This window comes from Rhizobium sp. IY2 (assembly GCF_047532935.1).
GTDB lineage: Bacteria > Pseudomonadota > Alphaproteobacteria > Rhizobiales > Rhizobiaceae > Rhizobium > Rhizobium anhuiense.
The window spans coordinates 112273-167961 of sequence record NZ_JBLKNU010000008.1 but is presented as its reverse complement, the minus strand read 5'-3'; the positions used below and the strand labels follow the sequence as shown (position 1 = coordinate 167961).

57 protein-coding genes and 1 tRNA gene (1 of these 58 only partly in view) are annotated in these 55689 nt (G+C 62.0%); 27 read left to right on the top strand and 31 right to left on the bottom strand.

Going from position 1 to position 55689, the window contains the following annotated elements:
* Window positions 1-95: 95 nt before the first annotated feature.
* From ACMUVN_RS23095 to ACMUVN_RS23080, 4 genes are all read left to right on the top strand, one after another.
* The gene (locus ACMUVN_RS23095) at window positions 96-1622 is read left to right on the top strand and encodes an ABC transporter substrate-binding protein (RefSeq protein WP_206114573.1); all 1527 of its coding nucleotides are present in this window, start codon (window positions 96-98) and stop codon (window positions 1620-1622) included.
* A gap of 393 nt (window positions 1623-2015) precedes the next feature.
* Complete coding sequence (locus ACMUVN_RS23090; RefSeq protein WP_168332496.1) at window positions 2016-2963, top strand: ABC transporter permease; 948 nt, start codon at window positions 2016-2018, stop codon at window positions 2961-2963.
* A gap of 2 nt (window positions 2964-2965) precedes the next feature.
* Window positions 2966-3829, top strand: a complete 864-nt coding sequence (locus ACMUVN_RS23085; RefSeq protein ID WP_097544455.1) for an ABC transporter permease — start codon at window positions 2966-2968, stop codon at window positions 3827-3829.
* 36 nt (window positions 3830-3865) lie between these two features.
* Window positions 3866-5257, top strand: a complete 1392-nt coding sequence (locus tag ACMUVN_RS23080) for an amidase (protein WP_168332497.1) — start codon at window positions 3866-3868, stop codon at window positions 5255-5257.
* Here ACMUVN_RS23080 and ACMUVN_RS23075 read toward each other — a convergent pair whose 3' ends face one another.
* From ACMUVN_RS23075 to ACMUVN_RS23065, 3 genes are all read right to left on the bottom strand, one after another.
* Window positions 5258-6115: an NlpC/P60 family protein gene (locus ACMUVN_RS23075; protein ID WP_168332498.1), complete on the bottom strand. Its 858-nt coding sequence runs from the start codon at window positions 6113-6115 to the stop codon at window positions 5258-5260.
* Between the two features lie 11 nt (window positions 6116-6126).
* Complete coding sequence (locus tag ACMUVN_RS23070; RefSeq protein WP_047617485.1) at window positions 6127-6477, bottom strand: MarR family transcriptional regulator; 351 nt, start codon at window positions 6475-6477, stop codon at window positions 6127-6129.
* A 167-nt stretch (window positions 6478-6644) separates the two neighbouring features.
* On the bottom strand, window positions 6645-8036 hold the full coding sequence (locus ACMUVN_RS23065) for a leucyl aminopeptidase family protein (protein WP_063473509.1): 1392 nt from the start codon (window positions 8034-8036) through the stop codon (window positions 6645-6647).
* A gap of 141 nt (window positions 8037-8177) precedes the next feature.
* Here ACMUVN_RS23065 and ACMUVN_RS23060 point away from each other — a divergent pair, with 141 nt between their 5' ends.
* Window positions 8178-9005: a tetratricopeptide repeat protein gene (locus ACMUVN_RS23060; RefSeq protein ID WP_047617481.1), complete on the top strand. Its 828-nt coding sequence runs from the start codon at window positions 8178-8180 to the stop codon at window positions 9003-9005.
* Between the two features lie 49 nt (window positions 9006-9054).
* Here the strand turns inward: ACMUVN_RS23060 and ACMUVN_RS23055 are convergent, their stop codons facing one another.
* The 10 genes from ACMUVN_RS23055 to ACMUVN_RS23010 all read right to left on the bottom strand — a co-directional run bounded on the left by ACMUVN_RS23055 (window position 9055) and on the right by ACMUVN_RS23010 (window position 18761).
* Window positions 9055-9687: a LysE family translocator gene (locus ACMUVN_RS23055; protein WP_168332499.1), complete on the bottom strand. Its 633-nt coding sequence runs from the start codon at window positions 9685-9687 to the stop codon at window positions 9055-9057.
* Between the two features lie 192 nt (window positions 9688-9879).
* Entirely contained in the window at window positions 9880-10866 is a 987-nt protein-coding gene (locus ACMUVN_RS23050; RefSeq protein ID WP_047617477.1) for a type II secretion system F family protein, read from the bottom strand.
* Window positions 10867-10881: 15 nt separating this feature from the next.
* Window positions 10882-11889 carry a type II secretion system F family protein gene (locus tag ACMUVN_RS23045; RefSeq protein WP_047617475.1) on the bottom strand — a complete coding sequence of 336 codons (1008 nt, stop codon included), beginning with the start codon at window positions 11887-11889 and terminating at the stop codon, window positions 10882-10884.
* Between the two features lie 7 nt (window positions 11890-11896).
* Entirely contained in the window at window positions 11897-13372 is a 1476-nt protein-coding gene (locus tag ACMUVN_RS23040) for a CpaF family protein (RefSeq protein WP_028756124.1), read from the bottom strand.
* A gap of 82 nt (window positions 13373-13454) precedes the next feature.
* Window positions 13455-14732: an AAA family ATPase gene (locus ACMUVN_RS23035; RefSeq protein WP_097544457.1), complete on the bottom strand. Its 1278-nt coding sequence runs from the start codon at window positions 14730-14732 to the stop codon at window positions 13455-13457.
* A 14-nt stretch (window positions 14733-14746) separates the two neighbouring features.
* The gene (locus ACMUVN_RS23030) at window positions 14747-15505 is read right to left on the bottom strand and encodes a CpaD family pilus assembly protein (RefSeq protein ID WP_028757052.1); all 759 of its coding nucleotides are present in this window, start codon (window positions 15503-15505) and stop codon (window positions 14747-14749) included.
* Window positions 15502-17001 (bottom strand): type II and III secretion system protein family protein, encoded by a 1500-nt coding sequence (locus tag ACMUVN_RS23025; protein WP_028757051.1) that lies wholly within the window; start codon window positions 16999-17001, stop codon window positions 15502-15504. Before ACMUVN_RS23025 ends, ACMUVN_RS23030 begins: the two co-directional genes overlap by 4 nt.
* Window positions 17002-17013: 12 nt before the next feature.
* Window positions 17014-17829 (bottom strand): Flp pilus assembly protein CpaB, encoded by an 816-nt coding sequence (gene cpaB, locus ACMUVN_RS23020; protein WP_047617469.1) that lies wholly within the window; start codon window positions 17827-17829, stop codon window positions 17014-17016.
* A 110-nt stretch (window positions 17830-17939) separates the two neighbouring features.
* A complete protein-coding gene (locus tag ACMUVN_RS23015; protein WP_183906429.1) occupies window positions 17940-18452 on the bottom strand; it encodes a prepilin peptidase in 513 nt (170 codons plus the stop codon).
* 123 nt (window positions 18453-18575) lie between these two features.
* The gene (locus tag ACMUVN_RS23010) at window positions 18576-18761 is read right to left on the bottom strand and encodes a Flp family type IVb pilin (RefSeq protein WP_047617466.1); all 186 of its coding nucleotides are present in this window, start codon (window positions 18759-18761) and stop codon (window positions 18576-18578) included.
* Window positions 18762-19140: 379 nt separating this feature from the next.
* Between ACMUVN_RS23010 and ACMUVN_RS23005 the strand changes: the two genes are divergently transcribed.
* The 7 genes from ACMUVN_RS23005 (at window position 19141) to ACMUVN_RS22975 (ending at window position 24649) form a co-directional block, all read left to right on the top strand.
* Complete coding sequence (locus ACMUVN_RS23005; protein ID WP_414815482.1) at window positions 19141-19551, top strand: pilus assembly protein N-terminal domain-containing protein; 411 nt, start codon at window positions 19141-19143, stop codon at window positions 19549-19551.
* A gap of 114 nt (window positions 19552-19665) precedes the next feature.
* Window positions 19666-20301 (top strand): TadE/TadG family type IV pilus assembly protein, encoded by a 636-nt coding sequence (locus ACMUVN_RS23000; protein ID WP_028757047.1) that lies wholly within the window; start codon window positions 19666-19668, stop codon window positions 20299-20301.
* Entirely contained in the window at window positions 20301-20882 is a 582-nt protein-coding gene (locus ACMUVN_RS22995) for a TadE/TadG family type IV pilus assembly protein (protein ID WP_028756115.1), read from the top strand. The genes ACMUVN_RS23000 and ACMUVN_RS22995 overlap by 1 nt, the downstream gene beginning before the upstream one ends.
* A 161-nt stretch (window positions 20883-21043) precedes the next feature.
* On the top strand, window positions 21044-22264 hold the full coding sequence (locus ACMUVN_RS22990; protein ID WP_414815481.1) for a phosphopentomutase: 1221 nt from the start codon (window positions 21044-21046) through the stop codon (window positions 22262-22264).
* The gene (locus ACMUVN_RS22985; RefSeq protein ID WP_414815480.1) at window positions 22261-23229 is read left to right on the top strand and encodes an adenosine deaminase; all 969 of its coding nucleotides are present in this window, start codon (window positions 22261-22263) and stop codon (window positions 23227-23229) included. Before ACMUVN_RS22990 ends, ACMUVN_RS22985 begins: the two co-directional genes overlap by 4 nt.
* 93 nt (window positions 23230-23322) lie before the next feature.
* Window positions 23323-23952 carry a uracil phosphoribosyltransferase gene (upp, locus tag ACMUVN_RS22980; RefSeq protein WP_012759721.1) on the top strand — a complete coding sequence of 210 codons (630 nt, stop codon included), beginning with the start codon at window positions 23323-23325 and terminating at the stop codon, window positions 23950-23952.
* A gap of 127 nt (window positions 23953-24079) precedes the next feature.
* A complete protein-coding gene (locus ACMUVN_RS22975; protein ID WP_414815479.1) occupies window positions 24080-24649 on the top strand; it encodes a TIGR02281 family clan AA aspartic protease in 570 nt (189 codons plus the stop codon).
* Between the two features lie 6 nt (window positions 24650-24655).
* Here ACMUVN_RS22975 and deoA read toward each other — a convergent pair whose 3' ends face one another.
* The 9 genes from deoA to ACMUVN_RS22930 all read right to left on the bottom strand — a co-directional run bounded on the left by deoA (window position 24656) and on the right by ACMUVN_RS22930 (window position 33364).
* Window positions 24656-25963 carry a thymidine phosphorylase gene (gene deoA, locus ACMUVN_RS22970; protein ID WP_414815478.1) on the bottom strand — a complete coding sequence of 436 codons (1308 nt, stop codon included), beginning with the start codon at window positions 25961-25963 and terminating at the stop codon, window positions 24656-24658.
* 1 nt (window position 25964) lies between these two features.
* A complete protein-coding gene (gene deoC, locus ACMUVN_RS22965; protein WP_097544460.1) occupies window positions 25965-26741 on the bottom strand; it encodes a deoxyribose-phosphate aldolase in 777 nt (258 codons plus the stop codon).
* A gap of 114 nt (window positions 26742-26855) precedes the next feature.
* Window positions 26856-27656 (bottom strand): purine-nucleoside phosphorylase, encoded by an 801-nt coding sequence (locus ACMUVN_RS22960; protein ID WP_097544461.1) that lies wholly within the window; start codon window positions 27654-27656, stop codon window positions 26856-26858.
* Entirely contained in the window at window positions 27653-28042 is a 390-nt protein-coding gene (locus tag ACMUVN_RS22955; RefSeq protein WP_028757711.1) for a cytidine deaminase, read from the bottom strand. Before ACMUVN_RS22955 ends, ACMUVN_RS22960 begins: the two co-directional genes overlap by 4 nt.
* A 1-nt stretch (window position 28043) precedes the next feature.
* Window positions 28044-29015: an ABC transporter permease gene (locus ACMUVN_RS22950; RefSeq protein WP_048338271.1), complete on the bottom strand. Its 972-nt coding sequence runs from the start codon at window positions 29013-29015 to the stop codon at window positions 28044-28046.
* A gap of 10 nt (window positions 29016-29025) precedes the next feature.
* The gene (locus tag ACMUVN_RS22945) at window positions 29026-30129 is read right to left on the bottom strand and encodes an ABC transporter permease (protein WP_414815477.1); all 1104 of its coding nucleotides are present in this window, start codon (window positions 30127-30129) and stop codon (window positions 29026-29028) included.
* Between the two features lie 7 nt (window positions 30130-30136).
* Complete coding sequence (locus ACMUVN_RS22940; protein WP_097544462.1) at window positions 30137-31648, bottom strand: ABC transporter ATP-binding protein; 1512 nt, start codon at window positions 31646-31648, stop codon at window positions 30137-30139.
* A gap of 88 nt (window positions 31649-31736) precedes the next feature.
* Entirely contained in the window at window positions 31737-32729 is a 993-nt protein-coding gene (locus ACMUVN_RS22935; protein ID WP_003544460.1) for a BMP family lipoprotein, read from the bottom strand.
* A 317-nt stretch (window positions 32730-33046) separates the two neighbouring features.
* Window positions 33047-33364, bottom strand: a complete 318-nt coding sequence (locus ACMUVN_RS22930; RefSeq protein WP_028759164.1) for a hypothetical protein — start codon at window positions 33362-33364, stop codon at window positions 33047-33049.
* A 228-nt stretch (window positions 33365-33592) separates the two neighbouring features.
* Between ACMUVN_RS22930 and ACMUVN_RS22925 the strand changes: the two genes are divergently transcribed.
* A tRNA-Ser gene (locus tag ACMUVN_RS22925) sits at window positions 33593-33682 on the top strand.
* A 93-nt stretch (window positions 33683-33775) separates the two neighbouring features.
* Here the strand turns inward: ACMUVN_RS22925 and ACMUVN_RS22920 are convergent.
* Window positions 33776-34252, bottom strand: coding sequence for an Lrp/AsnC family transcriptional regulator (locus tag ACMUVN_RS22920; RefSeq protein ID WP_028758183.1), 477 nt, complete (start codon window positions 34250-34252; stop codon window positions 33776-33778).
* Window positions 34253-34293: 41 nt separating this feature from the next.
* Between ACMUVN_RS22920 and ACMUVN_RS22915 the strand changes: the two genes are divergently transcribed.
* The 3 genes from ACMUVN_RS22915 (at window position 34294) to ACMUVN_RS22905 (ending at window position 36003) form a co-directional block, all read left to right on the top strand.
* Window positions 34294-34914 (top strand): RBBP9/YdeN family alpha/beta hydrolase, encoded by a 621-nt coding sequence (locus ACMUVN_RS22915; protein WP_063473511.1) that lies wholly within the window; start codon window positions 34294-34296, stop codon window positions 34912-34914.
* A gap of 246 nt (window positions 34915-35160) precedes the next feature.
* The gene (locus ACMUVN_RS22910) at window positions 35161-35370 is read left to right on the top strand and encodes a KTSC domain-containing protein (RefSeq protein ID WP_028758181.1); all 210 of its coding nucleotides are present in this window, start codon (window positions 35161-35163) and stop codon (window positions 35368-35370) included.
* A 393-nt stretch (window positions 35371-35763) separates the two neighbouring features.
* The gene (locus ACMUVN_RS22905) at window positions 35764-36003 is read left to right on the top strand and encodes a CrpP-related protein (protein WP_028758180.1); all 240 of its coding nucleotides are present in this window, start codon (window positions 35764-35766) and stop codon (window positions 36001-36003) included.
* Here ACMUVN_RS22905 and pncB read toward each other — a convergent pair.
* The 7 genes from pncB to ACMUVN_RS22870 form a co-directional block, all read right to left on the bottom strand.
* Entirely contained in the window at window positions 35985-37289 is a 1305-nt protein-coding gene (gene pncB, locus ACMUVN_RS22900) for a nicotinate phosphoribosyltransferase (RefSeq protein WP_047617438.1), read from the bottom strand. The genes ACMUVN_RS22905 and pncB overlap by 19 nt on opposite strands.
* Before the next feature lie 186 nt (window positions 37290-37475).
* Window positions 37476-37838 (bottom strand): hypothetical protein, encoded by a 363-nt coding sequence (locus ACMUVN_RS22895; protein ID WP_183906398.1) that lies wholly within the window; start codon window positions 37836-37838, stop codon window positions 37476-37478.
* 92 nt (window positions 37839-37930) lie between these two features.
* Window positions 37931-38890 (bottom strand): 2-hydroxyacid dehydrogenase, encoded by a 960-nt coding sequence (locus tag ACMUVN_RS22890; protein WP_414815476.1) that lies wholly within the window; start codon window positions 38888-38890, stop codon window positions 37931-37933.
* A gap of 8 nt (window positions 38891-38898) precedes the next feature.
* Window positions 38899-40536 carry an ABC transporter ATP-binding protein gene (locus tag ACMUVN_RS22885; RefSeq protein WP_028758176.1) on the bottom strand — a complete coding sequence of 546 codons (1638 nt, stop codon included), beginning with the start codon at window positions 40534-40536 and terminating at the stop codon, window positions 38899-38901.
* Window positions 40533-41681: an ABC transporter permease gene (locus ACMUVN_RS22880; protein WP_048338287.1), complete on the bottom strand. Its 1149-nt coding sequence runs from the start codon at window positions 41679-41681 to the stop codon at window positions 40533-40535. Before ACMUVN_RS22880 ends, ACMUVN_RS22885 begins: the two co-directional genes overlap by 4 nt.
* Complete coding sequence (locus tag ACMUVN_RS22875; RefSeq protein ID WP_047617429.1) at window positions 41681-42769, bottom strand: microcin C ABC transporter permease YejB; 1089 nt, start codon at window positions 42767-42769, stop codon at window positions 41681-41683. Before ACMUVN_RS22875 ends, ACMUVN_RS22880 begins: the two co-directional genes overlap by 1 nt.
* A 150-nt stretch (window positions 42770-42919) precedes the next feature.
* A complete protein-coding gene (locus ACMUVN_RS22870) occupies window positions 42920-44749 on the bottom strand; it encodes an extracellular solute-binding protein (RefSeq protein ID WP_132573881.1) in 1830 nt (609 codons plus the stop codon).
* Window positions 44750-45010: 261 nt separating this feature from the next.
* Here ACMUVN_RS22870 and mepA point away from each other — a divergent pair, with 261 nt between their 5' ends.
* The 6 genes from mepA to ACMUVN_RS22840 all read left to right on the top strand — a co-directional run bounded on the left by mepA (window position 45011) and on the right by ACMUVN_RS22840 (window position 51014).
* On the top strand, window positions 45011-46087 hold the full coding sequence (gene mepA, locus ACMUVN_RS22865; protein ID WP_183906396.1) for a penicillin-insensitive murein endopeptidase: 1077 nt from the start codon (window positions 45011-45013) through the stop codon (window positions 46085-46087).
* 88 nt (window positions 46088-46175) lie between these two features.
* Window positions 46176-46556 (top strand): methylglyoxal synthase, encoded by a 381-nt coding sequence (locus tag ACMUVN_RS22860; protein WP_028756082.1) that lies wholly within the window; start codon window positions 46176-46178, stop codon window positions 46554-46556.
* A gap of 17 nt (window positions 46557-46573) precedes the next feature.
* A complete protein-coding gene (locus ACMUVN_RS22855) occupies window positions 46574-47599 on the top strand; it encodes a glucokinase (RefSeq protein WP_028756083.1) in 1026 nt (341 codons plus the stop codon).
* A gap of 130 nt (window positions 47600-47729) precedes the next feature.
* On the top strand, window positions 47730-49517 hold the full coding sequence (locus ACMUVN_RS22850; RefSeq protein WP_028756921.1) for an ABC transporter ATP-binding protein: 1788 nt from the start codon (window positions 47730-47732) through the stop codon (window positions 49515-49517).
* Window positions 49518-49532: 15 nt separating this feature from the next.
* A complete protein-coding gene (gene dapB, locus ACMUVN_RS22845) occupies window positions 49533-50357 on the top strand; it encodes a 4-hydroxy-tetrahydrodipicolinate reductase (protein WP_097544468.1) in 825 nt (274 codons plus the stop codon).
* Between the two features lie 21 nt (window positions 50358-50378).
* Window positions 50379-51014 carry a 2,3-bisphosphoglycerate-dependent phosphoglycerate mutase gene (locus tag ACMUVN_RS22840; RefSeq protein WP_063473516.1) on the top strand — a complete coding sequence of 212 codons (636 nt, stop codon included), beginning with the start codon at window positions 50379-50381 and terminating at the stop codon, window positions 51012-51014.
* 68 nt (window positions 51015-51082) lie between these two features.
* On the opposite strand, the gene phnF is transcribed toward ACMUVN_RS22840, so the two are convergent.
* A complete protein-coding gene (gene phnF, locus ACMUVN_RS22835) occupies window positions 51083-51820 on the bottom strand; it encodes a phosphonate metabolism transcriptional regulator PhnF (protein WP_028756924.1) in 738 nt (245 codons plus the stop codon).
* A gap of 112 nt (window positions 51821-51932) precedes the next feature.
* On the opposite strand from phnF, the gene phnG reads away from it, so the two are divergent.
* The 5 genes in view from phnG to phnK are tightly spaced (at most 4 nt apart) and all read left to right on the top strand, a layout consistent with a single transcriptional unit that may run on beyond the window.
* Entirely contained in the window at window positions 51933-52409 is a 477-nt protein-coding gene (gene phnG / locus ACMUVN_RS22830; RefSeq protein WP_028756925.1) for a phosphonate C-P lyase system protein PhnG, read from the top strand.
* Complete coding sequence (phnH, locus tag ACMUVN_RS22825; RefSeq protein WP_414815475.1) at window positions 52409-53017, top strand: phosphonate C-P lyase system protein PhnH; 609 nt, start codon at window positions 52409-52411, stop codon at window positions 53015-53017. Before phnG ends, phnH begins: the two co-directional genes overlap by 1 nt.
* Before the next feature lie 4 nt (window positions 53018-53021).
* Entirely contained in the window at window positions 53022-54128 is a 1107-nt protein-coding gene (locus ACMUVN_RS22820; protein ID WP_063473518.1) for a carbon-phosphorus lyase complex subunit PhnI, read from the top strand.
* Complete coding sequence (locus ACMUVN_RS22815; protein WP_028756928.1) at window positions 54125-55000, top strand: alpha-D-ribose 1-methylphosphonate 5-phosphate C-P-lyase PhnJ; 876 nt, start codon at window positions 54125-54127, stop codon at window positions 54998-55000. Before ACMUVN_RS22820 ends, ACMUVN_RS22815 begins: the two co-directional genes overlap by 4 nt.
* Window positions 54997-55689: the 5' portion of a phosphonate C-P lyase system protein PhnK gene (gene phnK / locus ACMUVN_RS22810; protein WP_028756929.1), read on the top strand. Its footprint extends 84 nt past the window's final position; only the first 693 of its 777 coding nucleotides appear in the window; it begins with the start codon at window positions 54997-54999; its stop codon lies beyond the right edge, outside the window. The genes ACMUVN_RS22815 and phnK overlap by 4 nt, the downstream gene beginning before the upstream one ends.

Here is a 55689-nt window from a genome sequence, read left to right as displayed (position 1 = left end):
TGAGCACACAAAATCGTCATTGTGTGTGCACTGGCATAATGCCACTTTATTCGCAAAAGGCCTTCGCCACCGAGCATGGCCAGACAGGGGACATGATGATCAAGCTTTCGTTTGCGCCTTCGCGTTTCATCAGGCGGCTTTCCCTCGGTGCTGCGCTTTCGGCCGGCCTCGTGATGACGGCGATGACGCCAGCGGAAGCGGCGAAGACCACCCTCAATCTCGGCATGAGCGTCGAGCCGACCGGCCTCGATCCGACGATCGCGGCACCTGTCGCAATCGGTCAGGTAACCTGGCAGAACGTATTCGAGGGGCTGGTGACGATCGACCAAGCCGGCAAGGTCCAGCCGCAGCTGGCGAAAAGCTGGGAGATTTCTGCCGATGGCCTGACCTATACGTTCAAGCTGCAGACCGGCGTCAAATTCCATGACGGCGAGGCCTTCGATGCCGCGAGCGCCAAGTTTTCGCTCGACCGCGCCCGCGGCGCGGATTCGGTCAATCCGCAAAAGCGCTTCTTCGCTTCGATCGCCTCGATCGATACGCCCGATGCCGAAACGCTGGTGCTGCATCTCTCGGCGCCGACCGGCAGCCTGATCTACTGGCTCGGCTGGCCGGCCTCGGTAATGGTCGCCCCGAAGACGGCGGCCGACGACAAGACGACGCCGATCGGCACCGGTCCCTTCAAATTCGCAAGCTGGGCGAAGGGCGACAAGGTCGAACTCGCCAGGAATACCGATTACTGGAACAAGGATGCGACCGCCAAGCTCGACAAGGTGACCTTCCGCTTCATCGCCGATCCGCAGGCGCAGGCGGCTGCGCTGAAATCCGGCGATCTCGACGCCTTTCCGGAATTTGCCGCGCCCGAGCTGATGAGCTCCTTCGACGGCGATGCGAGGCTCGTTACCAGGATCGGCAATACTGAGCTGAAGGTCGTTACCGGCATGAACAATGCCAAGAAGCCGTTCGACGACAAACGCGTGCGCCAGGCGCTGATGATGGCGATCGACCGCAAGACGGTGATCGACGGCGCATGGTCCGGCCTCGGCACGCCGATCGGCAGCCACTACACGCCGAACGATCCGGGCTATCAGGACATGACCAATGTGCTGCCCTATGACGTCGAGAAAGCGAAGGCGCTGCTCGCCGAAGCCGGCTATCCCAACGGTTTCACCTTCACGATCAAATCGCCGCAGATGGCCTATGCGCCGCGCAGCGCCCAGGTGATGCAGGCGATGTTTGCCGAGATCGGCGTGACGATGAATATCGAACCGACGGAATTTCCGGCGAAATGGGTCCAGGACATCATGAAGGACCGCAACTTCGACATGACGATCGTCGCCCATGCCGAACCGCTCGACATCGACATCTATGCCCGCGATCCCTATTATTTCAATTATAAGAACCCTGCCTTCAACGCGCTGATGAAGAAGGTGCAGGAGACGACCGATCCCGCCGCGCAGAATGCGATCTACGGCGAGGCGCAGAAGATCCTCGCCGAGGACGTGCCGGCGCTCTATCTCTTCGTCATGCCGAAACTCGGCGTCTGGGACAAAAAGCTGAAAGGGCTGTGGGAGAACGAGCCGATCCCCTCCAACGTACTCTCGGGCGTGTCCTGGGACGAGTGAGAGCGGTAGGTTAGGGGCGGGATGTGATGAGGTGAAGGCCTTGGAGAGATCCGACATACATTTGGTCGATATGGCGCGCAGCTCTCTCCCTCCCTCGCCAAGTGAGGTCAATCTGGGCCGGGATTGTCTGGTTTCGCTGGTGGATGGCATTTCTGACACGGGGATCTGCGCCCTGATTGGCTCCTCCCGCCAACTCCAAACTCCGTCTTGCTCGGGCTTGACCCGAGCATCCACACCACATCCATCAACAGCAGTGGCATGGATCCCAGGCTCAAGGCCTGGGATGACGAGTGGAGTTGGCGTTCTCGCCAAACTCGCCGCCGGCGCGTCGGGGGCTCCGCGTGAGGGCGGAGGGGGCGTGCCGCGTTCGACTGCCGCGGTGCTCGATCCGATATGATCACCCTCCTCGCCCGCCGCTTCGCCGGTCTCCTCGTCACGCTCGTCGTCGTCTCGCTGCTGATCTTCGCCGTCATGGACCTTCTGCCCGGCGATCCCGCCTCGATTATGCTTGGCACCTCGGCAACGCCTGAAACGCTTGCGGCACTGCGCCACGATCTCGGGCTCGACCAACCGCTGCTGCTGCGTTACGGGCAGTGGCTGACCGGCGTGATCTCCGGCAATCTCGGCAATTCCCTAACCTATGGCGTGCCGGTCGCGGGTTTGATTCTCGAGCGGCTAACGGTGACGCTGCCGCTGGCGCTGATGGCGATCGCGCTTTCGGTGGCGATTGCCTTGCCGCTCGGCGTGCTGGCCGCTTCGCGCCGCGGCGGTCTCTTCGATATGATCGCAACATTGTTTTCGCAGATCAGCATCGCCGTGCCCGCCTTCTGGGTGGCGCTGCTCCTGATCATCCTGTTTTCGACGATGCTCGGGCTGATGCCGGCCGGCGGCTTCCCCGGCTGGAGCGCCGGTATCCTACAGGCATTGCAGGCGCTCGTTATGCCTGCCGTCGCGCTGGCGATGCCGCAGGCGGGCGTGCTGACGCGGGTGGCGCGCTCAGCTGTGCTCGACACCATGCATGAGGATTTTGCCCGCACCGCCGTCGCGAAAGGGCTCTCTCGTCGTGCGGTGCTGTGGCGTCATATCGTGCCGAACGCGCTGATTCCGATCCTCACCATGATCGGGCTGCAATTCACCTTTCTCGTTGCCGGCGCGGTGCTGGTGGAAAACGTCTTCAACCTGCCCGGCCTTGGTCGGCTCGCCCTGCAGGCGCTTTCCCAGCGCGACATCATCGTCATGCAGGATGTCGTGCTGTTCTTCGCAGGCCTCGTCATCGTGATGAATTTCGTCGTCGATCTCTCCTATCTGGCGATTGATCCCAGGATGAGAAAGGCGGCCTGACGATGGCACCGATCGTATCCACCGCCATCACCAGCCGCGGCCGGACCTTTAGACTTAGCCGGCGAATGAACCTGATTTCAGGGGCTGTCATCATCGGCCTGCTGGTTGCCGTGGCGCTGTTGTCGCTTGTGTGGACGCCGCTGCCGCCGGCGAAAATGCAGATCATCCACAAACTGCAGCCGCCGCTTGCCTTCGGCCTGCTCGGCACCGACCAGTTCGGCCGCGACGTGCTGTCGATGCTGATGGCAGGCTGCTGGAATTCACTGTCGATCGCCATTACCGCGGTTATGATCGGCGGGACGCTGGGTTCGATCGCCGGCGTTTCGGCGGCGGCGATCCGCGGTCCGTTCGAAGCGCTGCTGATGCGGATCTGCGACGTCATCTTTGCCCTGCCGCCGATCCTGTCGGCCATGGTGCTCGGCGCCTTTCTCGGGCCGGGACGGTTCACCGCAATCACCGCGATCGCCGTCTTCATGATCCCGGTCTTTGCCCGGGTGACGCTTGCGACCTCGCTACAGGCCTGGAGCCGCGACTATGTGACGGCGGCGCGCGCGATCGGCAATACGCGCCTGACCATTTCGCTGCGCCATGTGCTGCCGAATATCATGAGCCAGATCATCGTCCATGGCGCCATCCAGCTGGGGCTGGCGATCCTGACCGAAGCGGGTCTCAGCTTCCTCGGTCTCGGCATGGCGCCGCCGGCGCCGACCTGGGGCCGTATGCTTGCCGATGCACAAACCTATCTGGCGCTCGCCCCCTGGCTGGCGATCCTGCCCGGTCTTGCCATCGCGCTCACCGTCTTCGGCTTCAACATGCTCGGCGACGGTTTGCGTGATTTGCTCGACCCGCGCGAGGCGAGCCGCTGATGTCCTCCCAAGACGAAAAGCCCGAAAGACCATGCCATGACCGAAACCGACCTTACCATCCGCGAACTCAGGCAGCGCTTCGCCGATAAGAGCCTCTCTCCCCTCGATTATTGGCTCGCCCTGGAAGACCATATCGCCGCCTGGGAGCCTTCGATTTCGGCACTCTACCTCTACGATCCGGAATCGGCGCGCGCGCAGGCGAAAGCTTCGACCGAGCGCTGGTCGAAGGGCGAAACGCTTGGCGCCCTCGACGGCATCCCGGTGACGCTGAAAGAGCTGATCGCCACCAAGGGCCAACCGGTGCCGCTCGGAACGAAGGCGATGGAACTGATCCCGGCTGACGCCGATGCGCCGGCCGCCGCCCGGCTGCGGGAAGATGGCGCAGTGATCTTCGCCAAGACCACCTGCCCGGATTACGGCATGCTGTCCTCCGGGCTTTCGAGCTTTCATCCTCTCAGCCGCAATCCCTGGGACACTACACAGAATCCCGGCGGATCGAGCGCCGGGGCCGCAGCGGCCGCAGCGGCCGGCTACGGGCCGCTGCATATCGGCACCGATATCGGCGGCTCAGTGCGCCTTCCCGCCGGCTGGACCGGCATCTTCGGCTTCAAGCCGAGCCATGGGCGCATTCCGGCCGATCCCTATTATGTCGGGCGCTGCGTCGGGCCGATGGCGCGCACGGTCGAGGATGCGGCCTTTTCGATGGCAACGCTGTCGCGGCCGGACTGGCGCGACGGCACCAGCCTGCCGCCGAACGATTTCAACTGGATGGATCTCGACATCTACATGTCGGGCATGACGATCGGGTTGATGCTCGATGCCGGCTGCGGGCTTGCGGTGGAGGACGAGATCAGGGTCTCGGTCGAAGCGGCGGCGAGATGCTTCGAGAAGGCCGGCGCGACCATTGTATCAGTCCAGCCGGTGCTGACACGCACGATGCTGGATGGGCTCGACAATTTCTGGCGGTCCCGGCTTTGGGGCGATATCGCCGATCTCGACGAAGAACGCCGCGACAGCATCCTGCCCTATATCAGGGATTGGGCGAAGGGCGGCGCCGACATCCGCGGCGTCGATGCGGTCAAGGGTTTCAACCAGACGATCGAAATGCGCAAGAGCTGCGGACGGCTGTTCACCGAGATCGACGCCCTGCTTTCGCCGACCAATCCGATTATCTCCTATCCGGCCGAATGGGCATCGCCGACCAATGATCCGGCCCTGCCCTTCGAGCATATTGCTTTCACAGTGCCGTGGAACATGTCGGAGCAGCCGGCCGCCTCGATCAATTGTGGTTTCTCTCGCTCGGGCATGCCGATCGGCCTGCAGATCGTCGGGCCGCGCTTCGACGACATGCTGGTGCTGAGACTGTCGAAAGCCTTCGAGGATTGGACGGGCGGGGTGAGATCCTGGCCGCAGCCGCCGGATATCTGATCAGCTGATCGGCCGGCGATAGCCGGTCGGCTGTTCGTAGAGCCAGCCGATGCGTTCGACGGCAGCCTCGAAATTCTCGCGCGCCACCGTCATGCTATGGCCGTTGGCGTGGAGGATGGTTTCCGGATCCTCGAAGACGGCGACATGGCCCTTCCAGAATACCAGGTCGCCGCGGCGGATGTCGGAGCGGTCGATCGGCTCGCCGAGGCCCGCCGCCTGCATGTCGGTATCGCGCGGTGCGGCTCTGCCTGTCATCAGCATCGCCAGCTGGACGAGACCGGAGCAATCGATGCCGAGGCCGGACCGTCCGCCCCAGAGATAGGGCGTTTCCAGGAAACGGGCTGCGATGCCGACATAATCGGCGCCGTCGAGCGCGCCGATCGGCTGGACATGCTTGGCGAAGATCGCCGTCCCGTTCTCGAGCACGACATAGCGATTGCCGCGCGCTTCCGCCTCGCCGGCAACATGGACGCGGCTTCCCATCGACAGGATGGCCTGGTGGGGCTTGCGCAGTTCCGGTTCCGGATAGAGGAAGCTGCGCTGCACGGTGACGATATGGGTCGGCGCCGGCCTGCCTTCCACGAGCGCGTCTGCCTCGATATAACCGACATAGCCGTCCGAGGCGGCTTTGACCCAGCACCAGCCGTCGGCGCGATCGAAAACCGTCACCTCTTCGCCGAGGAGCAGCTCGGTATCGATGCCGCGCGTAAGATCCGGTGCGGGCCGCAATGCCGCCACCGGAACGGCGACGCGCGCCGCCGCACCTTCCACGAAGCGCAAAGCCTCTACCTTGCCTTCGAGCCCCGCTTCCGCGAGATCCGGCCGGTAGGCATGCAGGCGGCGGTCGAGCATCGTCATTGGCATTCCTTTCAGAGCGGCAGCCGGCGGCCCTGATCCCGCACGAGATCGCCGAGCTTTTCCAAATAAAGCGCGCCGCCGACGGTGCGCTTGATGATCACGTTGCGCCGGTCGGCATCGTCGCGCACGCGATCGACCAGACCCATCTCGCCCATCGTATCCAAGGCGCGGGTGATAACCGGCTTGGTGACCTCAAGCGTGGCGGCAAGCCCACGCACCGTGTGCGGCGGCGGCACCAGATAAATATGCAGCAGGATCGCCATTTGGCGCAACGTCAAATCGCGGTCGTCGTGGCGGACCTGATCGAGCGCCACGCCATGCCAGAGCCCCAGCGCCTGCGAGGCGGTCAGTTCGATCGGCACGGCCCCTCCGGAAGATCGTTACGCTAACGTTCCATTTTCCGGCAGTTGCCATACACATGCAAGGGCGGCCGGGAACTGCTGTCCGGCAAGGTGAATAAAATTTTAATGATCGGCGGCGAGGCGCAGCGCGTGAACACGCGACGCCTCAGCGCCTTTTGCGTATGGCCTCAGCGCAGGCTCTGACGAATATGGTGAAAGAGTGCGCGGATCGCCTGTGCCTCGCCACCGCCCGGCGAATGCGGCCGTTCGGACTGGGCCCAGCCGTAAATGTCGAAATGCGCCCAGCTCTTCGTCTTGCTGACGAAACGCTTGAGGAAAAGGGCCGCGGTAATTGCCCCCGCCATGCCACCGGCCGGGGCATTGGTGAGGTCGGCGAACTTGGCGCGGATATCCTTTTCGTAGCCGGAATAGAGCGGCAGTCGCCAGATCGGATCATCGGTTTCCAGGCTCGCTTCGGTCAGGTCATGCGCCAGATTGGCGTCATCGGTGAAGAACGGCGGGAGATCCGGGCCCAACGCAACGCGGGCTGCACCTGTCAGCGTCGCCATGTCGATCAGCAGTTCGGGCTCTTCCTCATCGGCATAGGCCAGCGCATCGGCAAGGATCAGACGGCCTTCGGCGTCGGTATTGTCGATCTGGACGGTCAGACCCTTGCGGCTCCGGTAGATGTCGCCGGGGCGGAAGGCATTGGACGAGATGGCATTTTCGACGACGGGCACGATGACGCGCAGGTCGACCTTCAGCTTGGCGTCCATGATCATCAGGGCAAGCCCCATGACATTCGCCGCGCCGCCCATATCCTTCTTCATCAAGAGCATGGAGGCCGCAGGCTTGATGTCGAGACCGCCGGTATCGAAGCAGACGCCTTTGCCGACCAGCGTCACCTTGCGATGACCCTTCTTGCCCCAGCGCAGCTCGAGAAGGCGCGGCGCGTCGGCACTGGCGCGGCCGACGGTATGGACCAGCGGAAAGTTCTGCGTGAGCAGGTCGTCGCCCGATATTACCGATACCTCCGCCTTGTAATGTGCGGCCAGGCCACGGAAAACGGCCTCGAGCTGGTTCGGCCCCATGTCGTTCGTCGGCGTATTGATGAGGTCGCGGGCGAGAAAGACGCCGGCAAGCTGGCGCTTGATGTCGGCGCCATCGGCATCGCGGGGGATCATCAGCGTCGCCGCTGGTGATTTTTCGGATTTGTAACGATCGAAACGGTAGCTGCCGAGCCCGAAGCCGAGAGCGAGGCGATTGGCCGTCAGCGGCGCGGTTTCGATGTGCCAGTCGCCGGCCGGCAGCGTGCGGGCGAGCCTGCCGGTGATGTAAGGCTGCTCGGAGGGATTGGTGCCGAGACCGTAAAGCGCGCCGCCGAGATGGCCTTCGGCCGTCGGGATCAACAGCAGCGACCCGCTTTCGGCCTTATAGCCCGCCCTGCGCGCCCAATCGAGCGCGATCGGATCGATCGTGCCGGTTTCGATATGGGCAGGCGTGACGGCAAAGATCGGCAGCGTCGAACCGCCCTTCGTGTTGAATGGGGTCGGTCTTTCGATGAACTGATAGGGGGCCATGATTGTCCTTCGGCGGTCGTAAGGAATCGTTCCTTAACGGTCTGTTAGGGTTAACAGACTATTGCTGGAGCGAAGATTGCGTCAAACCTTTCCCTGTTCCGCTTCGAGGTCAGGCGCCGATTTCGGAATCAGGAACGCGTCATGCCTGCCTCACTCGCCACCACATTCACGAATCGTATCCTGCAGGGTGCGGCGGCATCGCTGCTCGTCCTTGCCCTTGCCGGCTGTTCGACGACCAAGGACCGGATGACCACAGGCTCGGTGCCGAAGCTCACCAAGCCGGTTGAAGAGATGGACGCGACAGAACTGCGCTCGGCGACGGACCGGCTCGGCCAGGCCTATGAAAAAAATCCGCGCGATCCCATCACCGGCGTCAGCTATGCCAATCTGCTGCGGATGAACGGCCGCGACACGCAGGCGCTCGCCGTCATGCAGCAGGTGGCGATCGCCAACCCGGGCGACCGTACCGTGCTGGCCGCCTATGGCAAGGCACAGGCAGCGGCCGGTCAGTTCCAGCAGGCACTCGACACGATCGGCCGCGCCCAGACGCCGGACCGTCCGGACTGGAGACTGATCTCGGCCGAAGGCGCGATCCTCGATCAGATGGGCCGGGCAAGCGATGCCCGGCAGCGCTACCGCGACGCGCTCGACATCCAGCCGAACGAGCCTTCCATTCTGTCCAACCTCGGCATGTCTTACGTGCTGACCGGCGATCTGCGCACGGCCGAAACCTACCTGCGCTCCGCCGCCGGCCAACCCACGGCCGACAGCCGCGTCCGGCAGAACCTTGCCCTCGTCGTCGGCCTGCAGGGACGCTTCCCGGAAGCCGAGCAGATCGCGCGGCGCGAACTTTCGCCGCAGCAGGCCGATGCCAACGTCGCCTATCTCAGAGGGATGCTGTCGCAGCAGAATTCCTGGCAGAAGCTCGCCGCCAAGGACAAGACGCCGGGCGACAGCAATACGAACTGACCGGATCTCCTCCAAGCTTGAGAGCACCCGAAGTCAATCGCGCGACATCCTACCGATCACTCACGCCCGCAAGAATGAGCCGTAGGCCGAGGCCGGCCATGACGGCACCTGCCGTGCGGTCGATCCAGTGCTTGGCGGCAAGATAGAGCCGCCGCGGGTGGCGTGCCGAAAAGGCAAGGGCGACGATCGAATACCAGCCCGCCTCCACGGCGAAGACACCGAGTGGCAGCGCCACAATGAGACTGAACGGAACCGTCCTCGGCAGAAGTGCGGCAAAGATGCTGGCATAGACGATAATGGTCTTCGGGTTGCTGATCTGGGTCAGCAGCGCGGTCACGAAGCTGCGCATGGGCGCGCGATTGCCGTTGGCGGCATCGGAGATCTCGAGCGGCTGACCGGCACCCCTCCAGATATTGACGGCGATATAGACGAGATAGGCGCCGCCAGCGACCTTCAGCAGGACATAGAGCCATTCGAATTGCGACAGCAGCGCCGTCAGGCCGGCAAGCGCCAGGACCGCAAAAACGACGCCGCCGGCGCCCATGCCGAGTGCCGCCGCGAGACCATCCAGCCGTGAGCGCGAGATGGCAATCCTGGAAACGACGACGAAGCTCGGGCCGGGGCTCATCGCACCGACCACCAAGGCTGCCATGATGCTGATGAAAATGCCTGCAGAAGACATCGGAGAACCTCCCTTTGGATTGAATGAGCGCCAGGGGGCCTGCGGTTGCATCCGCGCCTGCGATAGTCTCTCATCCCGTTTACCAGCTATGCCGGCGCCGGTCACGCGCGTTGGCTGACTGCGGATCAGACCAATAGTCCTTGATGCACATCGCCTTCTGCCGAAAGCGGTAGCCTGTTTCCAGCTCAACCGTCAGAACTTGTCTGCCACCTGGATGCCAGCCGGACCGAGAATGACGGCGATCAGCACCGGCAGGAAGAACAGGATCATTGGCACCGTCAGTTTCGGCGGCAGGGCGGCCGCCTTCTTTTCCGCTTCGTTCATGCGCTCATCGCGTCCTTCCTGGGCGAGAACGCGCAGCGCCTGCGCGACCGGCGTGCCGTAGCGATCGGCCTGGATCAGCGCCTGAGTTACCGAGCGTACCAGCTCGATCTGGGTGCGGGTGGCAAGATTTTCGAGCGCCACGCGGCGATCCGGCAGGAAGGAGAGCTCGGCCGTGGTCAGCACCATCTCCTCGGCGAGCGCCGGCGACTGCTCGCCGAGTTCTTCCGACACGCGCCGCATCGCGGCCTCGATCGAGATGCCGGATTCGACGCAGATCAGCATCAGGTCCAGCGCATCCGGCCAAGCGCGCTTGATCGAGTGCTGGCGCTTGCCCATGCGGTTCGAGATATAGATGTTGGGCGCGTAGAAACCGAGATAACCGATGCCGATGACGGCAAAGAGGCGGATGGGCATGCCCCGTCCGGCGAGATTGCCGAGGCCGAAGACCCAGACGGCGGCAAGCGTCGAGAAGAGGAAGGGCAGCAGGAAACGCGCCACGAGGAAGGTATTCAGCGCATTCTCCGAACGGAGACCGGCGGCGCGCAGCTTGTTGACCGTATTCTCGTCGACGAGCGCCTTACGCAGATTGAAACGCTCGACGATCTGGCGGACCGAGCGGTTGTTCTGGCTCCTGAGTGAGGCTTTGCCAGCGCCGGTTTCCATGTTCATGCGGGCGCGTTCGCGGGCGCGGATCTGCTCGCGCTCGGTCGAAACGGCCTTCATGCGCTTGTTGAGATCGCCGCGCTCGAAAAATGGAATGGCGATCGTGTAAAAGGTGGCGAAGACGGCGATCGCGACGAAGAGCGCAATCAGCATGCTCGGATTGGTCAGCGTTGCGGCAAGATCCTGCGACATGGTGCTTCCTTCCGGCTAGATGTCAAAATTGACCATGTTACGCATGACGAAGATACCGATCGACATCCAGATCGCAGAGACGCCCATGATGAAATGGCCACGCGGATCGGTGAAAAGGATCATCATGTAGTTCGGCGAGGTGAGGTAGACGAGAGTCGCGACGATGAAGGGCAGAGCGCCGATGATGACGGCAGACGCCTTGGCTTCCATCGAGAGCGCCGAGACCTTGGCTTTCATCTTCCTGCGCTCACGCAGCACCTTGGAGAGGTTGCCGATCGCTTCCGACAGATTGCCGCCAGCCTGCGACTGGATGGCGATGACGATGGCGAAGAAGTTGACTTCCTGGAGCGGCATGTGGGTCGTCATACGGGCGCAGGCGTCGGGGATGCTGAGTCCCACCTGCTGCGCCTCGATCACCCGCAGGAACTCGCTCTTGACCGGTTCTGTGCCTTCGGTTGCGATGAGACGGATCGCATCGTTGAGCGGCAGCCCCGATTTGATCGAGCGGGTGATGACGTCAAGCGCATTGGGGAGCTCGTTGAGAAACTTGTTCTGGCGGCGCTTGATCAGGAAACCGAGGATCCAGCGCGGCAGGCCGAGACCGGCGACAACGGCGATACCGACCATGACCATCAAGGAAGCACCGACGACCAGGGCCACGAGCAGCAACACGCAGGCGAAGATGGCGCTGAAGAGATAGAATTTCGCCACCGAGATCGACAGGCCGGCCTGCACCAGCCGGGATTTCAGCGACAGGGTTTTCTTGGTCTTTTCGTGCTGGCGCTTTTCCAGATCCTTCAGATTGTCCTGCACCGATTTGCGGCGCTTCGACAGCTCCTGTACCCGATCGCGGGCAGCCTTGACCTTGACCCGGTCGCTTTCGGCCGATTTGACGCGGTTGATACGGCTTGCCGATTTCTTGTCGGCCTCGATCCGGGAAAACATCAGGGTATAGGCGACCGCCGCCGCGGAGACGGCGGCGAGGACGACGATTGCCAGCACTATTGGATCGAACCCGAACATATCTCGCCTATTCCTTCGTTTTCGCTTCCATCGCGTCGAGGGCGGCGGCAAGGCGCTTTTCCTCGTTGAAGTAGCGGGCGCGATCCCAGAAATGCGGCTTACCGACGCCGGTCGACATGTGCCGGCCGATCAGGCGGCCGCCCGCATCCTCGCCTTCGATCTCGTAGCGCATAAGGTCCTGAGTGATGATGACGTCGCCTTCCATGCCGATCACCTCGGTGATCTGGGTGATGCGGCGCGAACCGTCGCGGAGGCGCGCCGCCTGGATGACGACGTCGACCGAGGTGGAGATGATCTCGCGCACCGTCTTTGCCGGCAGGGTGAAGCCGCCCATGGCGATCATCGATTCGATACGGCTCAGGCATTCGCGTGGCGTATTGGCGTGGATGGTGCCCATCGAGCCGTCGTGACCGGTGTTCATCGCCTGCAAGAGGTCGAAAACTTCAGGTCCACGCACTTCGCCGACGATGATACGCTCGGGACGCATGCGCAGGCAGTTCTTGACGAGATCGCGCATGGTGATCTCGCCCTCGCCTTCGATATTTGGCGGGCGCGTTTCGAGACGGACGACATGCGGCTGCTGCAGCTGCAGTTCAGCCGTATCCTCGCATGTGATGACGCGCTCGTCCCTGTCGATATAATTGGTGAGGCAGTTCAGAAGCGTCGTCTTGCCCGAGCCGGTGCCGCCCGAAATGACGACGTTGCAGCGCACGCGCCCGATGATCTGCAACACGGTCGCGCCTTCCGGCGTGATCGCGCCGAAACGGACGAGCTGATCGAGCGTCAGTTTGTCCTTCTTGAACTTGCGGATGGTGAGCGCCGGTCCGTCGATCGACAGCGGCGGCGCGATGACGTTGACGCGCGAACCGTCAGGCAGGCGTGCGTCGCAGATCGGGCTCGATTCGTCGACGCGGCGGCCGACCTGGCTGACGATGCGCTGGCAGATGGAGAGAAGCTGCGCATTGTCGCGGAAGCGGATTTCCGATTCGATCGTCTTGCCGCCGACTTCGATGAAGGTCTGGCCGGCGCCGTTGACCATGATATCGGCGATATCGTCGCGCGCCAGCAACGGCTCCAGCGGGCCGTAGCCGAGCACGTCGTTGCAGATATCCTCGAGCAGCTCTTCCTGCTCGGAGATCGACATCGCGAAATTCTTGATGGTGATGATGTCGTTGACGATGTCGCGGATTTCCTCGCGCGCGCTTTCGCCGTCGAGCTTGGAAAGCTGCGAGAGATCGATCGTATCGATCAGCGCGGAAAAGACCTGCGCCTTGGTGTCGTAATATTCATCGGTGCGGACGGGGCGCTTGCGCTGCGGCGTCTGCATCGGCGGCGGCGTCACCTGCTGGCGAGCGGGCTCGCGCGACGGTTCGACCAGAACGGAGGGTGAAGAGGCCGCGGGGACGGCGGCCGGAGCCGGCGGCGGGGGAGCAATCGCCCCTCCGGCCTTTCCGAAACCTTCGTTTCCGCGTTTTCCAAACATACCGCTCGATCCAATCTGCTCTATCTTTTTGTCTTCACGCAATTCCGGACGCAAAACCGCTGTTGCTGGAATTGCTCTTTGTCTACTTGCGTTTCAGGAGGCCCAGCAGGCCGCCCTTCTTCGCCTTCTTGATCGCGACACGGCCGGTGACGATGTGCGATATCTGCGAAAAGGTTTCGGCCGTCGGCGATTTCGGGTCGACTTCCGAGATCATCCGGCCGCTATTGGCGGCATTGCCGAAAAGATTGATGTCGAAGGGGATGATCGCGATCGGATCGATCTCCAGCGGTTCACAGAAATCCGACGGCGAAATCTCCGGACGTTTCGGCATGCCGACCTGATTGAGGATGAGATGCGGCGGCTTGTCGTTCGGCCGCATCTTGCGCAGCGCATCCAGCATGTTCTTGGCGTTGCGCAGGTTGGCGAGATCAGGAACCGCTGTGATGACCACCTCGTCGACGCTCGACAGCACCGACCGCGTCCATTCCGACCATGCATGCGGCACATCGAGCACGGTAACGGGCGCACTGCGCTGCAGGACATCGAGCACCGGCTGGAAGGCCTGGCCGTCAAAATCGTAGGCGCGGTCGAGCAGCGAGGGTGCAGCAAGCAGGGAAAGATGCTGGGAACATTTCGTCAGCAGGCGATCGAGGAAGACCTCGTCGAGACGATCAGGCGCGAAGACCGCTTCCGCGATGCCCTGCGCCGGATCCTGGTCGAAGTCGATGTTGGCCGTGCCATAGGGCAGATCGAGATCAGCGAGGATCGTCTCGGTGGAGAAGAGATTGGAAATGCCGAAAGCGCAATTATGCGCGATGGTCGAAGCGCCGGTGCCACCCTTCGAACCAATGAAGGCGATGCTGCGGCCGAGCGGCTCGGCTTCCGGATCGACGAAGATCGAGGCCATCGCCGCCAGGATATCAGGCATGGCGACGGGCTGGACCATGTATTCGGAAATGCCGTTGCGGATCAGCTCGCGATAAAGCCCGATATCGTTGTAATAACCGATAATGACGACTTTGGTCGTCGGATCGCAGACGGCAGCGAGCGGCGCGAGTTCGCCGAGCAGGTTTGCGGCATTGGCCTTGCTCTCGAGGATGATGAGGTTCGGGGTCGGGGCGCCGGAAAACATATTGGCGGCAGCGGCAATACCGCCGCTGGTGATGCGCATGCTGACCTTCGCCACGCGCCGATCATTGGCGCAGCGTTCCATGACCTGCTGCAGGGCCTCGCTCTCACAGAAGGCGTGGACGGAGATACGCGGCAGCGGCCGCATATTTTCCAGATCCGCCATGCGCACCGCCTCATCGGCGATGCGAAGCTCGCTGGGATTCCTGATTTCGTATTCGATCGCGCTCATCGTCCCGTTCCGCCTCAGAAGCCGCTGTTGCTGTCGGCGATATCTTCGATCGTCGACGTCGTCGTCCGGTATTCCTGGATGGCATTGTTGCGCCGCTGCGCATCGATCGGGGTCATGCCGCGGGGCGCCACCAGATCCTCCGGATTGGCGATCTGGGCGGCAAGGTTGTTCTGCGAGGCGCAGCCGAAATTATAGTAATTCTGGTTGGTCAGATCGCTCGAGATGTCCTTCGGCCACTGGCCGCATTGCGTGGTGACCGCAGTGGTGCCGGTAAAACTCAGCCGGATCGGCGCCGCATCGCCTGAACCGGCAGCGGCATAGGAGGTGTTGACAATCTTCGAGCTTGCGATCCCCCTCGAGGCCAGTTCGGCGCGGACCTGGTTGCGCAGCTGGTAGGCCGCCGCCGAATTGGGCGAGCCTTGCGGCGACAGCACGTAAACCGGGCCCGAGGCGCGCATGCGGTAGTTTGCGGCAAAACCGCGAATAAGGTCGCGCTGCGCGATGGTCAGGCGGCGATCGGTCGAGGCGACGGGTATATCCACCGTCTGCTCCGCTTCCGTCACGATGATCGGGTGACGGGCGCGGTAATCGTCGGGGATGCCGCCTGTTGTCAGCTGGTCATGGGGGCCGGCGCATCCGGAAAGGATCGCCACCGAAACGCCGGCTGCCGCCAGAAGCGCCTTCGAGAGTCCGAGGCGGGGTGTCGTCGAATTCATATGGGCCATCGCCTGATCTCTGTTTTGTGCCATTGCTGCCGATCGTGCCCCGCTCATTTGTAGATGAACCCGATCGAGCCGTGGAACTGCGCGTCGGCGACGGGCGCCTCGCGGCGGCCATAGACCTTGTTGACACGGTTGAGGAAGAAGGTCGCACCGTCATTCTCAGGGCTGAAATTGTCGTCCGGCCGGTTGAGCTGATTGCGCGCCACCGGACGCACCAGATAGGGCGTTGCGATGATGACGAGTTCGGTTTCCTGACGCTCGAAACCCTTCTGGCGGAAGAGCGTCCCGAGCAGCGGGATCTTCGAGACGCCGGGCGTGCCGCCCATCGTCTGTGAAACATTGTCGCGGATCAGGCCGGCCAGCGCGATCGAGCCGCCCGACGGCAGTTCCACCGAAGTCTCCGCCGAACGGCGCTGATAGGTGGCGTTGCCGCTGCCGGCCACCGGCTCGGAGACATTGGTCTTGATCTGCAGGCTGATTCGTCCCGAGGACAGCACGACCGGCTTGAAGGCCAGGTTGATACCGTAGTTGAACGGCGTGACGGTGACGTTGCCGTCGCTGTCGGTCGTCGAATAAAGCTGCTGGCCGCCGGAATTGAAGGTCGCGGCCTGGCCCGATATCGCCGTCAGCGTCGGCTCGGCGAGCGTCTTGACGACTTTGGCCTGCTCCAGCGCGTTGAGGTAGGTCGAAATGTCGTATTTGCCGATCGAGCTCTTGAAGAGCGCCGCCAGGCCGCCTCCAACCGTCGATGTCGCGACGTCGGCGCTCGGACTGCCGAGTTGGGCGACGGTCATTCCAGAAGAACTGGAAACCAGATTGTCGAAGCCGAGTTGCTTCAGCACCTCGCGGCGAACCTCGGCGATCGTCACCTTGAGGGTGACCTGATCCTCACCCTCGATCTGCAAGAGATTGACGACCTGCGAGGTCTGACGGCCTTCGGCAAAGAGCGCCACCGAGCTGTCGCCGCCGGTGCCGGATGCCGTCTCGGTTCTGGTCGTCGCCTCGCCGCCTTTCAGGAAGACCTGCGCCAGATCAGCTGCCTGCGTGGCATCCTGCGGCGTGCGCACGGTGCCGGTCAGCACGATATTGTCGGAGACGATTTCGACGTTGATGCGGGAGTCGGGAATGAAGCGGCGGAGATTGACTTCGAGACCGGAGACGTCGCGCTCGATCTCGATGTCGAGATTGACGATCTCCTGCCCGCCGGCGCCGAAGACAAAGATATTGGTTTGGCCGACCTTCTTGCCGAACAAGTAGATTCGCCGCGAGGTGCGGGTCACGGCATCGGCCATGGTCGGATCGGATACGAGGATATCGTGCGCATCCTCCGGCAGATCGACGACGACGGCCTTGTTCAGCCCGAGCTTCAGCCGACGATGGGCATCAGGGCCGGTCTGCGAGATGCGGATCAGACTTTCGGAATCGGCACGCGCCTCGCCTGCCCCGAGAACTGGAACGAACGAGGCCGGCACTATACCGGAGACGCCGATTACCAGCGAGAGGCAACCTGTCAGGAGAAGTCCGCCGCGCCGCGTTGAATTGCCCATTTGCACGTCCTTTTACTCCGCCTTCGGTGCTGCGCTGGCATCCGTGACGATGGCGCCTGATTTGATGACCTGAATGATCGCACTGCCGTTGTCGCCGCTCAGGAGATAGTCGGCTGCACTGGTATCCTGCTCCTGCGCATCGGCGACCGAGCGCAGCGCCAGCGACAGCCGGTCCGCCATCTGCTGGGCGACGGCGAGAACCTTCGTCTGGTCGGGCGTGAGCTCGAGCGTCGCGGTGGTGCCGACCACCGATTTCGAACCGTCGTCCTTTTCCTGGATCTGCTGGTCGATGGCGAGAACGCGGACATTGCTCAGCACGGTTTCGGTGATGAGCTTGTCGGCCTCAGCGCCCTTGCGGACCATGATGACGTCGACACGGTCGTTCGGCAGGATGAAACCGCCGGCGCCTGTTGCCACCGATATCTCGGTCGCGACGGCGCGCTTGCCGGCCGGCAACAGTGAGGAGAGGATGCGGCTGTTGGAATCGGCAACCTTTTCCGGCCGGATCGGTTCGCCTTCGAAGATCGGAAGACGCACGACGGCGCCCTGCAGATCCTTGATCGCATCCGGCTTGTCGGCTTCGGTGATGAGGCCCGGGACGACACCGCCTTGCGGCCAGGCCATCCAGTGTATCGACTTTTCATCCAGCCTTGCGCCGACCGGCAGATTGGCGCTCGAGACGAGGATGTTGACGGTCGGCTCCTTCTCGATGACCGACTGGACCTGGGTGACGACACCACCACGGCCTGCCATCTGCATCGCCAAGAGGCCGGCAAGGCCGGCCGCCACCACGGCGACAGCTAGGATTATAAGGCGGGCCGGTTTCATCGATCATTCCTCAGGGCACGATATGTTCGCCCTGCAGAATGCTCAGCAATTGGTATAATTATGGTTAATGGAACGCTTACATTTTAAGTTAACGAGCATTTAAAATGCCGTTATTTCAGGCTTTCCAACGCGGCGAGGAACAGCGGCGACGAAGGAAAGGCCATGAAGCCGCCGATCGCGATCGCGATGCCGTAGGGGATCTTCTTGGCGAGAAGGACCGAATTCGGAACCGGCAGGCCGATGGCCAGGATGGTGTTCGATTGCGCTCTCACCAGCAAGATCAGCAAGGTGATCAGGCCGCCGATGGCGGCGACATCAAGCATCAGGAAGGCGAGGGATTGGTTCAGGCCGAACCAGAGAGCGGTGGCGCTCAACAGTTTGGCGTCGCCGCCGCCCATCACATTGAATGCAAAAAGAGCGAAGCAGGCGCAAAAGACGATGGCAGCGGCCGCAAGATGCATGCCGATCGCACCCAAGGCCAGGCCAGAGAGCGGTGCAAGGAGGAAGAAGGAAACAATGAGGATCAGAGATACGCGGTTCGGGATCGTCATGGTGAACAGATCCGAGAACGCGGCCATAGCGAGGCAGAATGGCAGTATCACGAAGACTGCAGTTGCGATCATGCGTATACCCCGATCGTGACTTGATGCGAAAAGGCTCACGGCCGTTCAGCCTGTGAGCCCACTCGATAGATCGGTCAGAGCGAATCCGGCCGTATTATTGGTCGCCGCCCGACGGCCTTTGTCTTAGTTCGACGCGGTGACGCCGGTATTCATCTTGGTGCTGAGATTGTTGAACGTGGTGCTGATGCTGTTGCCCAGGCTCGTTGCGCCGGTGATGAGCGCTACGGAAATGAGAGCGGCGATCAGGCCGTATTCGATTGCGGTCGCGCCGGATTCGTCCTTCAGAAAACGGCTAAAAAGCTTGGTCATGGTAACTCCTAACTCCAGTTGATGTTCAGCACGTCCGCCAACTGTTGCCGTTGATCGGATGACTGCAACCTAGCGAATGGCCGTTTCCATCGGCTTAAGGAAAAGAGTTAACGAGATGCGAATGAGGCAACAGGCCTTTGTAGAGTCAGTATTTTCTTGCACACTTACCTCAATATTTAATGATATTCTTGGAATAACAGGTGCGTTCATCCGGAAATAGCGCAGATTCCACCTCCAACCGAGACGTGCATCACTCTAAACCCGTGCCAAATCGGATCATTGCGCTTCATCTCGGAACAGGATGCCAGGCTTAAGGCTTCGTTCACCATTTTTTTCCATTCTATGCGGATATTGCGCTGTGATCGTGAAAGAGGACCAAATGTCATCGAGCGGCAAAACCATTTTCTTTGCCGGCATGATCGCCGTTTTCGGTGTTTCGGGAGTTACCGCGGCCGCGGACGATGACATGCTGCGTGTCTACATGGATCACGCGCGCGTATTGAAGCTCGACCGCCCCGTCAGCAAGGTCATCGTCGGCAACGCCAAGGTCGCCGATGCGACCGTCGCCGACGCCAAGACCATCGTGCTGACGGGACGCAGCTTCGGCACCACCAATCTGGTCCTTCTCGATGCCGACGGCAATGCGATCCTCGACGAACGCATCCTGGTGTCGATTGACGAAGGCAATACGGTGCGCGTCTATCGGCAGACCGAGCGCTCCGTGCTGTCGTGCACGCCGAATTGCGAGCAGCACGCACAGCAAGCGACCACCGCCGCCGCCTCGCCCTGATCGGTTTGCTTCAGTTCTTCGACCATTCGTTAAAATCGTCGTGTCAGGTTGAAACGGAAAATCAACGAACGGCTCCTAGTGTGGCGGACGGAGAATGTCGCTCGGATCCAGGCAATGACGGTAATTGATCAGAAGACGGATAAAGCGCGCGTCTCCGCGCCAATCCGTTTCTCATGGTTTCGCGGTCTCGCCCGTTCGCGCGATGGCGCAGCGGCGATCGAATTCGCCCTGCTCGCCATTCCCTATTTCCTGGTGATTTTCGCAATCCTCGAAACCTTCGTCGCCTTCGCCGCCGAGGAACTCGTGTCCAACGCCGTCGATACGATGAGCCGCCGGATGCGGACCGGGCAGATCACCTACAATCTCGGCCGCACGACCGATATGAACCAGGCGCAATTCCGCCAGGCTTTCTGCGATGAAATCTCGATCCTGATCAGCTGCTCGGCGAGCGAGGTCGCCACGCCGAGCAAGCTGTATCTGGATGTACAGACGTTCAGCACTTTCTCGGCCATTCCGACGACGATCCCCAAGCTTTCCACCGACAGATATGCCGACATCAACCCGGCTGCCTTCAAATACGCGCCAGGTGGCGCCGGCACCATCAACATGGTGCGCGCCTACTACCGCTGGGAAATCATCACGGATCTGGTCAGGCCCTATATCACCACGATACGTCCCTCCGACGGTTCGATGCCCAGCCAATATCTGATCGTCGCGACCGCGGCCTTCCAGAACGAGCAGTATCCATAATGGCGCTGCGCAACCCATTCACCAGACTCGTACTGACGGCGCGGCGACTCATCCGAGACCGCAAAGGTGCCGGAGCGATCGAATTTGCGATCCTCTTTCCCGTACTCGTCATGCTCTATATCGGTGCTTTCGAAATCACGATCGGCCTCAGCGTCAGCAAGCGTGTGACGCGCGCCGCGGGGTCGGTGGCCGACCTCATCACCCAGCAGCAGTCTGTCACCAAGAGCGCGCTCGCGCAGATGCCATCGGTCGCAACCGCGATCTTCGTGCCCTACAGCGCGACCACGCTGACGATGAAGATCACCGGGATTACCATCGACGCCGGCGCCAATGCGAAAGTGCTCTGGTCCTGGGCCCAGGACGGGACTGTGCCCTATGCCAAGAACGCCACAGTGAGCAACGTGCCGTCTGACATGAAGACGGCAAACAGCTTCCTGGTCCGCACCGAGGTCAGCATTCCCTATACGATGTTCCTGTTCGCGCCGAACTTCATGCCGGACGGCATGCGCACGATCACCATCAGCCGCAGCTATTACTATCGCCAGCGGCAAGGCGACTCGATCCCCTGCGGCGACTGCTGACCGCCCTTCCCTTCTTCTCTGCGAAGTGTTGAAGCGTCCTTTGCGCGTCTGAAACAGATGCGCGGCGCTGCAATTTGCCAAGCCGGCCCGAGCATTATATGGCTGGATCTCAACCGCCTTCGATATTGCGGAGGGCGGCGATCGGCTCTTTCGGGTGTAAAATGGCGCGTGCCTTTCTTTTCGTTCTGGATTCCTTCGGCGTCGGCGGGGCGCCGGATGCGGCGGCCTATGGTGACGAGGGCGCCGATACGCTCGGCCATATCGCCGAGTTCTGCGCCGCCGGAGCCGGAGACCGCGCTGGTTTGCGCGAAGGACCGCTTTCCCTGCCCAATATGTCGGAACTCGGGCTCATGCAGATCGCGCGATCCGCCTCAGGCCGTTTTCCGGCCGGCATGCCTGTCCCGGAGAAGGTCTACGGCATTTATGGCGCCGCCACCGAAATCTCCCGCGGCAAGGATACGCCGTCAGGCCATTGGGAGATCGCGGGAACACCTGTCAGTTTCGATTGGGGTTATTTCCCGATGGAGGGCGACGCCTTTCCTGCCGAATTCATCGAGGCGCTGTGCATGGCGGCCGATGTGCCCGGCATTCTCGGTAATTGCCATGCCTCGGGAACGGAGATCATCGCCCGGCTCGGCGAGGACCATATCCGCACCGGCAAGCCGATCTGCTACACGTCCTCGGATTCCGTCTTCCAGGTCGCGGCGCACGAGGAGCATTTCGGCCTCGATCGCCTGCTGGCGTTTTGCCGTTTGGCCCGGGGGCTGCTCGATTCCCACAATATCGGCCGCGTCATCGCCCGACCCTTTATCGGTCAGTCCGCCTCTACCTTCCAGCGTACCGGAAACCGGCGTGACTTCTCCGTGCTGCCGCCCGAGCCGACACTGCTCGACCGGCTGATCGAACACGGCCGGCATGTGCATGCTGTGGGAAAGATCGGTGACATCTTCGCACATCAGGGCATTTCCAGGGTCATCAAGGCAAACGGCAATGAGGCGCTGATGGATGCGTCGCTCGCGGCCATCGACGAAGCTGAGGACGGCGATCTCGTCTTCACCAATTTCGTCGATTTCGACATGATCTACGGCCATCGCCGCGATGTGCCGGGCTATGCCGCGGCACTCGAAGCTTTCGATGCGCGCTTGCCCGAAGTCCATAAGAAACTGAAGCCCGGCGATCTCGTCGTGCTCACCGCCGATCATGGCTGCGATCCGACCTGGCGTGGCACGGACCATACGCGCGAGCGCGTGCCTGTCATCGCCTACGGCCCCGGCATCCGGTCGCGCTCGATCGGCGTGCGCCGCAGCTATGCCGATATCGGCGAGAGTATCGCACGGCATCTGGGCATTCCAACCGGACTGCACGGAAGGAGTTTTCTGTGACATCGCATTTGAAGAAGGTCGAACTGCACTGCCATCTGGAGGGTGCGGCGCCGCCAGCTCTGACCGCGGCGCAGGCACGGAAATACGGCGTCGACATCAGCGCGGAGCTTCGCGACGGGGCCTATGTCTGGCATGATTTCGCAAGCTTCCTCGTATGTTATGACAAGATTTCCGAGGTCTACAGAACCGAAGAGGACTATGCGCTTCTAACCGAGACCTATCTCGACGAACTCGCCGGCATCAATACGATCTACAGCGAACTCATCGTTTCGCCCGACCACGGCAAGCGCATCGGACTGGGGGCCGACGCCTATATGTCAGGTATCTGCGAAGGCATCCGGCGGGCTAGGGAAAAGAGCGGCATCGAGGCCCGGCTGATCGTCACCGGCGAGCGGCATTTCGGCCCGGAGAGCGTGATAGGTGCTGCCGAATATGCTGTTAAGGCCGGCAATCCTCTGATAACCGGCTTCAACCTTGCCGGCGAGGAGCGCATGGGGCGCGTCGCCGACTACGCCCGTGCCTTCGATATCGCCCGCGATGCCGGCCTGGGGCTGACCATCCATGCCGGTGAGGTCTGCGGCGCGTTCAGCGTTACCGACGCGCTCGATGCGGTGCGTCCTTCGCGCATCGGCCATGGCGTGCGCGCCGTTGAGGATATCGATCTGGTGAAGCGGCTTGCCGATCTCGGCACCGTGCTCGAGGTCTGCCCGAGCTCGAATATCGCGCTCGGAGTCTTTCCCGATTTCGCCTCCCATCCGCTGCGCCGGCTGAAGGAGGCAGGCGTCAGGGTGACGATCAGCTCGGACGATCCGCCCTTCTTCCATACCTCGCTGGGGCGGGAATACGAACTTGCCGCCGGAGCCTTCGGCTTCAGCGACGCCGAGATCAACGGCATGACGCAAACGGCGATCGAAGCGGCCTTCGTCGACGAGGAGACACGCAAGGCCCTGCTTGCCCGGATTTAAGGACGAGAGGCTGGGGAAGATTGGCCTCCACTCTTGCAGTAGGGCCGATTTCCGTGAAAGAAACAGTCGATAGAAAGAATGAAAGGCTTCCCCATGGACGGCGTCACGGTCATCGATCACCCGCTGGTGCAGCACAAGCTCACCATCATGCGACGCAAGGAGACATCGACGGGGAGTTTCCGGCGGTTGTTGCGCGAAATCTCGACGCTGCTCTGTTACGAGGTGACCCGCGATCTCGAACTGACGATGGAAACGATCGAAACGCCGCTGCAGACGATGGAGTCGCCGATCCTCGAGGGCAAGAAGCTGGTCTTCGCCTCGATCCTGCGCGCCGGCAACGGACTGCTCGAAGGCATGCTCGATCTCGTGCCTTCCGCCCGCGTTTCGCATATCGGCGTTTACCGCGACCATGAGACGCTGCAGCCGGTCGAATATTACTTCAAGGCGCCGGAGGACGTGGCCGAACGCCTGATCATCGTCGTCGACCCGATGCTTGCAACCGGCAATTCCTCGATCGCGGCAATCGACAAGCTCAAGGAGCGCGGCGCTCACAATATCCGCTTTCTCTGCCTGCTTGCCGCCCCGGAAGGCATCCGCAACTTCCGCGCCGCCCATCCCGATGTTCCGGTCTTCACCGCATCGATCGACAGTCATCTCAACGAGAAGGGCTACATCGTGCCCGGCCTCGGCGATGCCGGCGACCGCATGTACGGCACCAAATAGTTTCAGCCTTTCTTTACCAAATCGAAAGACTTTACGGCCCGGCTGGTTCAGTCCGGGCCTTTTCATTATCGATATTAGCAACTTGTCAGCACTTGAGGCTTAGCAAGCTTGGAGCATGAGGCCCTGCATGAAGCCGGGTTTATACAGGAAGGATTTCTGTTTCATGCTCGTGCGTACCGTCCTTTTCGCCAGCATCGCCGCGGTGCTCGCCACACAAGTGCCTTCCTTCCTCGAAGGCTCCAGCCAGCAGCCTGCTGATGCATTGTCTGCCAATTACCTATCGACCGAGAGCGACAAGCCCGCAACATCCGCGCCGGTCTCCGGCAGCAATGCGATCCGCCTGCAGGCCGATGCGCAGGGCCACTATACCGGCAGCTTCAAGATGAACGGCAAACCGGTGCAGGGCCTGATCGATACCGGTGCGACCTATGTGGCGCTCAACGAGACGCTCGCCCGCCGATTGGGCTTCACCGCCAGCCAACTCGATTTCCGCTATGGGGTGAACACTGCGAACGGCCAGACGAAAGCCGCGCATGTGACGCTCGACCGGATCGAAATCGGCGGTATTCGTGTGCGCGATGTCGAAGCCTTCGTCCTCAAGGACGATGCGCTGACGACGACGCTGGTCGGCATGAGCTTCCTGCAGAAGCTCGACTCCTATTCCGTCGCCGACGGTTCGCTCAGCCTCAAGCAGTAAACCGCATCAGATCAGGCCCGTAATCACCGGCGCCAACTCCGGTCTGTCCTCGGTGATGCGGTAGTGCGCGGCAAGCGCTGCAACTGCCCTCTCCGCCGCGGCTTCGTCGGCGGCATGAACGAGAGCGATCGGTTCGCCGGCAGTCACGCGGGTTCCGAGCGGCAGGAGGTCGGAGAAGCCGACGCGATGATCGATCCGGTCAGCCGGATGGCGTCTACCACCGCCGAGGTCGATGACACTGACGCCGATGCCACGCGCATCGCAGGCAGCAAGCCAGCCGGACCGGGCGGCCGGGACAGGTTTTTCCACAGGCGCTTTGGCCAGGTACCGGTCGGGGTTTTCGATGAGATCGGCCGGGCCGCCAAGCATGGACACCATGCGCGCGAAAACCTCGGCCGCCTTGCCCGATGACAGGGACTGACGCGCCATCCTCTCGGCTTCATCAGACGAAGCGGCAATGCCGGATTTCACCAGCATTTCGCCGGCGAAGGCAAGAACGACGGTCGCAAGTCGTGTGTCGCTTTTTCGGCCCGCCAGGAAATCCAGGCAGTTGCGCATTTCGACCGCATTGCCGGCACTATCGGCAAGCGGCTGGTTCATATCGGTGATCAGGGCCGAGGTTTTCACGCCTGCGCCATTGGCCACCTCCACCAGCGAATGCGCCAGGATCTCCGCCTGGTCGCGCTCGACCATGAAGGCGCCGTTGCCGACCTTGACGTCGAGCACCAGCGTCTCGAGCCCGGCCGCAAGTTTCTTCGAGAGGATCGAGGCGGTGATGAGGGGAATGGAATCGACGGTGGCAGTCACGTCGCGCACGGCATAGAGCCTGCCGTCGGCCGGCGCCAAGGCGCCGGTCTGGCCTATGATGGCGCATCCCGCCTCCTTCACGACCTTGTGGAACAGGTCCGCATCGGGGGTGATCATATAGCCGGGAATGGATTCGAGCTTATCCAGCGTGCCGCCGGTATGGCCGAGGCCACGCCCGGAGATCATCGGAACAGCCAGGCCGCAGGCGGCGGCGATCGGCGCCAGCATCAGCGAAACATTGTCGCCGACGCCGCCGGTCGAATGTTTGTCGGCGATCGGGCGATCGATATCGGCCCATTGCAGCCTGTCGCCGGAGTCGGCCATCGCCAGCGTCAAAGCCACGGTTTCGGCCCGCGACATGCCCTTGAACCAGACGGCCATGGCGAATGCGCCGACCTGGCCTTCCGACAGTCGGCCGGCGGCGAGCGCCGCGATGAAGGCGCTGATATCGGCGGCGTCGAGTTCGTCGCCATTGCGCTTACGCCGGATGATTTCCTGCGGAATCATTTCAATAGCTCGACGCCGCAACAGAGGCCGACGGGATTCCGCTCAGAACCGCCAGGATATCGTCGAGCAGATCGGAAGCGCCGAAGCGGAATGTCGACGGCATCGCCCAATCCGGTGTCATGATGGTTTCGGCAAGGCTTAGATAGAGTGCGGCATCGGCCACCGAGCCGATGCCGCCGGCCGGCTTGAAGCCGACCTTGCGGCCGCTTTCGCGAATAGTGCGGATCATGATGTCGGCGGCTTCGAGCGTCGCGTTGACGGCAACCTTGCCGGTGGATGTCTTGATGAAATCGGCGCCGGCTTCGATGGCGAGTTCGGAGGCGCGGCGGATCAATGCCGCATCCTTCAGCTCGCCGGTCTCGATGATGACCTTCAGCAGAACGGGGTTGGCGCATTCGGCGCGCACGGCCTTGACCATGTCGGTCACCGCCTTCTCGTTGCCGGCGAGCAGCTTGCGGTAGGGAATGACCAGATCGATCTCATCGGCGCCATCGGCAATCGCCTCGCGTGCTTCGGCGGCGACATCGGCCACTTCCATATCGCCGAAGGGGAGGTTGACGGCGGTCGCGATACGCACGGCATGCCCGGTGCCGAGGATATTGCGGGCCTGGGCGACAAACCGCGGCCAGATACAGATTGCAGCGCTGTTGCCGTAGGGCGTCTGCGCGCGGGCGCAGAGCGCGTCGATCTGCGCCTCGGTGCAATCATCCTTCAAATTGGTGAGATCGAGGAGAGAAAGGGCGACCGCCGCCGTTTCCCGGTTGGAATGGCTATTCATCTTCGCTTCCTCTCGAGCATGATGCCGAAAAGTGTGAGCGGTTTTCTCATGACATCATGCTCTAACTCTATAATGTAGAACAGGATTCAGATTTTAGGCCGACCCGGCCTAAAATCATCCTGTTCCAGCCGCAATCATGTCTTTCAGTATGGCGGCGAGACGGGCGCCGCCAACGGGCGCCATGTCCTTGGTTTCCTCATGGCTGAGCTCATTGCCGGTCATGCCTGCCCCATAGTTGGTGATGACGGAGGCGGCGGCAACCCTCAGGCCCAGCATTCTTGCGATGATCACCTCGGGCACCGTCGACATGCCGACGGCATCGGCGCCAAGGATGCGCGCCATGCGGATTTCGGCCGGCGTTTCGAAGCTGGGACCGGAGAACCACATGTAGACACCCTGCGCCAGGTCGATTTTAAGCTTTGCCGCCGCCCTTTGCATCGCCGCGGCAAGGCCGGCATCATAGGCATTGGTCATGCCGACGAAACGCTGATCGCTTTCCTCACCGATCAGCGGGTTCATGCCGGAATAGTTGATATGGTCGGTGATCTGCATCACCGAACCGGGCGGCAGGTCGTCACGCAACGATCCGGCCGAATTGGTCAGGATCAGCACTTCGACGCCGAGCGCCTTCAGCACCTCGATCGGCACGCGCATGGCGTTGGCATCGCCCTTCTCGTAATAATGTACGCGGCCGGAGAGCATGACGACAGGCACACCGCCGAGGCGCCCGGCGACGACTTCGCCTGCGTGGCCGGAGACGGCGCTGACGGGAAAGCCCGGCAGGTCACGATAGGGAACACGCACGGCGCCGTCGAGCTCACCGACGAGAGAGCCGAGACCGGAGCCGAGCACGATGCCGTGGCGCGGCTTGATCCCACCAAGCAATGCGGCGAGCAGGCTGACCGTCGCCTTCATCCGAGTTCGGTCTCGAAGCTGAAGGGAAGAAGCTCTTCCATCGTCATCGTCTTCTTCACGCCCGCCTCATCGCAGAGGTAGATCCTCGTCTCCTTCGAGGCAAATTCCGAGATCTTCTGGCGGCAGCCGCCACAGGGCGGGCAGAGCGGCAGTTTTTCGGCTATGACCGCCATTTCGACGATCTTCTTCGCGCCGCCCATGATCATGGCGCCGATCGCCGTCGGCTCGGCGCACCATCCTTGCGGAAAGGAGAGGTTTTCGATGTTGGCGCCGGTATAGACCTTGCCGTCCTCGGCGCGGATCGCCGCACCGACCGGGAATTTCGAATAGGGCGCATGGGCAAAGGCCATGGCGCCGCGGGCGGCTTCGAACAGATCGTGAGACATATCAACGCTCCTTCGTATAGGGCACGCCACCTGCCTTCGGCGGGGTCGCGACGCCGATAAAGCCGGCAAGCAGGACGCAGGTCAGGACATAGGGCAGCGCCTGGAAGACCTGAACCGGCACCTCCCCGATCAGCGGCACCTGCTTTCCCTGCATGAAATTTGCCAGCGCATCTAGGAAGCCGAAAAGCAGGCAGGCAAACATGACCGGCACCGGCTTCCACTTGGCGAAGACCAGAGCAGCGAGCGCAATGTAGCCCTTGCCGGCCGACATGTCCTTGATGAAGGCGGCGGACTGGGCGATTGCCAGATAGGTGCCGGCAAAGCCGCAGAGAATGCCGGCACACATGACGGCGCGGTACCGCAGCCAGGCGACCGATATACCAGCCGTATCGACCGCACCCGGGTTTTCGCCGACGGCGCGGAGCCTGAGGCCGAAACGCGTGCGGTAAAGCACCCACCAGGAGAAGGGCACGGCAAGAAAGGCGAGGTAGGTGAGGATATTGTTGCCCGAAATGACATTGGCATAGATCGGGCCGATGATCGGTATGTCGCGCGCGGCATCGGCGCCCGGCAGGATGATCGGCGCGAAGCGCGAATCCGGCGACAGCTGCGGCGTACGGCCGCCCTGGCCGAACCAGGCTTGGCCGAGCACGATGGTGATGCCGGCGATGAAGAAGTTGATCGCGACACCGGAGACGATCTGGTTGCCGCGGTTGGTGATCGAGGCAAAGCCATGCACCAGGCTCAGCGCCACCGAGCAGATGACGCCGGCGCCGAGCCCAAGCCAGGCCGAATCGGTGAGATAGGCAACGCAGGCGGCGGCAAAGGCCGAGCCCAACATCTTGCCCTCGAGGCCGATATCGAAGATACCGGCGCGCTCCGAAAACAGACCGGCAAGAGCGGTGAAGATCAGCGGGATCGACAGGCGGATGGTCGAGCTCAGGACGCTGATGAATATGTCGTAATAATCCATCGCCTGCTCCTTAACCGCGCTTGAACTGTTGGTAGAGACGCACCATCGCCGGTCGGAACATATATTCCAGCGCGCCGGCGAAAAGGATCACCAGACCCTGGATGACGAGGATCATCTCGCGGGTGATATTCGGCATTTCGAAGGAGATCCAGTCGCCGCCCTGGTAGAGGATGCCGAAGAGAATCGCTGCCATGATGATGCCGAGCGGATGGTTGCGGCCCATCAGCGAGACCGCGATGCCGACGAAGCCGGCACCGCCGACGAATTCCACCTGCAGGCGGGCCGACGAGCCCATGACGGGGTTCAACGCCATCATGCCGGCGAGCGCGCCGGACAGCAGCATGGCGATGATGACCGTGCGGGCATAGGGGATACCCGCATAGGCCGCAGCCGTCGGGCTGGCGCCCAGCGTGCGCATCTCGAAACCGAGCTTGGTGCGCCAGACGAGCAGCCAGACGAGATAGCTGACGACGAGCGCAATGATGAAGGAGACATTGAACGGGGCAGCCCCCAGCTTGGCGCCGAACAGCTGCATGACCCAGCCGAGCTTCGGCAATTGGCCGCCGTCGAGGAAGGTCCGGGTTTCCGGCGCCATTTTGCCCGGCACGATCAGCACATGCACCAGGAGGTACACCATCAGTGCGGCGCCGATATAGTTGAACATGATCGTCGTGATGACGATGTGGCTGCCGCGTTTTGCCTGCAGGAAGGCCGGAATGAAGGCCCACGCTGCGCCGAACAGGCCGGCGCCGACGACCGCGATCGGCATCGTCACATACCACGGCACGTAACGATCGAGCGAAAGCGCCACCAGCGCGCAGCCGAGGCCACCGATATAGGCCTGGCCTTCGGAACCGATGTTGAAAAGGCCGGCGTGGATCGCCACCGCGACGGAGAGGCCGGTGAAGATGAAGCTCGTCGCATAATACAGCGTGAAGCCGATGCCTTCGCCATTGCCGAGCGCGCCCTGGATCAGCAGCGACAGCGCATCGAGCGGGCTCTCGCCGATCAGCCAGACGACGAAGCCGGAGATCAGGAAGGCGACGATAAGGTTCAAAAGCGGGATGAGGCCGTAGTTGATCCAGTTTGGTAGCGGAACGGAAGCTGTGCTCATAAAGGCCTCACGCGGCAATGCCGGCCATCATCAGGCCGAGGGTCTGTTCACCGGCATCGGGCGTCTTCTCGCCGACGACATGGCCGGCAAACATGACAAGGATACGGTCCGAAAGGGCGCGGATTTCATCGAGTTCGACGGAGACGAGCAGAATTGCCTTGCCCGCGTCGCGCATTTCGATGATCCGGCGGTGGATGAATTCGATGGCGCCGATATCGACGCCGCGTGTCGGCTGGCCGATGATCAGCATCTTCGGATCGCGTTCGATCTCACGGGCAACAACGATCTTCTGCTGGTTGCCGCCGGAGAAATTCGCCGTCTTCAGACGCGGGTTCGGCGGGCGGATGTCGTATTTCTCGATCTTCTCCATCGCATCCTTGCGGAGCGCTTCAAGATCGAGCAGCGGACCTTTGCTGTAACCCGGGCGGCGATGGTAGCCGAGCACGGAATTTTCGTACTCCTCGAATTTCAGCACCAGGCCCATATGGTGGCGGTCCTCGGGGATATGAGCGAGGCCGAGATCGCGCAGGCGGGCGGGATCAGCCTTGTCGATCGTCTTGCCGTCGAGAAGGATTTCGCCGGAGGTCGGCTTGCGGATGCCGGCAATCGCCTCCAGCAGTTCGGACTGGCCATTGCCGGCGACACCGGCGATGCCGACGATTTCGCCGGCGCGCACATCGAAGGAGACGTTGTCGACCATGGTGACGCCGCGATTGTCCTTGACCGTCAGGTTGCGGACGGACAGGACGGCGGCTCCCGGGTTCGCCTCGCCCTTCTGCACGCGCAGCAGCACGCGGCGGCCGACCATCAGCTCGGCGAGTTCTTCCACCGTCGTCTCCGCCGTCTTGCGGGTGGCGACCATTTCGCCGCGGCGCATGACCGAGACCGTGTCGGTGATCGCCATGATCTCGCGCAGCTTGTGGGTGATGAGGATGATCGTCTTGCCCTGGTCGCGCAGCACTTTGAGGATGCGGAAAAGATGATCGGCTTCCGCCGGCGTCAGCACGCCGGTGGGCTCGTCGAGGATCAGGATCTCGGCGCCGCGATACATGGCTTTCAGGATTTCGACACGCTGCTGCAGGCCGACAGGAAGCTCTTCAATCAGCGCATCGGGATCGACCTCCAGGCCATATTCCGTTTCCAGCCGCTTGAGCTCGGCCCGGGCCGACGCGACGCCTCTGGCCAGCAGCATGCCGCCTTCGGCGCCGAGCATGATGTTTTCGAGCACCGTAAAATTATCGACCAGCATGAAATGCTGGTGCACCATGCCGATGCCGGTGGCGATCGCCGCCTGGCTGTCGCGGATGGTGACGGGGTTGCCGTTGACGCGGATCTCGCCGCTGTCGGCATGGTAGAAACCGTAGATGATCGACATCAGGGTCGATTTGCCGGCGCCGTTTTCGCCGATGATGCCGTGGATCGTCCCCTTGGCAACGGTGAGGTTGATGTCCTTGTTGGCGTGGACGGCACCGAACTTCTTGTCGATGCCGACAAGCTCGATAGCGGGCTTATCTGTCACTGCAGGCTCCAAATAAGAAAAGGGCGTATGGCGAAAATCCCCTCCGCCATACGCCCGATCTCAATCGTCGATCACATTCGGGCGCGGATCACTTCGGGCAAGCGTTGTCCGAGGTGTAATCGTGAACCTTGACGGTTCCCGCGATGATGTCGGCCTTGGCCTTGTCGACGGCAGCCTGCATTTCCGGCGTGATCAGCGACTTGTTATGCTCGTCGATCGCAGCGCCGACACCGTCTTCCTTGACGCCGAGCGCCTGAACGCCGCCGGTGAACTTGTCGTTCTTGGTGTCGTTGTAGGCATTGTAGACGGCGAGGTCGACACGCTTGACCATCGAGGTCAGGACCGAGCCCGGATGCAGGTAGTTCTGGTTGGAGTCGACGCCGATCGACAGCTTCTTGTTGTCGGCCGCAGTCTGCAGAACGCCGAGACCGGTGGCACCGGCTGCCGCATAGACGACGTCAGCGCCCTGGTCGATCTGGTTCTTGGTGAGTTCGCCGCCGCGGACCGGGTCGTTCCAGGCAGCGCCCGTCGTGCCGGTCATGTTCTGGAAGACTTCGATATCGGCCTTGACGGAGCGTGCGCCCTGCTCGTAGCCGCATTCGAACTTGCGGATCAGCGGAATATCCATGCCACCGACGAAGCCGACCTTGCCTGACTTCGACGCCATGCCGGCGAGAACGCCGACGAGGTAGGAGCCTTCTTCTTCCTTGTAGACAACCGAGCGGACGTTCGGCTTGTCGACGACGGAGTCAACGATGATGAACTTGGTGTCCGGGAATTCGGCTGCAACCTTCTCGATGGCCGACGTCCAGGCGAAGGAAACGGCAACCACCGGATTGAAGCCGCGGCTTGCGAAGTTGCGGATGGCCTGCTCGCCCTGGGTGTCGCCCGTCGGCTCGAAGTCGCGATAGGCAATGCCGGTCTCGGCCTTGAACTTCTCGGCACCGTTGTAGGCCGCCTCGTTGAAGGACTTATCGAACTTCCCGCCGGTGCCGTAAACCAGCGCCGGCTTGACATCGGCGGCAAGCGCCGTCGTCGACATGGCAGCCACGGCAAAGAGAGTGAGAAGGGATTTTTTCATTGTGCAGCCCTGTTGTTGCTATTCGTTAGGGGTCCTCCCGCAAGCCCTTTCCGGGCATGTCTGCGGAACCACCGACCTCCCCCCGGAGGCCTGGCTGCGCGCATCCTTGCATGGCTCACGGAAAAATTCACCAGAAATTTTTCAGCTGGTAAAGATTTGCAACAATTGCCGAAAATCCGCTCTTCGGGGCTGATTTTTGGACATTCTTTCCGTCAGGATGCAGATTTTCTAGCCAATCCGGTGGCAAATATCGAGGCTGTAGAGGGCCGATGCCCATGCGGATTTCTCGCCGGATGGTGCGGGCGAAACCGCCTTTTCTATGCGGTGAAGCGACCGGCGATGGGCGGCTTCTTGTAGCCGATCATCCACAGAAGCAGTGCGATTACCAGGAAAACGGCAAAGGCCGGCTGGAGCATCAGCCACTGGAAGATGAAGGTATAGAAACGCGGGTGGACATAATAGGAAAGGGCCGCTTGCAGCGACGTCAGTGTGGTCGGGCTCACATCCTCCCAGGCATCGGAGATCGGCGTCATCACCACGGAGGAGGCCGCAACCGATTGGATCGAATCGATGGTCCCGGCAATAACGGCCGCCGCAAGCGCGACAAGACTCGCCAGACGCAACAGGAAACGCATCAATTCCTCCGACGCTCGATATGCCGGACAATTCCGGCCGGCCGCGCCATTCTCCACCTCGGAGAATTACATAGTCATCGATGAGGTGAAGCACAATGGACGGGCCGCGGCGAGTTTTATCGAAAGAAGTCAAAAAACTGTTAGATTTCGGTTGATCGGCGAAAATTCATCGGTATATATCGCGCCGTTCCGACGATTTGCTCCTATCCGGGCGCGAACGCCAAAAAAGGACAGGTGGCCGAGTGGTTTAAGGCGCACGCCTGGAACGCGTGTGTACGTGAAAGCGTACCGTGGGTTCGAATCCCACCCTGTCCGCCATATCCTCGTTTCTCAATATAGATTTCAAACCATATCGCGAGCGGGATGCGGCAGCGTCTTTGGCGGCGCGCTTCACTGGTCGTCGGCATATTCTCAAACGCGCTGCAGCAGGGCGCGTCCAATCGGCTTCGGATTCTCGCCGCGCAACACCAGGGATGTCGTCACGGCCCCAAAACGCGCGATCGTGTCAACGATCGTTTCCAGCTCTCCTGGCGACGGAACCAGCACCTTCAAGAGAAAGCAGTCCTCTCCGGTCAGGCGCAATACTTCCATGACTTGCGGCATCTCGGCGAACTGTTTCAGACAGGGTTTGATATGCTCATGCGTCGTGCGCAGGCGAAGCACAGCCGTCATTCCAATTCCCAGAGCGGCAGGGTCGATACGAGCGGAGTAACCGGTAATGATGCCGCGGTCTTCCAGTCGTTTGACCCGTTCCGATGCCGCCGGCTGAGAGAGCCCGACCCGTCGGCCGAGTTCGGAAATCGCAATGCGGCCGTTTTCCTGCATCGCTTCAATAATGGCGATATCGGTTGGGTCGAGCAAAACCCGATTGTTTTCCTGAAAAGCCATGGGATCACCTTGAAATCATCGGAGAGCGGCGCGGTTTTCCGATGATCATTCATTCCGAAGCAAATGAAAATGCATCATTTTCACCTGCACGGATGATCAGAGGAAAAGACATGAGGGACATCATTATATTGCCGGGGATTGGCGGTTCGGGCGAGGCTCATTGGCAAACGCACTGGGAAAGGTCGAATCCCAAAATGCGGCGTTTTCGACCGGCCGATTGGGAAAAGCCCGACTTAGCGGACTGGATTTCAGCCCTGGAGCGCGCCGTCGGCGCATCGGCAACCCCTCCCCTGCTCGTCGCTCATAGCCTTGCCTGTCTGCTGGTCGCTCATTGGCAGCAGATTTCCTCACTTGCCGTTGCCGGAGCGTTTCTTGTAGCGGTCCCCGATCCGCAGTCCGTATCATTCCCTGAGGAGGCCGCCGGATTCGCAGATCCGCCATTGCAACGAATGCGCTTTCCCACTCTGATTATCGCAAGCGCCGATGATCCCTTCGGCACGCCAGGCTATGCCCGTGCACGAGCCGATCTGTGGGGCAGCGGCCTTGTCGAGATCGGCCCTTTCGGCCATATCAACGGGCAAAGCGGCCTTGAGGATTGGGGCCCGGGAAGGGCTCTGCTGACGGCGTTCTCCGCCGGATTGGCAAAATCTGATCGGGCTTGATCTTGTTTCCGGCTTCACGGATCAAATGACTGACACAGGCCTTTGCGTGTGCGGGACGCGGGCGAGAGAGGGCAACGAAGTACACCGCTCACAAGCGTGCGTTCGAGGCTTTCGAACTCGGCGCTGCGATGGTGCTGCGGGTTTCAAACGTCGAAAGATTCCTGATTTTTTACCATGCGAGTTCACCGCGTCTTTGCACGTTTGGGTTTACCGTCTGCCAAATTTAAAAAAACAGAGGTAAAACAGGTGGAAGAACTTTCGGTAAAGTCGAAGATCATCAAATCCGTCTATTTCAGCCAGGATGACGGGCGGCTCAGGATTTGTTTCAAGAATGGCGAGGAACGTCTGTTCGAAGGCGTGCCCTCCTCCGAAGCCCATGCGATGACGGCAGCGCCGTCTCCCGGCCACTACTATCTCGACCGGATCAGAACCCGGTTTCGCAGATTGGCGGCCTGAAACCCCGAGGAATGCCGCGAGCCTACGTTGCAGGATTGCGTAGGATCGGGACGAGGCCGGTGGATATTAACTTGTCGTTAGCCAATGATGTCATCTGGGTTGGATCACGCTTGCCGGTAAGCGGCAGTTTGTCGGCGCTGCCGGCTGGTTCAAGGTCGGCAAGCCGGGAGGCTCGGCGGCGGACCCCAGCCAGGAAGCCGAGCCTCCCCGTCACTAGGCGTTCATGGAGCGCAAGCCGAGCGTTGTCACGCTCGGCCAGTTCGGGCTCCGCCATCCCTGGATTAGCGCATTGGGGCTAATCCTGTGAAAAACCCAAATCATCGCATCAGGACTCGACAATGCTTTATTAGCATGATTGCATAAATGCATCGGATGAAGACCCGGGGGGTAATGATGTTCGAGAATCTGCTTGAGATGCAGGAGCGTGGCGCACGGGACCGTGCACGTGGCCGCAGCCTGGCCGACAATCCGATGTCGAAGCCGGATATCCTGCCGATCACCGATTTTCAGGAATGGTACTCGATGTTCGACGCCTGGCGCTTCGGTTGGTCGATCGAGGATGCGATGTCGGGGCATACCAATGCGCCACGGGATGGCGGCACCTCGTCCCGGAGCTATACGAGAACGGTCTGATCGACCCTGTCTTCGGCGCCGAAGAATTTCAGGTAGCGTTCGACCTCTGCCGGTTCGCCCGTCGCCTTCTGCGGGTTGTCGGAGAGCTTCACCGCCGGACGGCCATTGGCGTCACTGACCTTGCAGACGACGGAGATCGGGTTGAGGCCGGAGATTTCGATCGGCGCGCAGCCGGAAAAATCGTTCGTCAGATTCGTGCCCCAGCCGAAGCTCATGCGCACACGGCCTTCGAAATGCCGGTAGGTATCGATGATGGCATCGACATCGAGGCCATCGGAGAAGATCAGCAGCTTCTGGCGCGGATCACGGCCCATCTTCTTCCACCAGTCGATGATCTTCTCGCCGCCTTCGATCGGCGGAGCACTGTCCGGGCGGAAGCCGGTCCAATCGGCGACCCATTCCGGCGCGTCGCGCAGGAAGGCGGCAGTGCCGAAGGCATCCGGCAGGACGATCAGAAGATTGCCGCCATAGAGCTTGTTCCAGTCGCGCAGGATCTTGTAGGGCGCGTTGCGCAGTTGCTCATCGGTTTCGGCAAGGGCGGCGGCCACCATCGGCAGCTCGTGGGCATTGGTGCCGACGGCCTCGAGGTCGGAATCCATAGCCAGCAATACGTTGCTGGTGCCGGCAAAGGCCGGGCCGATGCCTTCCTTCAGCGCTTCGACGCACCAGCGCTGCCAGAGGAAACTGTGGCGGCGGCGGGTGCCGAAATCGGAGATGCGTAGGCCCGGCAGTTCCTTCAACCGCTCGACCTTCGACCACATCTTCGCCTTGGCCCGGGCATAGAGCACATCAAGGGTGAAGGGGCCGAGCGCCTTCATCGCCGAGCGTGAGCGCAGCTCGTTGACGATGGCGAGCGCCGGGATCTCCCACATGGTGGTTTCCTTCCACGGCCCGTGGAAATCCAGAACATATTGCCCGTCCTTCTTCGACAGCTCGTATTCGGGAAGTTGGAAATTGGAAAGCCAGGCAAGGAATTCCGGCTCGAAGATCTGGGCGCGGCCGTAGAAGCTGTTACCCGCAAGCCAGATCATCTCCTTTTTCGAGAGCCGCAACGTGCGGGCGTGATCGAGCTGTTCGCGCAATTCACCCTCGTCGATCTCCTCGGCAAGATGCACGCGCTTGGTGCGGTTGATGAGGGTGAAGGAGGCGTTCACGTCCGGATAGAGCTTCCAGATCATCTGCAGCATCAGCAGCTTATAGAAATCGGTATCGATCAGGCTGCGGATGATCGGATCAAGTTTCCAAGCGTGATTGTAAACGCGTCTTGCGATATCCGTCTTGGCCATGAAATTCCCGCCCCTGTCCACTCCGGTCAGGCGCTGCCAAATTCCCGGGTCGTGCCACGTTCCCGGCCGGCGCACGAAACCGGCTCGTGCGCCTTCTTATCGAAAAATCGGCAGACAAAGTCCAGATAAAACAATAGGCACCCCGCGGCCTGCACGGCGGCGGGATGCGAGCGCGCATCCTCACGCTTATTGGGCCGGTGCGGCGGGTTGGGCTGGCGCTGCAGGCGCGACACCAGGGGCGGCCGGCGTCGTGTTCTGAGTCTCGGTCGGAACCGCAGTGCCGTTCTGAAGGCTCGGCGCTGGCGCGGTGCCCGACTGTTGCGACTGCAACTGCTGGCCGGGCTGCTGCGGCGCCACGTCGTTTGCCTCACGCTGGCCCCAGATCTCGACCGGTATCCAGACCACGAAAGCGAGCACCAGAGCCGCGAGCAGCACCAGCAGGATGCGATAGCCCGTGCGGCCCTGCCTGGCCTTTACAGGCGGGATCTGCTCTTCCTTGTGAAGCTTGCCATCGGACTTTTCCCAGCGTGTTTCCGTCTGATGCGCCATGATCGTCTCCTTCGGCTGTCTTGACGGACCGATCCGGCCGTCAAGAACTCGAAGGAGAAAACGGGTTGCCGTCTGGAAGGTTCCGTGCGGCTCTAATAGCCGACGGCGCGGTCGATCACGAATTGCAGCGGCTCGCCGCGCTCGAAACGGGCGATCTGGGTCTCGACATGGCGAAACAGCGCATTTTCTTCGGAGACGGCCGCGTCATGCGGCGTGATGAAGACGTTCTGCAATTCCCATAAGGGGTTGTCGGCGGCGAGCGGCTCCACCTCGAAGACATCCAGCGAAGCGCCGCCGAGGGTACCGTCACGAATGGCGGAAACGATATCGGCCTCGACATGACTCTTGCCGCGGCCGGCATTGATGAAAACCGGCTGCCCGAGTGCGCCGTTGCGGCGCAGCTTCGCAAACAGTCCGGCGTTATAGAAGCCGGAGGTTTCAGGCGTCAGCGGCAGCAGACCGACGAGGATGTCCGTCCTTCCCAGGAAACTGTCCAATCCGCCGGCATCGAAGGTTTCGACGCCATCGATCTGTTTGCGGCTGCGCGACCAGCCGATGACGTTGAAGCCCATCACTCTCAGCTTGGCGACCGCATCCTGCCCGAGAATGCCGAGACCCATGACGCCGACCGTCACCTCCGCCGCCTCAGGCGCGATCAGCTTGGCCCATTCACGCCGCCGCTGATGGCTGTCATGGGCGTATTGCCCGCGCAGATGCATCAGGCACTGCATGACCACCCATTCGCTCATGCGGGTCGTCAGGCTGCGGTCGACGAAGCGGACGATCGGGATCTCGGGCAGGCCGGCCATGCCGATGATGTGGTCGACGCCGGCGCCGCCCGAGAAGATGACCTTGAGATTCGGCGCCCGCGCAAAAAGGTCGGCATCCGGCTTCCAGAGAAGTGCGTATTCGACCGCGCGGAGATCGCGTGCCCGATTGGCCGGATCGGCGAGATTGATGCTGCCGCGATCGGCAAAGGCCGTCTTCAGCACGCGGGCGACGCCTTCGGCATTGAACTTGATATCGACGAGAACAGGAGGACGTGCGGACATGATCTTCTTTATTGCTGCACGGCGGGCGTCGGCACCGCCTCGATGTTGAAAGCGGCGGCCATCAGCGCCCGGGTATAATCGTCCTTCGGCGCGCGGAAGATTTCCGCTGACGGCCCCTGTTCCACCACCTTGCCGAAACGCATGACGATGACATCGTTGGCGAGCGCCTTCACCACCTTGAGGTCGTGGCTGATGAAGAGATAGGCGAGATCGTGTTTCTTCTGCAGGTCGCGCAGGAGATCGACCACCTGGGCCTGGACACTCATATCGAGCGCTGAGGTCGGCTCGTCGAGCATGACGAAACGGGGCTTCAGCACCATGGCCCGGGCGATGGCGATGCGCTGGCGCTGGCCGCCGGAGAATTCGTGCGGATAACGCCAGCGGGTCAGGGGATCGAGACCCACCTCCTCCAGCGCCCAGCAGACACGCTGGTCGCGCTCCTCCGCGGTCAAGGAGCGCTCGTGCACCTTCAGCCCCTCGGCGACGATGTCGCCGACCGACATGCGGGGGCTGAGCGAGCCATAGGGATCCTGGAAGACGACCTGCAACTGGTTGCGCAGCGGCCGCATCTCGCTGAATGAATAGCCGGCTATATCCGTGCCGACAAAGGCGATCCGTCCTTGCGAGGAAATCAGCCGGGTGAGCGCCAGGCCGAGCGTGGTCTTGCCGGAACCGGACTCACCGACGACGCCGAGCGTCTGGCCGGCGCGCAGCGACAGATCGATGCCGTCGACCGCCTTCACATGATCGACGACGCGACGCATCAGCCCTGCTTTGATCGGGAACCAGACGCGGATATCGGACCCTTCCATCACCACCGGCTTCGACGGATCGGCCAGCGGCGGCTCGCCGCGAGGTTCGGAAGCGAGAAGATGGCGGGTATATTCGTGCTTCGGGTTGGCGAAAACCTCCTCGACGGTTCCGGTTTCGACGATCCTGCCCTTGGTCATGACACAGACGCGATCGGCGAATTTGCGGACAATGCCGAGATCATGGGTGATGAACAGCATCGACATGCCGTGTACGGCCTTCAACTGCCGGAGCAATTCGAGGATCTGCGCCTGTACGGTAACGTCGAGCGCCGTGGTCGGCTCGTCGGCGATCAGCAGTTCCGGCCGGTTGGCGAGCGCCATGGCAATCATGACGCGCTGGCGCTGGCCGCCGGAGAGCTCGTGCGGATAGGCTTTCAACCGCTTCTCCGGCTCGCGGATTCCGACCTGGTTCAGCAATTCAAGCACACGCTGGCGTGCAGGCTCACCGGTGAGGCCCTGGTGCAGGGCAAGAATCTCGGCGATCTGCTTCTCGATCGTATGAAGCGGATTGAGCGAGGTCATCGGCTCCTGAAAGATCATGGTGATGTCGTTGCCGCGCACTTCCCGCAGCGCCCGCTCCGACGCCTTCAGAAGGTCCTTGCCCTTGAACAGGATTTCGCCGGAAGGATGGCTTGCCGAGGGATAGGGCAAAAGCCGCAGGATCGAGTTGGCCGAGACCGACTTGCCGGAGCCGGATTCGCCGACCAGCGCCACGACTTCGCCTTTGGCGATATCGAAGGAGATGTGATCGACGGCCAGCGAGGTCTCGCCGCCTTGATGAAAGGCAACCGAGAGATCGCGGACGGAAAGCAGCGGTTCTTTCATGTCACTCATTGGAACGTCTTCCTCGGATCGAAGGCATCGCGCACGGCTTCGCCGATGAAGATCAGCAGGGACAGCATGATCGACATGGCGAAGAAAGCCGTCAGCCCGAGCCACGGGGCCTGAAGGTTGGTCTTGCCCTGGGCGATCATCTCGCCGAGCGAGGGGGAGCCCGGCGGCATGCCGAAGCCGAGGAAATCGAGCGAGGTCAGCGTGGTGATCGAGCCGGAGAGGATGAAGGGCAGGAAGGTCAGCGTCGCCACCATGGCGTTCGGCAGCAGGTGGCGCCACATGATGGTGCGATTGTTGACGCCGAGGGCCCGGGCGGCGCGGACATATTCGAAATTGCGGGCCCGCAGGAATTCAGCGCGCACGATGCCGACGAAGCCGACCCAGGAGAAGAGCAGCATGATGCCGAGCAGCACGAAGAAGCCGGGCGGCAGGAGGGCCGCGATGATCAGCAGGATGTAAAGCACCGGCATCGACGACCAGATCTCGATGAAGCGCTGCAGCAGCAGATCGGTCCAGCCGCCGAAATAGCCCTGCACCGCACCCGCCGTCACGCCGATGATCGCCGAGCAGATGGTCAGCATCAGGCCAAAGAGCACCGATATGCGGAAACCGTAGATGACCCGCGCCAGCACGTCGCGCGCCTGGTCGTCGGTGCCGAGCCAGTTGAGATTGCCGAAGGTGCAATCGGGATCGTTCACGCCTTGCGGATAACCGGCGCAGCGCTCCTCCTTGGTCATCAGCCAGAAGGGGGCGGTGGGTGCTGAATGGGGAATGTTGGAATTGACCGAGCGGTAGGAATAGCGGATCGGCGGCCAGATCATCCAGCCATTGGCATCGATCTCATCCGCAATCACCGAGGACCGATAGTCGGTTTCGGCCAGGAAGCCGCCGAACTTCTCCTCGGGATAGTCGACCAGCACGGGAAACAGGATCTCGCCCTTGTAGGAGGCGATGATCGGCCGGTCGTTGGCAATGAACTCGGCAAACAGGCTGAGGACGAACAGCACCAGGAACAGCCACAGCGACCAATAACCGCGGCCGTTTGCCCGGAAATTCTGCCAGCGGCGGATGTTGGTCGGCGACAGCAGGCCCTTGCGCGGCGGCTTGACAGGCGTGGTGACGGCAGGGTTTGCGGCGGCGTCCATCAGACATCCCTCCGCTCGAAATCGATGCGCGGATCGATCCAGGTGTAGATCAGGTCGGAAACCAGGCTGACGAAGAGGCCGAGCAGCGAGAAGATGTAGAGGGTGGCGAAGACGATCGGGTAATCCCGGTTGATGACCGAGAGATAGCCGAGACGGCCGAGGCCATCCAGCGAGAAGATGTTTTCGATCAGCAGCGAGCCGGTGAAGAAAGCGGAAATGAAGGCGCCGGGAAAACCGGCAATGATGATCAGCATGGCGTTGCGGAAGACATGGCCGTAGAGCACTTGGCGCTGGTTCAGGCCCTTGGCGCGGGCGGTGACGACATATTGCTTCTTGATCTCCTCGATGAAGGAATTCTTGGTCAGCAGCGTCGTCGTGGCAAAGGCGGACAGGGAAAGCGAGATCAACGGCAGGGTCAGGTGCCAGAAATAGTCGAGCGGCTTCTGCCACCAGGCCAGCTGGTCGAAATTATCGGAGACCAGGCCGCGCAGCGGAAACCAGTCGTAGAAGGAGCCGCCGGCAAAAAGCACGATCAGGAGAATGCCGAAGAGGAAGCTCGGCACGGCGTAGCCGACGACGATGACGCCCGATGTCCAGACATCGAAGGTCGATCCATCCTTGACCGCCTTGCGGATGCCGAGCGGAATGGAGATGGCATAGGAGAAGATCAGGATCCAGATGCCGAGCGAGATCGACACCGGCAGCTTCTCCTTGATGAGCTCGAGCACCGAGGTGTTGCGGAAGAAGCTCTCGCCGAAATCGAAGCGGATGTAGTTCCACATCATCTCGCCGAAACGGGTCAGCGGCGGCTTGTCGAAGCCGAACTGTTTTTCGAGCTTGGCGATCAGTTCCGGATCAAGCCCCTGGGCGCCGCGATATTTCGAGCCTTCATCGCTGCCGGTGCCGCCGAGAAGATCGCCGCCGCCGGACAGTCGCTGGTCGGCACTATCGGCCTGACCGGTCAGTTGGGCGATCACCTGCTCGACGGGACCGCCGGGGGCGAACTGAATGACGATGAAGGAAATCGCCATGATGCCGACAATGGTTGGAACCATCAAAAGCAGGCGGCGAAGGATATAGGCGCCCATCAGCCTTCAGCCTCCGGGAATGTTTTTCCTGTCTGCCCGCCGTCCAGTCTAATGCCGCTCAATCCGCCAGCCTTCCCTTGCCGGCCCTGCCGGCTTGTCGTGATTCGCTCGTGCCATTTGGAGCCGAGGGCCCCTTCATTGCAAGCCCGCTCATTTTGCCGAGGTCGACCACCAGGCTTCCGGGAAGCCAAGGCTGTAGGCCGGGAATTCGGCCGGATGCGTGACCGTGTTCCAATAGGCGATGTTATAGGTATCACGGTAGAACAGCGGGATGACGTAGTGATTTGCCAGCAATACGCGGTCCATGGCTTTGATCGCAGCAACCTGTTCATCGCGGTTCGGCGCGAAGATAATCATGCGAATGAGCTCATCGACCGCCGGGTTAGCAATACCGGCGTAGTTGCGAGAGCCCTGCTGGTTGACAGAGCCGGATCCCCAATAGTCGGCTTGCTCGTTGCCCGGGTTCATGGTCTCAGCCCAGACATTCCAGATCATATCATAGTCGAAGCTGCGTTCGCGGTTGACAGCTTGCGAGGCATCGACCGTCCGAACCCGCGCATCTATGCCGATTTTCTTGAGATTGCTGGCATAAGGCACCGCCCAGCGCTCCAACATCGGGCTCGACAACAGGATCTCGAAACTCATCGGCTGGCCGGTCTTGCTGTTGACCATGCGATTGCCCTTCAGCTCCCAGCCAGCGTCTTTCAGTAGCGCGATTGCCTTGCGGAGGTTGTCACGGCTCTTCTGCGGATCGCCGCCGACCGGATTGGTATAGGGCGTGGTGAAGATTTCTGCCGGCACCTTGTCCTTCATGCCCTGCAGAATTTCCAGTTCCCTGCCCTGCGGCAGGCCGGAAGAGGCAAGCTCGGTGTTCCAGAAATAGCTGTCGATGCGTTTGTAACTGTTGAAGGCGACAGTGCGGTTCAGTTCCTCGAAGTCGAACCCGTAGTTCAAGGCTTCGCGGACTCTGATGTCCTTGAAGAGGTCACGCCGCATATTGGGCACCAGCGCTTGCAGGATGCCGGTGGAGCGCAGCGGGTTTGCAACCTCCTCCTTCTTGACCCGTCCTTCCTTCACTGCGGGAAAATCATATCCCGTCGCCCAACGGGCAGCGGTGGTTTCCTGCCAATAGTCGCTGTTGCCGGCGCGAAAAGCTTCGAACTCGACGTCCCGATCACCGAAATAGGTGTAGATGACGTTGCGGAAATTGTTCTGGCCGACATTCACATTGAGGTCCTTGCCCCAATAGTCGCCACGCAGTTCATAACGGATTGTGGCGCCGGGCGAGAAGGAAGCGATCTTGTAAGGTCCGGACCCCATCACGGGCTCCAACGTCGTCCTGGTAATGTCGCGCGGTTTGCCGTCCGGTCCGGGCGCCTCCCACCAATGTTTCGGGACGACCATCAACTGGCCGAGAATGTTCGGCAGTTCGCGATTGTTCTTCTCATCGAAGATGAAGGTGACGTCACGCTCGCCGGTTTTTTCCGCTTTGACAACGTGCTGGTAGTAATTGCCGGCGAGCGGGTTCAAATCCTTGGTCTTGTCCAGACTAAAGATGACGTCTTCGGGCGTTACCGGCTGACCATCGGCCCATTTCGCTTCCTTCCGCAGCCGAAAGGTCGCGCTCGACACGTCATCGGGAACGGAGAGGCCTTCGGCAAGCAGGCCGTAGGAGACGAGAAGTTCGTCATCGGCCGGCTTCAGCAACGTGTCGTAAACAAGCGACAGACCTACGGCTGTCTGGCCCTTTGCAAGCAGAGGATTGAAAGTGTCGAAGGCGCCGCTTGCGGAAAGACGGAGATCTCCACCTTTCGGCGCATCGGGATTGACGTAGTCGAAGTGCGCAAAGCCCGGTTTGTACTTCATCTGGCTGACGACCGAGCTTCCGATCTGAAACGGCTGGTCCTGGGCCGTTGCCGTCAGTGGCGCCACAGCAGCAAGCGACAGAAACAGACCGATCTTCGACCATAGAGCCGTCATTCACACTTTCCCCTGTTTTTTCATTGATTCGACAATACGAAAAATAGGGGCGAAAAACAGGAGAGAGTTTGGTTTTTGCCGGGCTCGCGAAATTTTGAGCCATCGTCTCGCCTCGATGCGTCGCCTTCGCAATATGCGGCGCAACTCTGCGGCGATCCGTCACCGCCGCTTCCCACCACCAGCCAAAACATCGATTCACCAAAATCGCTTTTCACGATAGATTTGACGCAAATCACTTCGGCAGCGGTTCAAGGAAATAGCATGGCTTTCGGCTTCGCTCAGGCTTTCAGGACATTCGGCAAACTGACGCTTGCCGGCGCAATCGGCGCAAGCCTTGCCGCCGGCGATGTCGGAGCTCAGCAGAAGACACCGAGCCCGGGCAGCGCCAAGGGGCAGTTCGGCGCCGTCAGCCTGCCGACGCAGGGACCGGCGCAACCGATCGGCTTTTACGCAAAGGGCTGCATGACAGGTGCGGTGGCGCTGCCGGCCGACGGGCCGACCTGGGAAGCGATGCGGCTTTCGCGCAATCGCCGCTGGGGCAATCCGGCGATGATCGCGCTGCTCGAACGTCTTTCTGAGGATGGGGTCAAATATGCCGGCTGGCCGGGCCTTCTCGTCGGCGACATTGCGCAGCCGCGCGGCGGGCCGATGTTCAACGGCCATGCCTCCCATCAGATCGGCCTCGATGCCGATGTCTGGTTTACGCCGATGCCGGCGCGCCGCTTGACGGCCGAGGAGCGCGAGGATCTGCCCTTCACCACCATGCTGCAGAAGGACAAGTTCCTGACCGTCGACCCGAAGGTCTGGACGCAATCGCGGGCGCGTCTGTTGATGCTGGCGGCAAGCTACCCCGAGGTGGAGCGTATCTTCGTCAACCCGGCGATCAAGAAGAAGATGTGCGACACCTGGACGGGCGACCGCACCAATCTCGGCAAGCTCCGGCCGGAATATGGCCATGACTCGCATTTCCACATCCGCATCAAATGCCCGCCCGGTGCTGCCGGATGCACGCCTCAGGCTTCTGTTCCTGCCGGCGACGGCTGCGACAAATCGCTCGCCTGGTGGTTCACGCCGGCGCCCTGGGCGCCGCCGAAACCGCCGAAGCCCGGCGCCAAGCCCCCGAAGCCGCCGCGCGAGATGATGGTCTCCGACCTGCCGAAGGCCTGCGCCGCCGTGCTCGATGGTGCTTCCGTCGCCTCGATGCAGGCCGCCACCTATGGCGGACCTTCCGCTGCAAGCGCGCTCACTGCCGCGCCGGCCGCGGAACCCGCCGCCGGCACGGACGGCGCTTTGCCCGATGTCGGTCCGGTTCCGAACGACAAGCCGGCGATCCAATGAAACAGGCCTGGGGTGCGTTGTCTTTCAAATCGCAAACTCTTGGTATAGAAGCCATCAAATCGATTGAATTGTTCGGGCGGAGGGGTTGATGGCCGGCGGCAAATGCCTTGCATTGATTGCGCATGACCAGAAGAAGGACGACATGGCGGAATTCGCCCGCACCAACCGGGACATTCTCTCCCGCTGGAAGATCGTCGCCACCGGTACGACCGGCGGACGTGTGCTCGATGCCGCCCCCGACCTCGACGTTGTCAGGCTGAAAAGCGGGCCGCTCGGCGGCGACCAGCAGATCGGCGCACTGATTTCGACCGGCGAGGTGGATGCCCTGATCTTCTTCGTCGACCCCTTGACGCCGATGCCGCACGATGTCGACGTAAAGGCGCTGATGCGGCTTGCGATCGTCTATGATATTCCGATGGCGCTCAACCACGCGACCGCTATAAAACTTCTTCCCACACTCGAAGCCTGATCAGCACGGGACCGGCCATGCCAAAACCGAATAACAGCACCGCTCCGCTGCCTTTCCCGATCCTGATCGGCGATATCGGTGGCACCAATGCCCGCTTCTCCATCCTGACCGATGCCTATGCCGAGCCGAAGCAGTTTCCGAACGTACGCACGGCTGACTTCGCCACGATCGACGAAGCGATCCAGAAAGGCGTGCTCGACAAGACGGCCGTACAGCCGCGCTCGGCGATCCTCGCCGTCGCCGGCCCGATCAACGACGACGAGATCCCGCTGACCAATTGCGACTGGGTGGTGCGGCCAAAGACGATGATCGAAGGCCTCGGCATGGAGGACGTGCTGGTCGTCAACGATTTCGAGGCGCAGGCGCTGGCGATCGCCGCCCTGTCGGATGAAAACCGCGAACGCATCGGCGATGCCACCGGCGACATGATCGCCTCGCGCGTCGTGCTCGGCCCGGGCACCGGCCTCGGCGTCGGCGGGCTCGTGCATGCCCAGCACAGCTGGATCCCGGTTCCCGGCGAAGGCGGCCATGTCGATCTCGGACCGCGCAGCAAGCGCGACTATGAGATCTTCCCGCATATCGAGACGATCGAGGGCCGCGTCTCGGCCGAGCAAATCCTCTGCGGCCGCGGCCTCGTCAATCTCTACAATGCCATCTGCATCGTCGATGGCATCCAGCCGACGATGAAGGATCCCGCCGATATCACCTCGCACGCGCTTGCCGGCACCGACAAGGCGGCTATCGAGACCGTCTCGCTGTTTGCCACCTATCTCGGCCGCGTGGCGGGCGACATGGCGATGGTGTTCATGGCGCGCGGTGGCGTCTATCTCTCCGGCGGCATCTCGCAGAAGATCATCCCGGCGCTGAAGAAGCCGGAATTCCGCATTGCCTTCGAGGACAAGGCGCCGCATACCGCGCTGCTTCGCACCATCCCGACTTATGTGGTGACGCATCCGCTGGCAGCACTTGCCGGGCTTTCCTCCTACGCACGGATGCCGGCGAACTTCGGCGTCTCGACGGAAGGCCGCCGCTGGCGGCGCTAGAGCGTCCTTGGCGCGTCCTCTGCGGGGACGCGCGGCGCTCTAGCCAAACCGGTCCCAACTCTTTATAGACCCCGGCAAAAGTGCGCGTCGCCTTCGCGGGGCGCTTGGTCCGAGACAGGAAACCTCATTTTTGGAAGCGGCGGAAAGCAGAGCGCAGAGCGTCAGCAGCGATACCGTAACCGGCATCCTGAAACGCATCATTGCTGAAAACGGCCGCGACCATCTCTGGGGTTATGTCTTTGCGATCGTCTGTCTCATCGTGGTGGCGCTTTCGACCGCGTTTACCGCCTGGATCATGCGGGCGATCATCGACGAGGCCTTCGCCAACCGCCGCGCCGACGTCGTCTGGATCATCTGTCTTTCGATCTTCATCGCCTTCGTGCTGCGCGGTTTTGCGAGCTACGGCCAGGCGGTGGCGCTTTCCAAGGTCGGCAACAATATCGTCGCGCGTTACCAGCGCCGGCTCTATTCGCATCTGATGACGCTTTCGGTCGGCTTCTTTAGCGAGGCGCGCTCTGCCCATATCGCCGCGCAGGTGAGCCAGAACGTCAGCGGCATCCGCGACGTGCTCAACCTGACGATCACCTCGACAGTGCGCGACCTGCTGACCTTCATCTCGCTGCTCGGCGTGATGATCCTGCAGGATCCGCTGCTCAGCCTTGCCGTGTTCATCATGGCGCCGCCGCTGCTTTATGCGCTGCGCTATGTGTCCAAGCGGCTGCGCTCGGCCACCCGCGAGGCCGTGCATTTGAACAGCCACGTTCTCGGCGCCATGCAGGAGACGATCCAGGGCATCGCCATCGTGAAGGCCTTCACGATGGAGGACGAACTGGAGCGCAAGGTCAACAAACTCATCGAGGGCGCCGAAAGCCGGGCGAACCGGATTGCCCGGCTTTCCGAACGCACGTCTCCGCTGACGGAAAGCTTCGCGGGCTTTGCCGTCGCCAGCGTGCTTGCCTACGCCGCCTACCGTTCGATCTACTTCAATGTGCCGCCCGGCGCCTTCTTCTCCTTCGTCACCGCGCTGCTGCTTGCCTATGACCCGGCCCGCCGGCTTGCGCGCCTGCAGGTGCAGATGGAGCGTGCCGTCGTCAATGCGCGGATGATCTACGAATTGCTCGACATGGAACCGCGCCAGCGCGACCTGCCGGATGCCCAGCCGCTGACGGTGACGCAGGCGAGGATCGAATTCCGCAATGTGTCCTTCGCCTACGGCAATGAGAGCGTGCTCAACGGGGTGAGCTTCATTGCCGAGGGTGGCGCGACCACAGCACTGGTCGGCCCCTCGGGCGCCGGCAAATCCACCGTCATCAGCCTCATTCCGCGCTTCTACGATCCGCGCGAGGGCGAAATCCTGATCGACGGGCAGGACATCGCCCATATCACCAAGAAGTCGCTGCGCCAGCAGCTCGCCTATGTCTCGCAGCAGCCCTACCTGTTCGAAGGCACGATCCGCGACAATATCCGCTATGGCCGGCCGGAAGCGACCGATGCCGAGGTGGAAGAGGCGGCGCGGCTTGCCTATGCGCATGATTTCATTTCGGCGCAGCCGCAGGGTTACGAGACGCCGGTCGGCGAAAACGGCGTGACGCTATCGGGCGGCCAGCGCCAGCGGCTATCGATTGCGCGCGCCCTGGTGCGCAATGCGCCGATCCTGCTTCTCGACGAGGCGACCTCCGCCCTCGACACCGAATCCGAGGCGGCCGTGCAGAAGGCGCTCGACGAAGCGATGACCGGACGCACCGTCGTCGTCATCGCCCATCGGCTTTCGACCGTGGTGCGCGCCAACAAGATCGTCGTCATGCAGCAGGGCCGCGTCGTCGAGGAAGGCAATCACGAGACGCTTGCGAAGGTCAGCGACGGTCTTTACGCTCGCCTCAACAATCTGCAGAGGCCTTCGGCCTCCGATTCAAACTGACCTGGTGAGACTGAGATGAACGATGCTGCGATGAAACTGGTGGTGGTTGGCGCAGCAGGGCGCATGGGCCAGACGCTGATCCGGCTCATCCATTCGATCGAGGGCGTGAGGCTGCACGCCGCAGTCGAGCGCGTCGGCTCGCCCTTCGTCGGCAAGGATGCCGGCGAGATCGCCGGTCTCGGCCCGACAGGCGTCATCATCGGCGACGATCCGCTCAATGCCTTTCTCGATGCCGAAGGCGTGCTCGACTTCACCTCGCCTGCCGCAACAGTGGAATTCTCGGGCCTCGCCGCACAGGCGCGCATCGTTCATGTCATCGGCACGACGGGCTGTTCAGCCGACGACAATACCAGGATCGCCGCAGCCGCTCGCCATGCCCGCATCGTCAAATCGGGCAATATGAGCCTCGGGGTCAATCTGCTCAGCGTGCTCGCAGAGCAGGCAGCGCGGGCGCTCGACCCGGCCGACTGGGATATTGAGATCCTGGAAATGCACCACAAGCACAAGGTGGATGCGCCCTCAGGCACCGCCCTTCTCTTCGGTGAGGCGGCGGCCAAGGGGCGCGGCATCGATCTCGCCTCGAAATCGGTCCGGGTGCGCGACGGCCATACCGGTGCCCGCGAGGTAGGCACGATCGGCTTTGCGACGCTGCGCGGCGGCTCCGTCATCGGCGAGCACTCCGTGCTTTTTGCCGGCGAAGGCGAAATCGTCACCTTGTCGCACAGTGCGGCCGACCGGTCGATTTTCGCGCGCGGCGCCATCAAGGCAGCGCTTTGGGCGCGCGACAAGAAGCCGGGTCTCTATTCCATGCTCGACGTGCTCGGGCTTTCTTCCTCATAACGATACTACGGAGGCATATTCATGAGCGGTACCCTCGTCCTCGTTCGCCATGGCCAGAGTGACTGGAACCTGAAGAATCTCTTCACCGGCTGGAAGGATCCCGATCTGACCGAGCTCGGCATCCAGGAAGCCAAAACAGGCGGTGAAGCGCTCGCCGAATACGGGATCAAATTCGACATCGCCTACACCTCGGCGCTGGTGCGCGCGCAGCACACGCTGAAGCTCATCCTCGACAAGGTCGGCCAGCCCGATCTCCAGACGATCCGCGACCAGGCGCTGAACGAGCGCGACTATGGCGACCTCTCCGGCCTCAACAAGGACGATGCCCGCGCCAAATGGGGCGAGGAACAGGTCCATATCTGGCGCCGTTCCTATGACGTGCCGCCGCCCGGCGGCGAAAGCCTGCGCGACACCGGCGCCCGCGTCTGGCCCTATTACCTCACCGAAATCCTGCCGCGCGTGCTCAGGGGCGAAAAGGTGCTGGTCGCCGCACACGGCAATTCGCTGCGTTCGCTTGTCATGGTGCTCGACAAGCTGAGCAAGGAAGGCGTGCTCGCGCTCAACCTCGCGACCGGGGTTCCGATAGTCTACACGCTGAAGGCGGATTCCACCGTCGCCTCCAAGGAAGTGCTCGGCGACATGTCCGGCGCACACTGAATTCGGTACGGCGTGCCGCCGAAACAGGTCGGCACGCCTTTCCTCAATTTCCAGCCCAATTCTCGGCCTCAACTCTCGATCGTGAACTGCACCCGGTCGGCCGCAAAGCGGCTGATCGAATATTGCACCGGGACACCCTCAAGATCGGTATTCATCGCCTTGGTGATCAGCAGGATCGCGCCGGGGGTGAGTTCGAGGTCGGCCATGTCGGCGGCACCTGCATGCGCGGCCGTCACTTCGGTGGTCGCGCGGACATAATCCGACAGGCCGAGTTCGGCGAAAGCCTTGGTGATCGATTCCCCCCTCCGATAGGCCGCACCGATACCGGCGAAGCGCTCGGCGGGAAACCAGCTCGTTGCCCTTGAAACCGGCCGCTTGTCCGCCTGACGCAAGGTTTCCAGGCGGATCACCTGGTCTCCCGGTTTCAGGTGCAGCCAACGGGCGATCTCGGCACTCGCTTCTTCCCTCGCCTCATCAAGCAGAAGGCCGCGCATCTCACGCGCCTGGTCGCCGATACCGGCGCTGAAGCGCGTGCGCTTGGTGATCGGGAAATTCAGACGCTCCTTGCGCTCGATCAGCGTGCCGCGGCCTTGTACCGCACGCACGATTCCTTCCTGCGCCAGTGCGGCAAGCGCGCTGCGCACCGTATGCCGGTTGACGCCGAATTGCAGCGCCAGGACAGTTTCCGGCGGCACCATACCCGTTTCATCATAGGCTCCGCTGCTGATCGCCTCGCGAATCCGATCGGCGATCTGACGCCAGAGCGCCACGCCGGTCTGTCTTTGCACCTGCTTCAATCCCGCCATTCCGCCCCGCCATTTACACTCACGATGTCACACGCTTGTCACGACATCGATTTAAGCGTAATTGTATCTTGTATGGTTGTCTATATCAATAGACATTTGAAGGGAAGCGGCGATGATCTCAGCGGACAGAAACGACGCTGCGTCACAGACGGCATCCGGGCGCAAACGCGCCGCCGATCTGCTGGCGCGGGCGGAACGCAGCGAACTTCAGGCGGTCTGGGACGCATTGCCGGAAAAGCCCGTAGCACATCAGGTGCGCGGACCTGAGACCGGGCTGGTGATGGTGCGCGGACGCATCGGCGGCGGCGGCGCTCCCTTCAATCTTGGCGAGGTGACGGTGACGCGGGCCACGGTCCGGCTCGATTCCGGCGCGGTCGGCCATGCCCAGGCGCTCGGCACCGACCGTGAAAAGGCCCGGTTGGCGGCGATCTTCGACGCGCTCTGGCAGGAAGACGCGACCAAGGATTTCGTCGAACAGGCGCTGCTTTTGCCGATCACTGAGCGGATCGCCGATGCCGAACGCCGCAAGGCGGACGAGACGGCGGCCACCCGCGTCGATTTCTTCACCATGGTGCGGGGAGACAACTGATGGGTCTGAAGACAGAAGCTCTCATCGGCGGCTTTGCCGAACCGGTCTTCCACGCCCAGAGCGTCTTCAAGATGCTGATGGACGGCATGGCCCGCCCCGGCGCGATCCAGACCGTTCAGCCCGATGCCGCGCCGCCGATGCCACTCGGCATCGCCGCCGGCGCGATCGCGCTGACGCTTTGCGACCACGACACGCCGGTCTGGCTTTCGCAGGGACTGGCGAAATCTGCCGTGCCGGAATGGCTCGGCTTCCACACCGGCGCGCCGTTGACCACCGAAAAGGCCGAGGCGCGCTTTGCCTTCACGGAGGCCGGCATCGCCCTTTCCTCCTTCGGCCTGTTTGCCTCCGGCACGCAGGAATATCCCGACCGCTCGACGACCGTCGTCATCGAGCTCGCCGAACTCGAGGGCGGCCGCAGGCTGGCGCTGATGGGTCCGGGCATTCAGAGCGTGACGGAGATCGCCCCCGTTGGTCTGCCCGAAACCTTCCTGTGGCTCTGGACCGAGAACCGCGCGCTCTTTCCGCGCGGCATCGACATCGTGGTGACGGCGGGCAAACGTTTCCTCTGCCTGCCGCGCACCACCAAGATCACAGCAACGGAGATCTGAGCTCATGTATGTTGCCGTCAAGGGTGGCGAGGCCGCCATCGCCAATGCCCACCGGCTGCTCGCCGACCGCCGCCGCGGCGACCGTTCGCTGCCGGCGATCGGCATCGACCAGATCGTGGCGCAACTGGCGCTCGCCGTCGACCGCGTCATGGCCGAGGCCTCGCTTTTCGACCGCACGCTCGCAGCGCTCGCCGTGCGCCAATCGCGCGGCGATATGATCGAAGCGATCTTCCTGCTGCGCGCCTACCGTACGACGCTGCCGCGTTTCGGCTATTCCGAGCCGCTCGACACGGCTGATATGACGATCGAGCGCCGCATCTCGGCGACCTACAAGGATCTGCCGGGCGGCCAGCTTCTCGGACCTACCTTCGACTATACCCACCGCCTGCTCGATCCCTCGCTGCTTTCGGACGAGGCGATCGAAGAGCCCGCGCTGCGCCCAGCCGAGACCGGCCGCGTCATGCGCGTCTCCGAAATCCTCGGCGAGGAGGGCCTGATCGAGGCCGACGGCGACATGCCTGAAGATCACGAGATCGGCGACCTGACTCGCGAGCCGATGGAATTCCCGATGACCCGCGATCTGCGCCTGCAGGCGCTTGCCCGCGGCGACGAGGGCTTCCTGCTGGCGCTCGGTTATTCCACCCAGCGCGGCTATGGCCGCAACCACCCCTTCACCGGCGAAATCCGCATCGGCGATGTCGAGGTGGAATTCGACGTGCCGGAACTCGGTTTCGCCGTCTCGCTTGGCGTAATCCAGGTCACCGAATGCCAGATGGTCAACCAGTTCAAGGGGTCGGCCAAGGCGCCGCCGCAATTCACCCGCGGCTACGGCCTGGTCTTCGGCCAGAGCGAACGCAAGGCGATGGCGATGTCGCTGGTCGACCGGGCGCTGCGCGCCGAAGAGCTCGGCGAGGATATCACCGCGCCGGCCCAGGACGAGGAATTCGTCATTTCGCATTCCGACAACGTCCAGGCGACGGGCTTCGTCGAGCATCTGAAGCTTCCGCATTATGTGGACTTCCAGGCCGAGCTCGATCTCGTCCGCCGCATGCGCCGCGAATTCGAAGCCGCCCGCAACGGTGGCGAAGACATGAAGGAAGCCGCCGAATGAGCGATCTGGCCAGCTACAACTTCGCCTATCTCGACGAACAGACCAAGCGGATGATCCGCCGCGCCATCCTGAAGGCGATCGCCATTCCCGGCTATCAGGTGCCCTTCGCCTCGCGCGAAATGCCGATGCCCTATGGCTGGGGCACCGGCGGCGTGCAGGTGACGGCCTCGATCATCGGACCGGATGACGTGCTGAAGGTCATCGACCAGGGTGCCGACGACACGACCAACGCCGTGTCCATCCGCGCCTTCTTCCAGAAGGTCGCCAATGTCGCGGTGACGACCCATACCAGGGATGCGACGATCATCCAGACGCGCCACCGCATTCCGGAAGAAAAGCTCGCTGCCGGGCAGGTGCTGGTCTACCAGGTGCCGATCCCCGAGCCGCTGCGTTTCCTCGAACCGCGCGAGACCGAAACCCGCAAGATGCACGCGCTCGAAGAATACGGGCTCATGCATGTGAAACTCTATGAGGATATCGCCCATAACGGCCGCATCTCGCGCACTTACGCCTATCCGGTGAAGGTCCATGGCCGCTATGTCATGGATCCCTCGCCGACGCCGAAATTCGACAATCCGAAGATGCACATGTCGGATGCGCTGCAGCTCTTCGGCGCCGGGCGCGAGAAGCGCATCTATGCGGTTCCGCCCTATACCGACGTCGTCAGCCTGGATTTCGAAGATTATCCCTTCGATATCCAGCGCTTCGACAAGCCCTGCGCCCTTTGCGGCGCCGAGGATGTCTATCTCGACGAAGTGGTTCTCGACGACAAGGGCGGGCGCATGTTCGTCTGCTCCGACACCGATCATTGCGAAGACCGCCGGGCGCAGGGACATGCCGGCGAGATGCTGGCCCGGGAGGCTGCAGAATGAGCGATATTCCGCTTCTCAAAGTCCATGACGTTTCGAAATTCTACGGCAACCGCATCGGCTGCCGCGACGTCTCCTTCGAGCTCTGGCCCGGCGAAGTGCTCGCCATCGTCGGCGAGTCCGGCTCCGGCAAGACGACGCTGCTCAACTGCCTCTCCACCCGGCTGCTGCCGAGCACCGGCAGCGTCGAATATCACATGCGCGACGGCAGCTACCGTGATCTCTACCGGATGAACGAGGCCGAGCGGCGCTTCCTGATGCGGACCGACTGGGGCTTCGTGCACCAGAATCCGGCCGACGGCCTGCGCATGACGGTCTCGGCCGGCGCCAATGTCGGCGAGCGGCTGATGGCGATCGGCGACCGCCACTATGGCAAGATCCGCGCCTCGGCGATCGACTGGCTCGAGCGCGTCGAGATCGACGCCGATCGCATCGACGACCAGCCACGCGCTTTTTCCGGCGGCATGCGCCAGCGACTGCAGATCGCCCGCAACCTCGTCACCGGCCCCCGCCTCGTCTTCATGGATGAACCCACGGGCGGCCTCGACGTCTCGGTGCAGGCGCGCCTGCTCGATCTCGTGCGCGGCCTCGTCAACGATCTCGGTCTCTCGGCCATCATCGTCACCCATGATCTCGCCGTCGCCCGCCTGTTGTCGCACCGGATGATGGTGATGAAGGACGGCTACGTCATC

Bases quoted from the DNA above. Each gene is read 5' to 3' on its own strand.
- ACMUVN_RS23095 (WP_206114573.1), top strand. From the start codon at position 96: ATGATCAAGCTTTCGTTTGCGCCTTCGCGTTTCATCAGGCGGCTTTCC.
- ACMUVN_RS23090 (WP_168332496.1), top strand. From the start codon at position 2,016: ATGATCACCCTCCTCGCCCGCCGCTTCGCCGGTCTCCTCGTCACGCTC.
- ACMUVN_RS23085 (WP_097544455.1), top strand. From the start codon at position 2,966: ATGGCACCGATCGTATCCACCGCCATCACCAGCCGCGGCCGGACCTTT.
- ACMUVN_RS23080 (WP_168332497.1), top strand. From the start codon at position 3,866: ATGACCGAAACCGACCTTACCATCCGCGAACTCAGGCAGCGCTTCGCC.
- ACMUVN_RS23075 (WP_168332498.1), bottom strand. From the start codon at position 6,115: ATGACGATGCTCGACCGCCGCCTGCATGCCTACCGGCCGGATCTCGCG.
- ACMUVN_RS23065 (WP_063473509.1), bottom strand. From the start codon at position 8,036: ATGGCCCCCTATCAGTTCATCGAAAGACCGACCCCATTCAACACGAAG.
- ACMUVN_RS23060 (WP_047617481.1), top strand. From the start codon at position 8,178: ATGCCTGCCTCACTCGCCACCACATTCACGAATCGTATCCTGCAGGGT.
- ACMUVN_RS23055 (WP_168332499.1), bottom strand. From the start codon at position 9,687: ATGTCTTCTGCAGGCATTTTCATCAGCATCATGGCAGCCTTGGTGGTC.
- ACMUVN_RS23050 (WP_047617477.1), bottom strand. From the start codon at position 10,866: ATGTCGCAGGATCTTGCCGCAACGCTGACCAATCCGAGCATGCTGATT.
- ACMUVN_RS23045 (WP_047617475.1), bottom strand. From the start codon at position 11,889: ATGTTCGGGTTCGATCCAATAGTGCTGGCAATCGTCGTCCTCGCCGCC.
- ACMUVN_RS23040 (WP_028756124.1), bottom strand. From the start codon at position 13,372: ATGTTTGGAAAACGCGGAAACGAAGGTTTCGGAAAGGCCGGAGGGGCG.
- ACMUVN_RS23035 (WP_097544457.1), bottom strand. From the start codon at position 14,732: ATGAGCGCGATCGAATACGAAATCAGGAATCCCAGCGAGCTTCGCATC.
- ACMUVN_RS23030 (WP_028757052.1), bottom strand. From the start codon at position 15,505: ATGAGCGGGGCACGATCGGCAGCAATGGCACAAAACAGAGATCAGGCG.
- ACMUVN_RS23025 (WP_028757051.1), bottom strand. From the start codon at position 17,001: ATGGGCAATTCAACGCGGCGCGGCGGACTTCTCCTGACAGGTTGCCTC.
- cpaB (WP_047617469.1), bottom strand. From the start codon at position 17,829: ATGAAACCGGCCCGCCTTATAATCCTAGCTGTCGCCGTGGTGGCGGCC.
- ACMUVN_RS23015 (WP_183906429.1), bottom strand. From the start codon at position 18,452: ATGATCGCAACTGCAGTCTTCGTGATACTGCCATTCTGCCTCGCTATG.
- ACMUVN_RS23010 (WP_047617466.1), bottom strand. From the start codon at position 18,761: ATGACCAAGCTTTTTAGCCGTTTTCTGAAGGACGAATCCGGCGCGACC.
- ACMUVN_RS23005 (WP_414815482.1), top strand. From the start codon at position 19,141: ATGTCATCGAGCGGCAAAACCATTTTCTTTGCCGGCATGATCGCCGTT.
- ACMUVN_RS23000 (WP_028757047.1), top strand. From the start codon at position 19,666: ATGACGGTAATTGATCAGAAGACGGATAAAGCGCGCGTCTCCGCGCCA.
- ACMUVN_RS22995 (WP_028756115.1), top strand. From the start codon at position 20,301: ATGGCGCTGCGCAACCCATTCACCAGACTCGTACTGACGGCGCGGCGA.
- ACMUVN_RS22990 (WP_414815481.1), top strand. From the start codon at position 21,044: ATGGCGCGTGCCTTTCTTTTCGTTCTGGATTCCTTCGGCGTCGGCGGG.
- upp (WP_012759721.1), top strand. From the start codon at position 23,323: ATGGACGGCGTCACGGTCATCGATCACCCGCTGGTGCAGCACAAGCTC.
- ACMUVN_RS22975 (WP_414815479.1), top strand. From the start codon at position 24,080: ATGAAGCCGGGTTTATACAGGAAGGATTTCTGTTTCATGCTCGTGCGT.
- deoA (WP_414815478.1), bottom strand. From the start codon at position 25,963: ATGATTCCGCAGGAAATCATCCGGCGTAAGCGCAATGGCGACGAACTC.
- deoC (WP_097544460.1), bottom strand. From the start codon at position 26,741: ATGAATAGCCATTCCAACCGGGAAACGGCGGCGGTCGCCCTTTCTCTC.
- ACMUVN_RS22960 (WP_097544461.1), bottom strand. From the start codon at position 27,656: ATGAAGGCGACGGTCAGCCTGCTCGCCGCATTGCTTGGTGGGATCAAG.
- ACMUVN_RS22955 (WP_028757711.1), bottom strand. From the start codon at position 28,042: ATGTCTCACGATCTGTTCGAAGCCGCCCGCGGCGCCATGGCCTTTGCC.
- ACMUVN_RS22950 (WP_048338271.1), bottom strand. From the start codon at position 29,015: ATGGATTATTACGACATATTCATCAGCGTCCTGAGCTCGACCATCCGC.
- ACMUVN_RS22945 (WP_414815477.1), bottom strand. From the start codon at position 30,129: ATGAGCACAGCTTCCGTTCCGCTACCAAACTGGATCAACTACGGCCTC.
- ACMUVN_RS22935 (WP_003544460.1), bottom strand. From the start codon at position 32,729: ATGAAAAAATCCCTTCTCACTCTCTTTGCCGTGGCTGCCATGTCGACG.
- ACMUVN_RS22930 (WP_028759164.1), bottom strand. From the start codon at position 33,364: ATGCGTTTCCTGTTGCGTCTGGCGAGTCTTGTCGCGCTTGCGGCGGCC.
- ACMUVN_RS22920 (WP_028758183.1), bottom strand. From the start codon at position 34,252: ATGGCTTTTCAGGAAAACAATCGGGTTTTGCTCGACCCAACCGATATC.
- ACMUVN_RS22915 (WP_063473511.1), top strand. From the start codon at position 34,294: ATGATCATTCATTCCGAAGCAAATGAAAATGCATCATTTTCACCTGCA.
- ACMUVN_RS22905 (WP_028758180.1), top strand. From the start codon at position 35,764: ATGTTCGAGAATCTGCTTGAGATGCAGGAGCGTGGCGCACGGGACCGT.
- pncB (WP_047617438.1), bottom strand. From the start codon at position 37,289: ATGGCCAAGACGGATATCGCAAGACGCGTTTACAATCACGCTTGGAAA.
- ACMUVN_RS22895 (WP_183906398.1), bottom strand. From the start codon at position 37,838: ATGGCGCATCAGACGGAAACACGCTGGGAAAAGTCCGATGGCAAGCTT.
- ACMUVN_RS22890 (WP_414815476.1), bottom strand. From the start codon at position 38,890: ATGTCCGCACGTCCTCCTGTTCTCGTCGATATCAAGTTCAATGCCGAA.
- ACMUVN_RS22885 (WP_028758176.1), bottom strand. From the start codon at position 40,536: ATGAGTGACATGAAAGAACCGCTGCTTTCCGTCCGCGATCTCTCGGTT.
- ACMUVN_RS22880 (WP_048338287.1), bottom strand. From the start codon at position 41,681: ATGGACGCCGCCGCAAACCCTGCCGTCACCACGCCTGTCAAGCCGCCG.
- ACMUVN_RS22875 (WP_047617429.1), bottom strand. From the start codon at position 42,769: ATGGGCGCCTATATCCTTCGCCGCCTGCTTTTGATGGTTCCAACCATT.
- ACMUVN_RS22870 (WP_132573881.1), bottom strand. From the start codon at position 44,749: ATGACGGCTCTATGGTCGAAGATCGGTCTGTTTCTGTCGCTTGCTGCT.
- mepA (WP_183906396.1), top strand. From the start codon at position 45,011: ATGGCTTTCGGCTTCGCTCAGGCTTTCAGGACATTCGGCAAACTGACG.
- ACMUVN_RS22860 (WP_028756082.1), top strand. From the start codon at position 46,176: ATGGCCGGCGGCAAATGCCTTGCATTGATTGCGCATGACCAGAAGAAG.
- ACMUVN_RS22855 (WP_028756083.1), top strand. From the start codon at position 46,574: ATGCCAAAACCGAATAACAGCACCGCTCCGCTGCCTTTCCCGATCCTG.
- dapB (WP_097544468.1), top strand. From the start codon at position 49,533: ATGAACGATGCTGCGATGAAACTGGTGGTGGTTGGCGCAGCAGGGCGC.
- ACMUVN_RS22840 (WP_063473516.1), top strand. From the start codon at position 50,379: ATGAGCGGTACCCTCGTCCTCGTTCGCCATGGCCAGAGTGACTGGAAC.
- phnF (WP_028756924.1), bottom strand. From the start codon at position 51,820: ATGGCGGGATTGAAGCAGGTGCAAAGACAGACCGGCGTGGCGCTCTGG.
- phnG (WP_028756925.1), top strand. From the start codon at position 51,933: ATGATCTCAGCGGACAGAAACGACGCTGCGTCACAGACGGCATCCGGG.
- phnH (WP_414815475.1), top strand. From the start codon at position 52,409: ATGGGTCTGAAGACAGAAGCTCTCATCGGCGGCTTTGCCGAACCGGTC.
- ACMUVN_RS22820 (WP_063473518.1), top strand. From the start codon at position 53,022: ATGTATGTTGCCGTCAAGGGTGGCGAGGCCGCCATCGCCAATGCCCAC.
- ACMUVN_RS22815 (WP_028756928.1), top strand. From the start codon at position 54,125: ATGAGCGATCTGGCCAGCTACAACTTCGCCTATCTCGACGAACAGACC.